This is a genomic window from Acinetobacter sp. Tr-809, assembly GCF_011753255.1.
Taxonomy (GTDB): domain Bacteria; phylum Pseudomonadota; class Gammaproteobacteria; order Pseudomonadales; family Moraxellaceae; genus Acinetobacter.
Map to the genome: position 1 here is coordinate 403,699 of NZ_VWVZ01000003.1, position 57,671 is coordinate 461,369.

56 protein-coding genes and 4 tRNA genes (2 of these 60 only partly in view) are annotated in these 57,671 nt (G+C 42.3%); 43 read left to right on the forward strand and 17 right to left on the reverse strand.

From position 1 onward, the window contains the following. From rplP to F3J02_RS09390, 23 genes are all read left to right on the forward strand, one after another. A protein-coding gene (gene rplP, locus F3J02_RS09280; RefSeq protein WP_004657678.1) for a 50S ribosomal protein L16 crosses the window boundary here: on the forward strand, positions 1-204 show its 3' end. It extends 210 nt beyond the left edge of the window; the window shows 204 of its 414 coding nt (coding positions 211-414); its start codon lies beyond the left edge, outside the window; its stop codon occupies positions 202-204. Further along, on the forward strand, positions 204-401 hold the full coding sequence (gene rpmC / locus F3J02_RS09285) for a 50S ribosomal protein L29 (RefSeq protein ID WP_000849927.1): 198 nt from the start codon (positions 204-206) through the stop codon (positions 399-401). The genes rplP and rpmC overlap by 1 nt, the downstream gene beginning before the upstream one ends. Continuing rightward, entirely contained in the window at positions 398-655 is a 258-nt protein-coding gene (rpsQ, locus tag F3J02_RS09290) for a 30S ribosomal protein S17 (protein WP_004657679.1), read from the forward strand. The genes rpmC and rpsQ overlap by 4 nt, the downstream gene beginning before the upstream one ends. A gap of 92 nt (positions 656-747) precedes the next feature. Then, the gene (gene rplN, locus F3J02_RS09295; RefSeq protein ID WP_004657680.1) at positions 748-1,116 is read left to right on the forward strand and encodes a 50S ribosomal protein L14; all 369 of its coding nucleotides are present in this window, start codon (positions 748-750) and stop codon (positions 1,114-1,116) included. A 9-nt stretch (positions 1,117-1,125) separates the two neighbouring features. Further along, positions 1,126-1,443: a 50S ribosomal protein L24 gene (rplX, locus tag F3J02_RS09300; protein ID WP_004804115.1), complete on the forward strand. Its 318-nt coding sequence runs from the start codon at positions 1,126-1,128 to the stop codon at positions 1,441-1,443. A 16-nt stretch (positions 1,444-1,459) separates the two neighbouring features. Next, the gene (rplE, locus tag F3J02_RS09305; RefSeq protein ID WP_004657683.1) at positions 1,460-1,996 is read left to right on the forward strand and encodes a 50S ribosomal protein L5; all 537 of its coding nucleotides are present in this window, start codon (positions 1,460-1,462) and stop codon (positions 1,994-1,996) included. 9 nt (positions 1,997-2,005) lie between these two features. Then, on the forward strand, positions 2,006-2,311 hold the full coding sequence (gene rpsN / locus F3J02_RS09310) for a 30S ribosomal protein S14 (protein WP_004641050.1): 306 nt from the start codon (positions 2,006-2,008) through the stop codon (positions 2,309-2,311). Positions 2,312-2,322: 11 nt separating this feature from the next. Beyond that, positions 2,323-2,718: a 30S ribosomal protein S8 gene (rpsH, locus tag F3J02_RS09315; protein ID WP_004804117.1), complete on the forward strand. Its 396-nt coding sequence runs from the start codon at positions 2,323-2,325 to the stop codon at positions 2,716-2,718. Positions 2,719-2,731: 13 nt separating this feature from the next. After that, a complete protein-coding gene (gene rplF, locus F3J02_RS09320; RefSeq protein WP_004804118.1) occupies positions 2,732-3,265 on the forward strand; it encodes a 50S ribosomal protein L6 in 534 nt (177 codons plus the stop codon). 14 nt (positions 3,266-3,279) lie between these two features. Then, positions 3,280-3,630 carry a 50S ribosomal protein L18 gene (gene rplR, locus F3J02_RS09325; protein ID WP_004775881.1) on the forward strand — a complete coding sequence of 117 codons (351 nt, stop codon included), beginning with the start codon at positions 3,280-3,282 and terminating at the stop codon, positions 3,628-3,630. A gap of 2 nt (positions 3,631-3,632) precedes the next feature. Then, positions 3,633-4,130, forward strand: a complete 498-nt coding sequence (gene rpsE, locus F3J02_RS09330; protein WP_004657688.1) for a 30S ribosomal protein S5 — start codon at positions 3,633-3,635, stop codon at positions 4,128-4,130. A 6-nt stretch (positions 4,131-4,136) separates the two neighbouring features. Then, a complete protein-coding gene (rpmD, locus tag F3J02_RS09335) occupies positions 4,137-4,313 on the forward strand; it encodes a 50S ribosomal protein L30 (RefSeq protein ID WP_004804119.1) in 177 nt (58 codons plus the stop codon). Positions 4,314-4,316: 3 nt separating this feature from the next. After that, the gene (rplO, locus tag F3J02_RS09340) at positions 4,317-4,757 is read left to right on the forward strand and encodes a 50S ribosomal protein L15 (RefSeq protein WP_004804120.1); all 441 of its coding nucleotides are present in this window, start codon (positions 4,317-4,319) and stop codon (positions 4,755-4,757) included. 45 nt (positions 4,758-4,802) lie between these two features. After that, complete coding sequence (gene secY / locus F3J02_RS09345; RefSeq protein WP_171061115.1) at positions 4,803-6,122, forward strand: preprotein translocase subunit SecY; 1,320 nt, start codon at positions 4,803-4,805, stop codon at positions 6,120-6,122. A gap of 21 nt (positions 6,123-6,143) precedes the next feature. Beyond that, the gene (gene rpmJ, locus F3J02_RS09350; RefSeq protein WP_000867907.1) at positions 6,144-6,260 is read left to right on the forward strand and encodes a 50S ribosomal protein L36; all 117 of its coding nucleotides are present in this window, start codon (positions 6,144-6,146) and stop codon (positions 6,258-6,260) included. 107 nt (positions 6,261-6,367) lie between these two features. After that, complete coding sequence (gene rpsM, locus F3J02_RS09355; protein ID WP_004657696.1) at positions 6,368-6,724, forward strand: 30S ribosomal protein S13; 357 nt, start codon at positions 6,368-6,370, stop codon at positions 6,722-6,724. Between the two features lie 19 nt (positions 6,725-6,743). Beyond that, on the forward strand, positions 6,744-7,130 hold the full coding sequence (rpsK, locus tag F3J02_RS09360) for a 30S ribosomal protein S11 (RefSeq protein WP_004281491.1): 387 nt from the start codon (positions 6,744-6,746) through the stop codon (positions 7,128-7,130). Between the two features lie 12 nt (positions 7,131-7,142). Next, on the forward strand, positions 7,143-7,769 hold the full coding sequence (rpsD, locus tag F3J02_RS09365; protein ID WP_004657698.1) for a 30S ribosomal protein S4: 627 nt from the start codon (positions 7,143-7,145) through the stop codon (positions 7,767-7,769). 18 nt (positions 7,770-7,787) lie between these two features. Then, entirely contained in the window at positions 7,788-8,795 is a 1,008-nt protein-coding gene (locus F3J02_RS09370) for a DNA-directed RNA polymerase subunit alpha (protein WP_004657700.1), read from the forward strand. A gap of 18 nt (positions 8,796-8,813) precedes the next feature. Beyond that, on the forward strand, positions 8,814-9,179 hold the full coding sequence (gene rplQ, locus F3J02_RS09375) for a 50S ribosomal protein L17 (protein WP_004641032.1): 366 nt from the start codon (positions 8,814-8,816) through the stop codon (positions 9,177-9,179). Between the two features lie 270 nt (positions 9,180-9,449). After that, positions 9,450-9,968 (forward strand): tetratricopeptide repeat protein, encoded by a 519-nt coding sequence (locus tag F3J02_RS09380; protein WP_167248700.1) that lies wholly within the window; start codon positions 9,450-9,452, stop codon positions 9,966-9,968. Between the two features lie 333 nt (positions 9,969-10,301). After that, positions 10,302-11,792, forward strand: a complete 1,491-nt coding sequence (locus F3J02_RS09385) for a flavin-containing monooxygenase (RefSeq protein ID WP_004804131.1) — start codon at positions 10,302-10,304, stop codon at positions 11,790-11,792. Between the two features lie 125 nt (positions 11,793-11,917). After that, entirely contained in the window at positions 11,918-12,418 is a 501-nt protein-coding gene (locus tag F3J02_RS09390) for a DUF2059 domain-containing protein (RefSeq protein WP_167248701.1), read from the forward strand. A 49-nt stretch (positions 12,419-12,467) separates the two neighbouring features. Here F3J02_RS09390 and F3J02_RS09395 read toward each other — a convergent pair whose 3' ends face one another. Then, the gene (locus F3J02_RS09395) at positions 12,468-13,640 is read right to left on the reverse strand and encodes an acyl-CoA dehydrogenase family protein (RefSeq protein WP_167248702.1); all 1,173 of its coding nucleotides are present in this window, start codon (positions 13,638-13,640) and stop codon (positions 12,468-12,470) included. 187 nt (positions 13,641-13,827) lie between these two features. Between F3J02_RS09395 and F3J02_RS09400 the strand changes: the two genes are divergently transcribed. The 7 genes from F3J02_RS09400 to F3J02_RS09430 all read left to right on the forward strand — a co-directional run bounded on the left by F3J02_RS09400 (position 13,828) and on the right by F3J02_RS09430 (position 19,775). Further along, complete coding sequence (locus F3J02_RS09400; RefSeq protein WP_167248703.1) at positions 13,828-14,085, forward strand: succinate dehydrogenase assembly factor 2; 258 nt, start codon at positions 13,828-13,830, stop codon at positions 14,083-14,085. Next, positions 14,078-14,467 (forward strand): hypothetical protein, encoded by a 390-nt coding sequence (locus tag F3J02_RS09405; protein WP_167248704.1) that lies wholly within the window; start codon positions 14,078-14,080, stop codon positions 14,465-14,467. Before F3J02_RS09400 ends, F3J02_RS09405 begins: the two co-directional genes overlap by 8 nt. A gap of 207 nt (positions 14,468-14,674) precedes the next feature. Then, a complete protein-coding gene (locus tag F3J02_RS09410; RefSeq protein WP_167248705.1) occupies positions 14,675-14,881 on the forward strand; it encodes a hypothetical protein in 207 nt (68 codons plus the stop codon). A 359-nt stretch (positions 14,882-15,240) separates the two neighbouring features. Next, positions 15,241-16,356: a hypothetical protein gene (locus F3J02_RS09415; RefSeq protein ID WP_167248706.1), complete on the forward strand. Its 1,116-nt coding sequence runs from the start codon at positions 15,241-15,243 to the stop codon at positions 16,354-16,356. Between the two features lie 75 nt (positions 16,357-16,431). Further along, positions 16,432-17,013 (forward strand): rhombosortase, encoded by a 582-nt coding sequence (gene rrtA / locus F3J02_RS09420; protein ID WP_167248707.1) that lies wholly within the window; start codon positions 16,432-16,434, stop codon positions 17,011-17,013. 179 nt (positions 17,014-17,192) lie between these two features. Then, complete coding sequence (locus F3J02_RS09425; RefSeq protein ID WP_167248708.1) at positions 17,193-19,397, forward strand: TRAP transporter large permease subunit; 2,205 nt, start codon at positions 17,193-17,195, stop codon at positions 19,395-19,397. Between the two features lie 69 nt (positions 19,398-19,466). After that, the gene (locus tag F3J02_RS09430; protein ID WP_167248709.1) at positions 19,467-19,775 is read left to right on the forward strand and encodes a hypothetical protein; all 309 of its coding nucleotides are present in this window, start codon (positions 19,467-19,469) and stop codon (positions 19,773-19,775) included. A gap of 2 nt (positions 19,776-19,777) precedes the next feature. Here the strand turns inward: F3J02_RS09430 and F3J02_RS09435 are convergent, their stop codons facing one another. Next, on the reverse strand, positions 19,778-20,659 hold the full coding sequence (locus F3J02_RS09435; RefSeq protein WP_167248710.1) for a DMT family transporter: 882 nt from the start codon (positions 20,657-20,659) through the stop codon (positions 19,778-19,780). An 81-nt stretch (positions 20,660-20,740) separates the two neighbouring features. After that, complete coding sequence (locus tag F3J02_RS09440; RefSeq protein ID WP_167248711.1) at positions 20,741-21,508, reverse strand: AraC family transcriptional regulator; 768 nt, start codon at positions 21,506-21,508, stop codon at positions 20,741-20,743. Positions 21,509-21,626: 118 nt separating this feature from the next. Between F3J02_RS09440 and F3J02_RS09445 the strand changes: the two genes are divergently transcribed. After that, positions 21,627-22,541 (forward strand): DMT family transporter, encoded by a 915-nt coding sequence (locus F3J02_RS09445; protein ID WP_167248712.1) that lies wholly within the window; start codon positions 21,627-21,629, stop codon positions 22,539-22,541. Between the two features lie 49 nt (positions 22,542-22,590). On the opposite strand, the gene F3J02_RS09450 is transcribed toward F3J02_RS09445, so the two are convergent. From F3J02_RS09450 to rnr, 5 genes are all read right to left on the reverse strand, one after another. Further along, a complete protein-coding gene (locus F3J02_RS09450; protein ID WP_167248713.1) occupies positions 22,591-23,043 on the reverse strand; it encodes a hypothetical protein in 453 nt (150 codons plus the stop codon). A 10-nt stretch (positions 23,044-23,053) separates the two neighbouring features. Next, complete coding sequence (locus tag F3J02_RS09455) at positions 23,054-23,260, reverse strand: YheV family putative metal-binding protein (protein WP_004657752.1); 207 nt, start codon at positions 23,258-23,260, stop codon at positions 23,054-23,056. A 38-nt stretch (positions 23,261-23,298) separates the two neighbouring features. Further along, positions 23,299-25,338: a M3 family metallopeptidase gene (locus F3J02_RS09460; RefSeq protein ID WP_167248714.1), complete on the reverse strand. Its 2,040-nt coding sequence runs from the start codon at positions 25,336-25,338 to the stop codon at positions 23,299-23,301. Positions 25,339-25,400: 62 nt separating this feature from the next. Next, positions 25,401-26,006: a hypothetical protein gene (locus tag F3J02_RS09465; RefSeq protein WP_167248715.1), complete on the reverse strand. Its 606-nt coding sequence runs from the start codon at positions 26,004-26,006 to the stop codon at positions 25,401-25,403. 87 nt (positions 26,007-26,093) lie between these two features. Next, a complete protein-coding gene (gene rnr / locus F3J02_RS09470) occupies positions 26,094-28,529 on the reverse strand; it encodes a ribonuclease R (protein WP_167248716.1) in 2,436 nt (811 codons plus the stop codon). Between the two features lie 260 nt (positions 28,530-28,789). Between rnr and F3J02_RS09475 the strand changes: the two genes are divergently transcribed. From F3J02_RS09475 to F3J02_RS09485, 3 genes are all read left to right on the forward strand, one after another. Beyond that, positions 28,790-28,879 (forward strand) — tRNA-Ser (locus F3J02_RS09475). Between the two features lie 11 nt (positions 28,880-28,890). Continuing rightward, positions 28,891-28,967, forward strand: a tRNA-Arg gene (locus tag F3J02_RS09480). A gap of 46 nt (positions 28,968-29,013) precedes the next feature. Further along, positions 29,014-29,090: transfer RNA gene (locus F3J02_RS09485), tRNA-Arg, on the forward strand. A gap of 119 nt (positions 29,091-29,209) precedes the next feature. Here F3J02_RS09485 and F3J02_RS09490 read toward each other — a convergent pair. Together F3J02_RS09490 and F3J02_RS09495 are read right to left on the reverse strand one after the other, a co-directional pair. Further along, complete coding sequence (locus tag F3J02_RS09490; RefSeq protein WP_167248717.1) at positions 29,210-33,250, reverse strand: beta strand repeat-containing protein; 4,041 nt, start codon at positions 33,248-33,250, stop codon at positions 29,210-29,212. A gap of 610 nt (positions 33,251-33,860) precedes the next feature. Further along, on the reverse strand, positions 33,861-40,784 hold the full coding sequence (locus F3J02_RS09495; protein ID WP_416224644.1) for a beta strand repeat-containing protein: 6,924 nt from the start codon (positions 40,782-40,784) through the stop codon (positions 33,861-33,863). Positions 40,785-41,278: 494 nt separating this feature from the next. Here F3J02_RS09495 and F3J02_RS09500 point away from each other — a divergent pair. Beyond that, a tRNA-Arg gene (locus tag F3J02_RS09500) sits at positions 41,279-41,355 on the forward strand. A 41-nt stretch (positions 41,356-41,396) separates the two neighbouring features. On the opposite strand, the gene F3J02_RS09505 is transcribed toward F3J02_RS09500, so the two are convergent. After that, complete coding sequence (locus tag F3J02_RS09505; RefSeq protein WP_167248718.1) at positions 41,397-42,695, reverse strand: SRPBCC family protein; 1,299 nt, start codon at positions 42,693-42,695, stop codon at positions 41,397-41,399. 380 nt (positions 42,696-43,075) lie between these two features. Between F3J02_RS09505 and F3J02_RS09510 the strand changes: the two genes are divergently transcribed. Further along, a complete protein-coding gene (locus F3J02_RS09510; protein WP_167248719.1) occupies positions 43,076-43,573 on the forward strand; it encodes a YcxB family protein in 498 nt (165 codons plus the stop codon). 33 nt (positions 43,574-43,606) lie between these two features. Beyond that, positions 43,607-44,248: a fumarylacetoacetate hydrolase family protein gene (locus F3J02_RS09515; protein WP_167248720.1), complete on the forward strand. Its 642-nt coding sequence runs from the start codon at positions 43,607-43,609 to the stop codon at positions 44,246-44,248. A 98-nt stretch (positions 44,249-44,346) separates the two neighbouring features. Here F3J02_RS09515 and F3J02_RS09520 read toward each other — a convergent pair whose 3' ends face one another. Then, on the reverse strand, positions 44,347-45,147 hold the full coding sequence (locus F3J02_RS09520; protein WP_167248721.1) for an AraC family transcriptional regulator: 801 nt from the start codon (positions 45,145-45,147) through the stop codon (positions 44,347-44,349). A 107-nt stretch (positions 45,148-45,254) separates the two neighbouring features. Between F3J02_RS09520 and F3J02_RS09525 the strand changes: the two genes are divergently transcribed. Next, positions 45,255-46,160 carry a DMT family transporter gene (locus tag F3J02_RS09525; RefSeq protein ID WP_167248722.1) on the forward strand — a complete coding sequence of 302 codons (906 nt, stop codon included), beginning with the start codon at positions 45,255-45,257 and terminating at the stop codon, positions 46,158-46,160. 26 nt (positions 46,161-46,186) lie between these two features. On the opposite strand, the gene F3J02_RS09530 is transcribed toward F3J02_RS09525, so the two are convergent. Then, positions 46,187-47,437: a YihY family inner membrane protein gene (locus tag F3J02_RS09530; RefSeq protein WP_167248723.1), complete on the reverse strand. Its 1,251-nt coding sequence runs from the start codon at positions 47,435-47,437 to the stop codon at positions 46,187-46,189. 113 nt (positions 47,438-47,550) lie between these two features. Here F3J02_RS09530 and wrbA point away from each other — a divergent pair, with 113 nt between their 5' ends. After that, positions 47,551-48,150 (forward strand): NAD(P)H:quinone oxidoreductase, encoded by a 600-nt coding sequence (gene wrbA, locus F3J02_RS09535; protein ID WP_171526068.1) that lies wholly within the window; start codon positions 47,551-47,553, stop codon positions 48,148-48,150. On the opposite strand, the gene F3J02_RS09540 is transcribed toward wrbA, so the two are convergent. Together F3J02_RS09540 and lgt are read right to left on the reverse strand one after the other, a co-directional pair. Continuing rightward, positions 48,147-48,521, reverse strand: coding sequence for a hypothetical protein (locus F3J02_RS09540; protein WP_167248725.1), 375 nt, complete (start codon positions 48,519-48,521; stop codon positions 48,147-48,149). The genes wrbA and F3J02_RS09540 overlap by 4 nt on opposite strands. A gap of 105 nt (positions 48,522-48,626) precedes the next feature. Next, a complete protein-coding gene (lgt, locus tag F3J02_RS09545) occupies positions 48,627-49,439 on the reverse strand; it encodes a prolipoprotein diacylglyceryl transferase (protein ID WP_004657788.1) in 813 nt (270 codons plus the stop codon). A 109-nt stretch (positions 49,440-49,548) separates the two neighbouring features. Between lgt and F3J02_RS09550 the strand changes: the two genes are divergently transcribed. The 4 genes from F3J02_RS09550 (at position 49,549) to F3J02_RS09565 (ending at position 54,354) form a co-directional block, all read left to right on the forward strand. Further along, on the forward strand, positions 49,549-50,331 hold the full coding sequence (locus F3J02_RS09550) for an NRDE family protein (RefSeq protein ID WP_167248726.1): 783 nt from the start codon (positions 49,549-49,551) through the stop codon (positions 50,329-50,331). Positions 50,332-50,472: 141 nt separating this feature from the next. Then, positions 50,473-52,065 (forward strand): alkaline phosphatase, encoded by a 1,593-nt coding sequence (locus F3J02_RS09555; RefSeq protein ID WP_167248727.1) that lies wholly within the window; start codon positions 50,473-50,475, stop codon positions 52,063-52,065. Between the two features lie 20 nt (positions 52,066-52,085). Beyond that, positions 52,086-53,624 (forward strand): alkaline phosphatase, encoded by a 1,539-nt coding sequence (locus F3J02_RS09560; protein WP_167248844.1) that lies wholly within the window; start codon positions 52,086-52,088, stop codon positions 53,622-53,624. Positions 53,625-53,703: 79 nt separating this feature from the next. Next, entirely contained in the window at positions 53,704-54,354 is a 651-nt protein-coding gene (locus F3J02_RS09565; protein ID WP_167248728.1) for a hypothetical protein, read from the forward strand. 219 nt (positions 54,355-54,573) lie between these two features. On the opposite strand, the gene F3J02_RS09570 is transcribed toward F3J02_RS09565, so the two are convergent. After that, entirely contained in the window at positions 54,574-56,760 is a 2,187-nt protein-coding gene (locus tag F3J02_RS09570; RefSeq protein ID WP_167248729.1) for a PhoX family protein, read from the reverse strand. 181 nt (positions 56,761-56,941) lie between these two features. Beyond that, positions 56,942-57,671, reverse strand: partial view of a twin-arginine translocase subunit TatC gene (gene tatC / locus F3J02_RS09575; RefSeq protein WP_167248730.1) — the 3' portion only. Its footprint extends 35 nt past the window's final position; 730 of the gene's 765 nt are visible here — the last part of the coding sequence; its start codon lies beyond the right edge, outside the window; its stop codon occupies positions 56,942-56,944.

Below are 57,671 nucleotides of genomic sequence, written 5' to 3' on the forward strand. Positions count from 1 at the left end.
GACAAACCAATTACCGAAAAACCATTAGAAGTACGTATGGGTAAAGGTAAGGGTAGCGTGGAATACTGGGTTTGTCAGATCCAGCCAGGTAAGATCCTGTACGAAATTGAAGGTGTTAGCGATGAGTTAGCGCGTGAAGCTTTTGCTTTAGCTGCTGCTAAACTCCCGTTTAAAACCACTATCGTGACTCGGACGGTGATGTAATGAAAACTAAAGATCTACGTGAAAAGTCGGTAGAAGAGTTGAAAGCTTTGCTTGATGAGCAACAGCTTAACCAATTCCGTCTTCGTATGGCGAAAGCAACTGGTCAATTAGGCAAATCGCATGAAGTGCAAATTGCTCGTAAGACAATTGCTCGTATTAAGACACTCCTTACCGAAAAACAGGGGAACGGACAATGAGTGAAAAAACAGTCCGCACGTTAACCGGCAAAGTCGTAAGCGACAAAATGGACAAGTCTATTGTTGTGCTTATTGAACGCCGCGTTCAACACCCGTTGTATGGCAAATCAATCCGCCGTTCAACTAAATTACACGCTCATGATGAGAACAATGTTGCTAAATTAGGCGACTTGGTAACCATCAAAGAAAGCCGCCCAATTTCTAAAACTAAAGCTTGGACTTTAGTGGAAGTAGTTGAAGCTGCTGCTGAGTAATTAGACGTTCTTGTTGCATCATCGGACAATTTCGAGTACTCTTTGAGCCTTTCGAAATTGTGACCGGTGATGCTCGGTTTTGGAGTAGGGCAATGATTCAAACCGAAAGTATGCTCGACGTAGCAGACAATAGTGGTGCACGCCGCGTACAATGTATTAAAGTACTTGGTGGTTCACACCGTCGTTATGCTTCAGTTGGCGATATTATTAAAGTTACTGTAAAAGAAGCAATTCCACGCGCACGTGTTAAAAAAGGTGACGTGATGAATGCTGTAGTTGTTCGTACAAAATTCGGCATCCGTCGTCCAGACGGTTCAGTTATTCGTTTCGACGATAACGCAGCTGTTATTTTGAACAACAACAAAGCTCCGATTGCGACTCGTATCTTCGGACCAGTGACTCGTGAACTTCGTACTGAACAGTTCATGAAAATCATTTCATTGGCTCCTGAAGTTCTATAAGAGGCAATCATGGCTAAGATTAAAAAAGGCGATCAAGTAATTGTGATCGCAGGTAAAGAAAAAGGCAAACAAGGTATCGTTTTGTCTGTTTCTGAAGATCGAGTTAAGGTCGAAGGCCTTAACTTAGTGAAGAAGCATCAAAAGCCAAACCGTGTAACTGGCGCTGAAGGCGGTATTGTTACTCAAGAGGCTACGCTTCATATTTCAAACGTGGCAATTTTTAATGCTACAACCCAAAAGGCTGACCGTATTGGTTACCAAGTGATTGATGGCGCGAAAACTCGTGTTTATAAATCAAATGGTGAATCAGTGGCGGTAGCGAAGTAATAGGTTGAAAAAGGCAATGGCCAGACTTAAAGCACGTTACAACGACGAACTTAAAGCGAAGTTACAAGAAGAACTTAGCGTTAAGAATGTGATGGATATTCCTCGCATCACAAAAATCACTCTTAACATGGGTGTAGGCGCAGCTGCAACTGATAAGAAATTATTAGATGGCGCTGTTGCTGATATGCAACTCATTGCTGGTCAAAAACCAGTTGTGACACTTGCTCGTAAATCAATCGCTGGTTTCAAAATCCGTGATGGTTGGCCGATCGGTTGTAAAGTTACTTTACGCGGCGACCAAATGTACGAATTCTTGGATCGTTTGATCTCGATCGCTATCCCGCGTATCCGTGACTTCCGTGGTTTCTCTGCGAAATCATTTGATGGTCGTGGTAACTACTCTATGGGTTTAAAAGAGCAAATCGTTTTCCCTGAAATCGATTTTGACAAGATTGATCGTATCCGTGGTTTAGACATCACTATTACGACAACTGCTCGTAGCGATGACGAAGGCCGTGCGCTTATGCGTGCATTCGGCTTCCCGTTCAAATAAGAGGTCGATATGGCTAAGAAAGGTATGATTAATCGCGAATTGAAACGCGAAAAGACAGTTGCTAAATACGCTGCAAAACGTGCTGAATTAAAAGCAACGATTGCTAATGTAAATGCAAGTGACGAAGAACGTTTCGAAGCGACATTAAAGTTACAGGCATTGCCACGTAACGCATCTCCAGTACGTCTTCGTAACCGTTGTGGTTTAACTGGTCGTCCTCATGGTTACTTCCGTAAGTTCGGTTTAAGCCGTAACAAATTACGTGACACAGTAATGCAGGGTGATGTACCAGGCGTTGTTAAGGCAAGCTGGTAAGGAGCGACTAAATGAGTATGCAAGATACCGTTGCCGACATGTTAACACGTGTTCGTAACGCACAAATGGCTAAGAAACAAACTGTTTCTATGCCTTCTTCTAAGTTGAAAGTTGCTATTGCAAACGTACTTCAACAAGAAGGTTATATTTCAAATGTAGAAGTTGCTTCTGAAGAAACAAAATCTACTTTGACAATTACTTTAAAATATTTCGAAGGCAAACCAGTTATCGAAACCGTTAAGCGTGTAAGCCGTCCAGGTCTACGCCAATATCGCGGTAAAGATAAAATTCCTAGCGTTAAGCAAGGTTTAGGTATTGCAATTGTTTCTACAAGCAAAGGCATCATGACTGATCGCGCTGCACGTGCTGCGGGCGTTGGTGGTGAAGTTATTGCTTTTGTTTCTTAATAGGTGATTCCTCATGTCTCGTGTGGCTAAAGCCCCAGTAACTGTACCTAATGGTGTAACAGTTACTCAGAACGGCCGGCAGGTCGAAGTGAAAGGCAGCAAAGGTACATTGTCTTTCAACCTGCATGCGCTGGTCGAGCTAAAACAGGAAGAAGGTAAACTTCAACTTGCTCCAGCTAAAGAGTCGAAAGACGCTTGGATGCAGGCTGGTACTGCTCGCGCTGTATTGAACAACCTTGTAAAAGGTGTTAGCGAAGGCTTCGAACGTAAGTTACAGCTTGTTGGTGTTGGTTATAAAGCTGCGGTTAAGGGTACATCTGTAAACCTTAACCTTGGTTACTCACACCCGATTGACTACGCTTTACCTGAAGGTGTAACAGCGGAAACTCCAACTGCTACTGAAATCATTTTGAAATCAGCAAACAAGCAGTTGTTAGGTCAAGTGGCAGCGGAAATCCGTGCATACCGTTCTCCTGAACCATATAAAGGTAAAGGTGTTCGTTATTCGGATGAAGTTATTCTTCGTAAAGAAGCTAAGAAGAAATAAGGCGCGAGGTTCTTATGAACGAAAAGAAACAAACCCGTTTGCGTCGTGCGAAAAGCACACGCTTGCACATTCGTGCATTGGGTGCGACTCGTTTGTGTGTAAACCGCACGCCGCGTCACATCTATGCGCAAGTTATTTCAGCAGATGGTGGAAAAGTTTTAGCGCAAGCTTCAACTTTAGATGCATCTTTGCGTAGCGGTACTACAGGTAATGTGGATGCAGCTACGAAAGTTGGTGCTTTGATCGCAGAACGTGCTAAAGCAGCTGGTGTTACCAAAGTTGCATTTGACCGTTCTGGTTTTAAATATCATGGTCGTATCAAAGCCTTGGCTGATGCTGCTCGTGAAGGCGGCTTGGAGTTCTAATCATGGCGAAAGTTGAACAAAACGAAGGTCTCGTTGAAAAGCTGGTTGCCGTTGATCGTGTAGCCAAGGTTGTTAAAGGTGGTCGTATCTTCTCTTTCACAGCATTAACTGTTGTGGGCGATGGTAATGGTCGTGTAGGTTTTGGTCGTGGTAAAGCACGTGAAGTTCCAGCTGCTATTTCTAAAGCACTTGAAGCTGCTCGTCGTAACATGATCACTGTAGACCTTGCGGGTACTACTTTACAACACCCTGTGAATGCTCGTCATGGCGCAAGCCGTGTATACATGCAACCTGCTTCAGAAGGTACTGGCGTAATTGCTGGTGGCGCTATGCGTGCTGTTCTTGAAGCTGCAGGTGTACATAACGTACTTGCTAAATGTTATGGTTCTACAAATGCTGCTAACGTAGTAAACGCAACTTTCAAAGGTTTGCGTGATATGACTTCTCCTGAGAAAGTCGCTGCGAAACGTGGTCTTTCAGTAGAACAAATTCAAGGGTAATCAATCATGAAAACGATTAAAGTTACCCAGACTAAATCTTCTTCGCATCGTTTAAAAAATCATAAACTTTGCCTTAAAGGTTTAGGTCTGCGTCGTATTGGTCATACTGTAGAAGTGCAAGATACGCCTTCTAACCGTGGTATGGTCAACAAAGTTTACTATATGGTTAGTGTAGAGGAATAAGCCATGACTCTGCGTTTAAATGAACTTGCACCTGCAGAAGGTGCTAAGCGTGATAACCGTCGTTTAGGCCGTGGTATCGGTTCTGGCGTTGGTAAGACTGGTGGCCGTGGTGTCAAAGGTCAAAACTCACGTAAAAGTGGTGGTACTCGTCCGGGCTTTGAAGGCGGTCAAACTGCGTTATATCGTCGTTTGCCTAAATTCGGTTTCACTAGCCAAATCGCTTTGAAAACTGCTGAAGTACGTTTGTCTGAGTTGAATAAAGTTGAAGGTGATGTTGTTAGCCTTGAAACTTTAAAAGCTGCGAATGTTGTTCGTCGTGACCAAATTCGTGCTCGCATCGTTCTTTCTGGTGAAATCACTCGCGCATTCACTGTTAAAGGTGTTGTGTTGACTAAAGGCGCTAAAGCTGCTGTTGAAGCTGCTGGCGGTAAAGTCGAGGAGTAATCTCGAGTGTCTATGACTCCTAGTTCTACTGGTCATGTAAACATGATGAAAGGCCAACCATTTCATGTGAAATACCGTGAAATTATTCGTCGATTAATGTTTTTGATTGGCGCGTTATTGGTCTTTCGACTAGGAGCGCATATTCCGTTGCCGGGGATTGATAATGTAGCACTAGCACAGTTTTTTAAAGCTAATGAAGGTACCTTCTTAGGTTTATTTAACATGTTCTCTGGTGGTGCGTTAGAACGCATGTCGATTCTAGCGTTAGGGATTATGCCGTACATTTCTGCATCGATTATCGTGCAGTTAATGTCTACGGTAGTTCCTTCGCTAGAAGCTTTGAAAAAAGAAGGCGAGCAAGGCAAGCGTAAGATCAATCAATATACACGCTACGGCACCTTATTTCTTGCACTCGTGCAAGGTGTAGGGATGTGTGCTGGCCTGATTAGTCAAGGTATTACCTTAACTTCAGGCTTAGCATTCTATGTTCCAGCAGTAACTTCGTTAGTTGCGGGAACAATGTTCTTGATGTGGTTGGGCGAGCAAATTACCGAACGTGGTGTTGGTAATGGTATCTCGATGATCATTTTTGCGGGTATTGTGGCAGGTTTGCCAAATCTCGTAATTCAGTCGTTTACGTCTGTACAAAATGGTCAAGGTAGTTTAATTGGTTTAGCTGTATTCGGTTTACTCTCATTAGCCGTTTTAGCTGCGATTGTGTTTATTGAAAAAGCACAGCGTCGTATTCCAGTGAACTATGCACAGAAGCAGCAAGGTCGTCGCGTATTTACTGCACAGCAAACACACTTACCGTTAAAAATTAACATGGCAGGTGTTATTCCAGCAATTTTTGCAAGCTCATTGTTATTATTTCCAGCGAGTTTGGGACAATGGTTAGGAAGTGCTGATCCAAATGCAGGGATTGTGAAACGTAGCTTACAAGATCTGGCATTGGTGTTATCGCCTGGACAGCCGTTGTATTTAATGCTCTTTGGCGCGTTAATTATCTTCTTCTGTTATTTCTATACTGCGCTAGTATTTAGCCCGAAAGAAGTATCAGAGAATTTAAAGCGTAGCGGGGCATATGTGCCTGGTATCCGCCCAGGTGAGCAAACGGCTCGTTATTTAGATCATATTCTTAACCGTTTGACCTTCATTGGTGCAATCTACATTACCGTAGTGTGTTTAATGCCTATGGTGCTACAAAGTTCGTTCGGTATTCCATTCCATTTGGGTGGGACATCTTTACTGATTGTAGTGGTAGTGGTAATGGACTTTATGGCGCAACTCCAAGCGCACCTTACTTCGCATCAGTATGATAATCAAACGTTAATGAGAAAAACGACTGCTCATCCTAAGGGATAAGCGCACTTAGAAGGTTTCATCATGAAAGTACAAGCTTCTGTAAAGAAAATTTGTGGTAGCTGTAAAGTTATCCGTCGTAATGGGGTTATTCGCGTAATTTGTAGCGCAGAACCTCGTCATAAGCAGCGTCAAGGTTAATTTAATTAAGACCTGTTGATTTCAGTAGGCTAATTAGGTTATTATCCGCCCCTCAAGATTTTTGTGGGGCGGTTGATTATCTTGACTGCCTTTTTGGAGAAAATTGAATGGCTCGTATTGCCGGTGTAAACATTCCGGATAACAAGCATGCTGTTATCTCTCTCACGTATATTTTTGGTGTAGGTCGCCACACTGCTAAGAACATCTTGGCTGCTGTAGGTATCACTGAAACTACAAAGATTCGTGAATTAGATGATGCTCAGCTTGATGCGATTCGTGCAGAAGTTGCTAAGGTTCCGACCGAAGGTGATTTACGTCGCGAAATTTCCATGAACATTAAACGTTTAATGGATTTAGGCTGCTACCGCGGTCTTCGTCATCGTCGCAGCTTGCCTGTTCGCGGACAACGCACCAAAACTAACGCACGTACCCGTAAAGGTCCGCGCAAACCGATTAAGAAATAAGATTTCTGGAAGCTAAAAGATGGCTAAAGATACTCGCGCACGCAAGAAGGTCACTCGTACCGTCTCTGAAGGTGTCGCACACATTCACGCTTCTTTTAATAACACCATTGTTACGATTACCGATCGTCAAGGTAATGCATTGGCTTGGGCTACCTCAGGTGGACAAGGCTTCCGTGGATCACGTAAATCAACACCGTTTGCTGCTCAGGTAGCTGCTGAAGTTGCTGGTAAAGCTGCTTTAGATTACGGTTTGAAAAACTTGGACGTCCTTGTAAAAGGTCCTGGTCCTGGTCGTGAATCTGCGGTTCGTGCATTAGGTGCAGTGGGTTATAAAATTAACAGCATTACCGATGTGACTCCAATTCCGCACAACGGTTGCCGTCCACCTAAAAAACGTCGCGTGTAAGGAGAAACATTCATGGCTCGTTATATTGGTCCAAAATGCAAACTCTCTCGCCGCGAAGGGACAGACCTGCAATTAAAATCTGGCGTTAAACCATTTGACGTTAAGACTAAAAAACATGCTAAAGCTCCTGGCCAACATGGCGGAGCTCGTGGTAGTAAACAATCAGAGTACTCACTACAATTACGTGAAAAACAAAAAGTACGTCGTATGTACGGTGTGTTAGAGCGTCAATTTAGTAACTACTACAAAGAAGCTGCTCGTGTGAAAGGCGCAACAGGTGAAAACTTGTTGAAATTGCTTGAAAGCCGTCTTGATAACGTTGTTTATCGCATGGGTTTTGGTTCTACACGTGCAGAAGCTCGTCAGTTAGTATCTCACCGTAGCATCACTTTGAACGGTCGTCGTGTTAACATTGCATCTATCCAAGTTAAAGCTGGTGATGTAATTGCAGTACACGAAGGCGCTAAACAACAATTACGTATTAAAAACGCAATTGAATTAGCTGCTCAACGTGGTATCCCTGCTTGGATGGAAATTGACCATTCTAAGTTAGAAGGTACGTTTAAAGCTGCACCAGATCGTTCTGATTTACCTGCTGAAATCAACGAAAGCTTGATTGTAGAATTGTATTCTAAATAATCCTTGAGGTAGCAATAAATGACGCGTACTGCAAACGAGTTTCTAACTCCGCAAGCGATCAAGGTCGAAGCGGTGAGCGGGACCTCGGCAAAAGTGATTCTGGAACCTTTAGAGCGTGGCTTTGGTCATACTCTAGGTAATGCTTTACGTCGCATTCTATTGTCTTCTTTACCTGGCGCTGCTGTGGTTGAAGTAGAAATAGAAGGTGTCGAGCACGAGTACAGTACTTTAGAAGGCTTGCAGCAGGACATCGTCGAGCTCTTGCTGAACCTAAAAGGATTGTCTATTAAGCTGTTCGATCAAAATGAAGCATATTTAACATTAGAGAAACAAGGGGCGGGTGACGTAACTGCAGCTGACCTTCGTTTACCTCATAATGTTGAAGTGGTTAACCCTGATCATTTAATCGGTACTTTGAGTTCAACTGGTTCATTAAAAATGCGCCTTAAAGTTGCTCAAGGTCGTGGCTATGAAACATCTGACTCACGTTTCCCTGAAGGTGAAACACGTCCTGTAGGTCGTTTACAGTTAGATGCTTCTTATAGTCCAATCAAGCGTGTTTCATACACAGTAGAAAATGCTCGTGTTGAACAACGTACCGATCTTGATAAGTTAGTGATCGATCTTGAGACTAACGGAACTGTTGATCCAGAAGAAGCAATCCGCAAAGCGGCAACAATCTTGCAACAACAAATTGCAATTTTTGTTGATCTTCAGAAAGATCAAACTCCTGTTGCTCAAGAGCCTCGCGAAGAAGTTGACCCGATCTTGCTTCGTCCAGTAGATGATCTCGAGCTAACTGTTCGTTCTGCTAACTGTTTGAAGGCAGAAAATATTTACTACATTGGTGATCTTGTTCAACGTACTGAAGTTGAGTTGTTAAAAACTCCTAACTTAGGTAAAAAATCGTTAACAGAGATCAAAGATGTTTTGGCATCGAAAGGTTTACAACTCGGCATGCGTTTAGAGAACTGGCCACCAGCTAGTCTCCGTATGGATGACCGTTTTGCCTATCGTAGCCGTTAATTAAGTAGGACTATCACCATGCGTCATCGTAATAGTGGTGTGAAATTAGGCCGTACCAGCAGCCACCGTAAGGCGTTGTTCCAAAATTTAACGAATGCTTTAGTTGAGCATGAGTTAATTAAAACAACTTTACCTAAAGCGAAAGAACTTCGCCGCGTTGCTGAGCCTTTAATCACTTTAGCTAAAAACGATACAGTAGCAAACCGTCGTTTAGCGTTTGCTCGTACTCGTTCTGCAGCAACTGTTGGTAAATTATTTACCGTTCTTGGCCCTCGTTACAAAGAACGTAACGGCGGTTATCTTCGTGTTCTTAAAGCGGGCTTCCGTGCAGGTGATGCTGCACCGATGGCTTACGTTGAACTCGTTGACCGTGAAGTAAAATAATACTTCTACGTGTAGAACAGTCAGTTGTTCCAAAAAAGACCGGTGTAATAGCCGGTCTTTTTTATTGTTTAATATTTAAAGAAGACCGCTTTTCAGCTTCAAAAAGTCATTAATTTCTGTCTAAATCGTTATGACTTGGTTGGATAGACTCATGATTTTCATATTTATAAAGTATTATTAAAGCTCAAAGAACGAAAAACAAATTTAATTTAAAGGCGGAAAATGAAAATTTTCGGGTTCATATCTATTATTTTAGGACTAATCATTTCTATGCATACATCAGCTAATCCAACCTTCTCAAATGAGCTATTAATTAAAGCAAAGAATGGTGATTCATCAGCGCAATTAGAATTAGCAGACGTTTATATACATGGCTATGGGATTGAAGAAGATGAGGTTCAAGCTGAATCTTGGGCGATGAAGTCTGCTGAAAATGGTAATGTAAATGCTATGTATTGGCTAGGCGACGGGTATGCAACATATGCAGGTTTGGTTGAAGATACAGATCCTATAGATGCTGAAGATCATTATAAAAAAGCGTTTGTTTGGTTTTTAAAGGGATCAGAACTCGATCATATTGATTCTATGGTTGGCTTAGCTAGGTTATATCGTAATGGTGAGGGTGTTACAAAAAATATTGAGCAAGCATTAGATTTACTTAAAAAATCTGCTGCTAGAGGAAGTAAAGAGGCCATGAGAGAGATGGAGTTTATGTATCAATATGGAATAGGCGTAGAACAAAATTTAGATACTGCAAAATTTTGGGAAGATAAAGCAAATGCTAATTAATCTATTTTAAGCTGTTGATTTCATTTTTGATATTTTTGTATGAGCCATTCAAGTATAAAACATTCTAGAATGGTTTTCATTTTTATGAATGTTTTAAATATTATTTTTCTAATGAACCCGAGCAGATAAGTGCCTAAACACGGCTATCTTTTCTCTTAACTAAGAGCCTCTGATAAAAGAAATCCAAGCAAAAATTTCTAGATTTTTTGCCCCTCAATTTTTTAAAAATGTCCCGAAGTGATATGAAAAAACCGATGAATGACCAAACTTGACATTGCGTATTGTCAAATTTGTGCTTTAATAAAGTCATGGTTTATACAGGGTATAAAAAAAATGGAAAAGCAAGTTGATGTATTAATTATTGGTGCAGGTATCTCTGGGATTGGGTTAGCTGTGCATCTCTCGAAGAACTGTCCACAACGTAAATTCGAAATCTTAGAGCGTCGTGATAGTTTTGGCGGAACATGGGATTTATTCCGTTACCCTGGTATTCGTTCTGACTCGGATATGTCAACATTTGGTTTTAATTTTAAGCCATGGGCAAAAGACAAAGTATTGGCGAGTGGTGCTGAGATCAAGGGTTATTTAAGCGATGTGATCAGTGAGAATCAGTTAAAAGATAAAATCCATTTTGGCCATCGTGTACTTTCTGCAAATTATGATTCTGCAAAGAAAAAATGGGCTGTGGAAATTGAAGACTCTAACAAGAAAAAGCAAACGTGGTCAGCAAACTTTGTGATGGGTTGTACGGGCTACTATAATTATGATCAAGGTTATGCACCGAAGTTCCCGAAACAAGAAGATTTCAAAGGCCAATTGATCCACCCACAACACTGGCCAGAAAATCTGGATTACACTGGCAAGAAAGTGGTGATCATTGGTAGTGGTGCAACAGCAATTACCCTTGTTCCTTCAATGGTGAAAGGCGGTGCAGGGCACGTGACCATGTTGCAGCGTTCTCCTTCTTATATTGCGACAATTCCTTCAATTGACTTTATTTATGAAAAAACCCGTAAATTTATGTCAGAAGAAACGGCTTATAAATTTACCCGTGCACGTAATATTGGTATGCAGCGCGGTATCTATGCATTAGCGCAAAAATATCCGAAAACTGTTCGTCGTTTATTGTTGAAAGGCATTGAATTACAGTTGAAGGGTAAAGTGGATATGAAACACTTTACACCGAGCTATAATCCTTGGGATCAGCGTTTATGTGTGGTGCCAGATGGCGACTTATTTAAAGCGCTACGTGAAGGCCAAGCCAATGTTGAAACAGATCAAATTGAAAAATTCACTGCCAATGGTATTCAATTGAAGTCTGGTAAACACCTTGAAGCAGATATTGTGATTTCAGCGACAGGTTTGGAAATTCAAATCTTGGGTGGCGTGAAAGGTACAATCGATGGCAAGCCAATGGATACCTCACAACACATGCTTTATCAAGGTGTGATGGTGAGTGATGTGCCAAATATGGCGATGATCATTGGTTATATCAATGCGTCTTGGACTTTAAAAGTTGATATTGCTGCGGATTATATTTGTCGTTTGCTTAATCATATGGATAAAAATGGCTATGATGAAGTGATTGCCCATGCGGATCCAGCATTGCGTGAACAAGACACTATTATGGGTAAAATGTCTTCGGGTTATATTGCACGTGCAGCAGATGTGATGCCAAAACAAGGTAAAAAAGCACCTTGGAAAATCACCAATAACTATCTTGCGGATCGCAAAGAATTGAAAGATGCATCATTCAATGATGTCGTCCTACAATTCCATAAACGTGGTGAGCAAGTCGATCGTAAACCAAAACTGGTGTCGTAATCGTTTATTGAGTTCATTAAAACCCTATGCATAAGCATGGGGTTTTTTATTTGCAATCAGACTTTAAATCTGGTCAATATCGCGTATATTGAGCACATTAGAAAATTTAGATTAGGGATAATACGATGAAAAGAATCATCATCTTAGGGACATTATTATTCAGTACATCGGTCTTTGCCGATGATGTAAAACAAAAAGAAGTCATTGCGCAAAAGTTGGCATCCGTTGACGGGACGGAACAAGGGCTGCAAAACACCGATAAAATGATTTTAGAGCAAATTCGTATGCGTTTGCCAAAAGACTTACCCGAAAGTTTTTATACCGATTTGAGTAAAAATTTGAACAGTGAACAGCGTAAGCAATTTATCGTGCAACGTTATGTGGAAAGTTTTAGCCAGAAAGAGTTACAAGCAGCCTTGAACTTCTATCAATCTGTAGAAGGGAAGGCTTGGGCAAAGAAAGCCAGTGATGTTGGCAGTGAGGTCGCGCATTTCACTACACAAAATGCGCGTACAGCGCTTAATACCACGATGCAACAATATATTGAGAATCCTAAAGTGAAGCAGTTGATGGCAAGGATGAATCCACTGCCTGTTCAAGCTGATGAAAAACCTGAATCGAAATAAATAAAAAAGGGATCGCGCATTGGGCACGATCCCTTTGTTGTATTGATATTTAGAGTGTACGAGAAATGAGTTCTTTCATGATTTCATTGGTACCTGCATAAATGCGATTGGCACGGTTATCGATATAAGCACGGGCAATTGGATATTCCAGCATATAGCCATAACCACCATGCAGTTGTAAGCAGTCATCTACAACTTTTGAGAACATATCAGAAATTTTGTATTTTGCAGCTGCCGCAGCATCCACACCTAAGCTTTCTTCAAGCTGTAGTTCCATACAGCGATCAAGATAAGTACGACAGAAATCAATTTCCGTACGCAATTCTGCCAGTTTAAAACGAGTATTTTGGAAGGTGCTAATGGCTTTGCCGAATGCTTTACGATCTTTAGTGTATTGTACTGTATGTGCAAAGGCAGCTTCAGCACCTGCTTGACAGATAATTGCGACCAGCATGCGTTCCCAAGCGAGCTCTTTCATCAACATGATAAAGCCCATGCCTTCCATACCTAATAGGTTTTCTTTCGGTACACGTACATTATCAAAGAACAATTCACAAGTATCTTGGCCTTTCATCCCAATTTTATTCAAAGGCTTACCTTTACTGAAACCAGCACGATCTGCTTCTACAATCAGCAAAGATAAGTTGGCTGAGCCTTTTTCATTGTTGCCTGTTTTACACACCACAATCGCCATATCACAAAGATAGCCATTGGTAATAAAGATTTTAGAACCATTGATGACATATTCATCGCCATCCAATACAGCAGTCGTGCGAACTGCTTGTAGGTCGGAACCTGTACCAGGTTCAGTCATCGCAATCGCAGTCACGGCTTCACCTGTTGCCATTTTCGGTAACCAGTGTTGCTTTTGCTGCTCATTCCCAAAGTTATTGATATAGTTGGCCACGATATCTGAATGCAAAGAGAAGCCCGTGCTTGAATCCATGGCATAGGCTTGTTCTTCGATCAGAATCATACTGTAAAGGCGATCTACACCTGAACCACCGTATTGCTCTGGCATGGTCGTACAAAGCAAACCAAGTGCACCTGCTTTATTCCATAAGTCACGATCAACATGTTGTTGTTTTTCATATTTTTCAATATTAGGTACAACTTCTTTCTCATAGAATTTACGCACGGTTTCGCGGAATGCTTCGTGGTCAGAAGTAAACAGTTTTCGTGGCAGCATGTTTGGAATTGGACGAATAGCACCTGATTGCATTTGTTATTTTTCCCTAGAGTGTTGGATTTAAATCATCTTCATCACCATACAAGAAATTGAAAATAGTGGACAATGTGATCAATGCTCAATTTGATTGATGTATTTGGTCACTTGAGAAAAATCTCTAAGAACTTCATTGGGGAGATCGGGTACACTATGGGAAAATTGTTGCATTGCGGAGCCAATAATGTCTGATGAAATGACACTGGAAGAGCGTAAGGTTGTGTATCGTGCACGTCGTGGTTTAAAAGAAATCGATGTGTATTTTGATCCTTATGTTAAAAACCACTATCTGACAGCTGATATCGCTGAAAAGGCATTATTTGCGGAGTTGGTCGATCAAGAAGATCCGGATTTATTGGATTGGTTTATGGAGGTTGGAGAACCGCCTCGTGCAGAATTAAAAAATTTTATTTTAAAATTAAAACACTATGTCCATGGCTGATGGTGTTTTCGAGCTGCAACGCAGTCGTTTTGCGATGGTATTGCAGCTCTTGATTTTCATTGCCATCCTTAGTTTAACTTATTCCTTGCTTGCCTTATGGATTTGGCTATTGTGCTTCTGCATGATGGGAGCTGCTTGGATTTTGTTTCTCAAACAGCCACAAATCAAACGTTTTGAATACTTGGATCATCAAGAATGTTCGTTCGAGTTTTATGACCCCGAATTAAAGATTCAGCGCAGAATAATCGTTAAAATATTGGATCACAAATTTTACATCGCACTCTATTTTTCTCATTCAAACCAGAGAACTTGTATCATTTGGTGGGATCAATTATCACATTCTCAGTGGCAAAAGCTAAAATTACGCGCAAAATTGGCATAATTGTTTGACAATTCTACAACCGTATAAAATTAATAAAAATATAAATTTCAATAATTTAGTTAAAATTAGAATTTGTTTTGTTTAAATTGTTAGATTAAATACTCTAAAAAATAGTGAAAATTATGATTGTCAGACAATCTGGCGATCAAGTCCGATTTATTTTCGTTAAAGTACAAACACCAACGTAAAGTATGGTGGAGGTCCAAAATGGAAATTCCAACATGGTCGTTTCTGGTGATTGCAATTATTTTTGCGATTGTAGTAGGAAGAGCAGGAACTTTACTCAGGGAATTTCTTGAATCACGTCAACCTCAAGTTGCAGTGACCAAGAGAAAGAGATTGAAAGTGTCATCAATATATCACTCTCCCGTGAATATCGATGATGAACGCCAATCTAGTATCTACCAAAAGTAGATACGTAAGTGTAGGAGGTCTCTATGGAGATTTCAATGTGGATGTTTCTAGTAATTGCAATCGTTATGGCGATTGTTGTAGGAAGAGCTGGAACGTTACTCAAGGATTATTTTCAACAAAACTAAAATATAAAGAGTTTCACGATTTTACCAGTTAATAAGTAGCATGTGCTGAACCGTCGCAATGCTACTTTTTTTTGCCTGAAATTCCTGTTAAACCGCCCAAGTGTCAATTCATTCCGCTGTGATCTGTGTCAAAATGTCTCGGTTAAAATTAGAGCAATTACTCTTTAATTCAGGTTATGCATCTGATAATGTACAGCTAAAAGGAAAAAACAAATTATTAGAGGGACAGGAAGTATGTCTAAACTCCAAAAAATTGGACAAGGTGTGGCGGTTGCTGTATTGACAACATCAATGCTATCGGGATGTTCATATGTGATTAAGACGGGTGCGAATGTCGCACTTGGTTTTGGTGAGAACCATATTGTTCCACCGATTTTAGCAATGGATGATGCTGAAATGGTGTGTAACTCTGGGAATGCTTTAACCCCTGCAGTGATGTCAACCAAAGATATGGGGGCTGACCCAACCCGAATGGCGGTATTACTCTATACCGCAGCTGGTGTTTGTGCTGAAAATCAAGCTTTAGAAGCAGAGTTGCGTTATCTACGTGCGTCTAAAGCAGGTCAGATTTCAGAAGCACAAGATGCACGTATCGAACAGAAACGTTGGGCGGGAATTGCTGCTGAGCGTCAATACGCAGGCTATCAGCTTTTTGCAAACCGCTGGGAAAGCAAATACAAATATAAGTTAGGCGATTCATGCCCAACCATGCGTAATGATCTAGATCAAACTGTTTATTTACTCGGTATGGTCAGCGGACTGCAGGCTATGACCAACGATATTAATTCTGGCGGTGCGATCAATGTACCTAAGGATATTGCAGGGATCGTTGAACGTGGTATGGCGTGTTTAGATAATGAAAAATTCTGGGGTGCTCCAATGGCAACCCGTGCTGTGATCTGGACCTTATTACCAGGTGCCGGTGATGGCAAACCTGAACCTTATGCAACCATGAAGCAGTCTATGGCAATTGGTGAGAAGAAGGGTGTTCGTTTAGCACATGCTTTATATGCTGTTGCAGCACAAGCGAGTGGTGATGATGCGAAACTGCGCGATGCTTTTCGTTCTTATGCTGCAGCCACAGGTGATGACAAACCTGCGAATCCTCAGTTTAGATTGATTGATAAAATGGCTGGTTTGATGGTTCGTGGTATTGCAGATCGTTATTGGACTGAAAATACAGGTGTAAGGGCCAATGATGAAGGTCTAACCTCATTCTGGGATGACAAGCAAGAAAGCTCAGCTGAGTTGGATTCGTTATTTGATGGTGGTGAAGCGGCACCTTCACAGGATCAAGCTGCGCCAGCATCAGACCAAGCAGCACCAGCACAAGAAACTCCAGCGGAGTAACCTGAATTAAACGACCTTTTACAGATGAACTATCTAAAATTGTAAAAGGTCTATTTTTTAGGGGGCAGTAAGCCAATGAAAGATCAAGTATGGATAAGCAAGATTATTTTGATTGCGATATGTATTTCTATATCGGCTTGTCTACAGGTTTTTGCTGATCATTTTATTTATTGGCGGCCAAGCTTACTTACAGAATTTTGGCGTATTTGGACAGCACATTGGGTTCATGTAGGCTGGGTTCATTTTCTACTGAATATGATGGCATTCGCATGTTTGCCTTTCATTTTCCCTCATGTCCGAAATTGGCATTTATGGGCATTGTTGTTGATCTTACCTCCTTTCATTAGTTTCGTTTTTTATTTTTATTTACCTTATATTGATGCTTATGCTGGACTTTCTGGTGTTTTGCATGGTTTATATACTGCTGTAGGCTTGGTATATCTGCAATATAAAAATGAACGTAAATTTGCGGTACTGGTTTTAGCGTTAATTGCGGCAAAACTGATATGGGAAAATACCTTCGGAAAAACTGGTACGGCTCAGTTAATTGGTAGTCCAGTATTGACTGAAGCGCATTTAATTGGTGCAATCGGTGGCGTCTTATGTGGTTTAAGTTATTTATTTATAATAAGGAAAAATAGAGAACACACAAATTGATAAAAACAACCAACAAAAAAGTGATTGTAGTCATTCTTTTTTTTTAAAGTTTGATGCAAATTTAAGCGGTTTAAAAGGGATTGGTTATGTAGAGGGTAAATTCATTTATCTATCAACCATGGACAGCGCATGATTCAACATCTTTGGATGGATGTTGATAACAATAAACTGGAATAGACATGCAAAATGATCAAGAGAATAAGTCTGGATTAGCTCGGTTAGGCTATATCTGGAATGATTGGATATCGACATTCATCATTCTTGCTTTGTTGCTAATGACTTTGCTTATTGGTACAGGCGAAATGATTCACGGTCAGATGCTTCGTATGGGGGAGCGTCTTTACGGTGATCAAACAACAGGGATGCAGTATTCGTTTTTACGTGCGGAACCTGAGAAACCATCTTGTGATCGACATCCAAACATTGATGCACAAGTTCAAGAGCAGATGAAAGCCAATGCTGCTGATGAATTTGCAAGTATGTTTGGTGCGGCTTCTGAATCTGATGTTCGTGCATCTTTATTGGCTGCGCAGCAGCAGTGTGAAGAAAAATACCAATTCTATGACAAAGCAATGAAGCACTTGGAAAATCATCCAAGTATTCGTACTTATCGTAAAGTTGAAACTACTTTCTTTGGAATCTTTAAATTAGGTTCTGAAAACCAAACTGTTATTTTATTGATAATGGTATTGTTTGCTTCTATTACCGCATCTTTACGTTATCACCACATTGGTTTACGTGCACCAAAAACTAAAATCGACTTCCGTGTCTATTCGGCGTTGATGGTTGCTGGTAATGCTTTACTCAGTTATTCAGTGATTAGCCAATACCATTCAGTATTGAATTCAGGTGTTGAAGTTGCTGGAAAAACAGCGGTCTTGTATTGGTTATGGATTGCACTATTTGTATCTCTGACGATTATCAGTATCTTCCAATTTATCTTTATTCCCAAAACAGCACAACCGAAGGGTAACTTTGGTTTGGCGTTACTGAGCGTTCCGCTGTATGCGTTTATGTCTTTGGTGACAGGGATTGTATTTACCTTCTTCATGGATTATCCAATGGGGCAAGGGATCTACTTAGGTATTTTGGTTGAGTTCTCAGGTATTTTCTTAAATCTGGCATTATTTATTTGGGCAGGTATGTTGCTGACCCAAACACGTGTGATGGATTTATTCTTAAATATCTTACGTCCATGGAACTTGGCACCTGAAACTTTAACTTGGTTAATCTTGATTGCAGCAGCGATTCCAACAGCATATACAGGTGCTTCAGGTATTTTCGTTATTGCAGCGGGTGCGATCATCTATAAGGAAGTATGGAACTCGGGTGCTCGCCGTCAATATGCTTTAGCTGTATCGGCAATGTCTGGTTCTTTGGGTGTCGTGATTCGCCCATGTTTATTGGTTATCTTGATCTCAATGCTAGACAGTCGTCACGTAACATCGACTGAATTATTTGATCATGGTATCTATGTATTCTGGTTAACAGCCTTCATTTTCTTAGGTGTTTCTCTGATTCTTGCCGAAGAAAAATTCCGTGTGAACTCGCCTAAAATTGCTGTACCAGGAATGTTACGTGCCTGCGTACCAGTGATTCCTTATGTGATCATCGGTTTTGCTGTGGTGATGTTCTATAAGCTTGCTTTAGATACTTCAATCAATGAATTTACTGCGCCAATGATTTTACCGTTGGTATTGATTGCAATGATCTTGTTTGACAAGTTATTTGCTTCAAAACTAGCACCTGCACCAGTTGTTGATGCGAAACATGAAGCTTTGGTTCGTGAGCATGAAAAGAAATCAGAATTTTTGAAATCACATGATCCACACGGTAGTAAGAGCTTTGGTTTTGGTGGGGCATTACGTTTTGCAACATCGGAAACGGTCGGACATATCGGTGCATTGATTCTATTGATGGCATTGTCTGCAAGTGTTGGTGGCTTAATCGAACGTGCAGAAGTGGTTGAGTTATTACCAACACACTTGGGTAATATCTATATTTCACTTGCCTTTATTGCGCTGTTACTTGCCATTATTGGTATGACAACCGATCCATTTGGTGCGGTGATTTTGGTTGCTGCAACCGTTGCACCTGTCGCCTACGAAAATGGTATTCATCCGATTCACTTCTGGATGATTGTATTGGTTGCATTCGAGTTTGGTTATGTAACACCGCCTGTTGCCTTGAACCACTTGCTGACGCGACTCTCCGTCGGGGATGAAGAGGTCACGGCCGCCGATAAGGAAGCAAAAGAGAAATACACCAGTTTCTACTTCCGTTATGAGCGTTGGTTATTGCCGATCATCGTCTTGTTCTCATCATTGGTGTTGGTGACTTATGCGCCGTATATCTTCCAGATGTTTGGTTGGTATAAACATTAATGATTGAAACCAAAAGAAAAGCAGCTTAGGCTGCTTTTTTTATTGTTATTTTATTGAATAGGTTAATCTATGAAAGAATTGAGTCAGGAAGAGTATCAGGCAACCTTTTTCCCTCCCATGCTAGATATCACAGAGAGTGCTGAAGAAATTGTAGATTTATGGGACTATGCTGATCTTGTGATTGAGCAGCTTTATCATTCTTGTACTGCATGGGAATGGTATGTGAAACATATTTATGAAACTCAAGATGGGAAATTCCAACATATTAATATTCCAGTGCCCTTAGACAATACGTATCTTGTTGTAATTATCGATAAGCCGAAACGGGAAATTCTAGGCCACTATGTACTGGATTTGCACCCTTATCCAACGCATTAAGCTTAGGGTATTGAAGGTTTTGACCTTTGTATTAAAGGACTACACAACAAAATTGCAGAGAGAATAATGCCAAAACCAATCACGCTATATAGATCAGGCACTTCATTCCACAATAAAAAACCCCAGATCCCAGCAAAGATAATCGCCACATAATTGACTGGTGCAATTTGCCCAGCAGGGGCAAGACGATAAGCATGTGACATAAAAATCTGGCTGACATTGGCCAGTACGCCTGCACCAATCAAAAACAATAATTCTTGTAAATGGTAAGGTCGCCATACCCAAAACATTGGAATGACGGACAGTAGTGATCCTATAAAACAGAAATAGAATACAATCCGTTCAGGGGGTTCGGTTTGAGTCAAGGCACGGACTGTGACAAAGGCCATTGATGCCAATAGGCTTGAACTGATCCCAACGATCGAAACCCAATTCAGCAAACCTTGATCTGGTTTTGCTACACAAAATACTCCAATAAAGCCGAGTCCCGCTGCACATAGCATCGCCGTGGTGATTTTCTCTTTCAAGAAAAGCCATGCGATCAAGGGAATAAAAATTGGAGAAGAATAAGTAAATACCATCGCATTGGAGAGTTTTAGGTGTGCGATGGCATAGAAAAATCCATACATGGCGGCAAGCCCAACGATACTACGCCATGTGTGCATCCACAGTTTTTCTGTTTTTACAAAGCTTGTTCCTTGCTTAAAAATAAACGGCAAAAACAGGACCAGTCCAACGACATTGCGGAAAAATACAATGGTGTAGTTATCGACCGTATGAGAGGCATAACGAATACAGATTCCCATCACAGAGAAAAGCAGAGCAGAAAGAGTAAGGCAACCGATCGCCAACATCAGGTTGCGATTGGTTTGTTTAGCATCCATAGTGATTCGGGCATTGCAAGATTGTACTTATTTTATGCTTCTACTGTGCTGAAAGGAATGAGATTTTCACTTGGATTTAACTTAGCTGAACTGCTTCAGATAGTCGCTTGGTGTCATGCTGGTTTCACGTTTAAACATGGCACTAAAGGCACTTGGACTATCATAACCTAAGTCGAGTGCAACATTTAGAACAGGCTTGTTTAAACTCAAGTCAACCATCGCTTGCATCAATTTGGCTTGGCGAACCCAATGAGAAAAATGTAAGCCAGTTTCTTTTTGAAAATGCCGTGCCAGTGTTTTGCTGCTGATATGCAGTTGCTCAGCACTATCTTCCAGATTCCAGTCTAAACTGAGATTGTCTTTGATCTGTTGACACAGCTGTTGCAGTCGTGGATTTTGAGGTTCAGGTAAATTAAAGGCGAGCGAGGGCAACAAGTGAACTTCATCTAAAATCAATTGCAATAATCTTTCATTGCGGCTCTTAGGTTGGATCACTGTTTTAATCTGCATTGCACTACTCATCAGTTCCCGTAGTAAAGCAGGAATGGCGACAACACGGCATTCTGAACTGAGGCTGGTTTGTACTGTGGCATCAATAAAAATTCCCCGTGCTTTGACATCACCACTGCTGAGTAAGGCATGCGGTTTATGCGCAGGAATCCAAACGCCACGTCCAGGTGGCGTAATCCAAATTCCCTCATGGGTTTGTACCCGAATCACACCGGATAGGGTATGAATCAACTGGATCCGATCATGGCTATGCCAATCTTCAATGTGACCATGAGGGTAGTTTTCTGAAAAAGCATAGATGGGATAATCTAAGAATCCATGTTCAAAATTCTTGCCCATGTTTAAAATGCCCGCAAAAGAAATTGTCTATTTCTCGATAGTAGTCGTCTAATTGTCGAGAAACAATAAGATGATTATTTTTTAGCATGATCTATACCGAAATATCTAGGTTTAGATGATGTTCCAGCGTGCTTATTTTTATCCCTTATTCGCGATTTTATTTTGGGCAGGAAATGTTGTGGTGTCTAAAATGGCCAGCCATGCCATTTCTCCTGTAGCAATCACATTTTATCGTTTGGTATTGGCACTCGCCGTGATGAGTACGTTTGTGCTGATTCCTGTCTGGAAGAATCGACAGACCATCAAGCAATATTGGAAGCAGTTGGCATTGGGCGGTTTTCTTTCTGTGTCTTTATTTCAGTTCTTGTCTTATCAGGCGGCAGCGACCACCACAGCAACCAATATGGCGATTGTGACTGCATTGATTCCTTTGCTGACCATGATTTTAACTAGCTTGATGCTGAAAGATCGTATTAGTTACGGCATGTTGTTTGGAGGTGCTTTGTCTTTCTATGGCATCTTGTATTTGCTGAGTCATGGTTCAATTTCTGATATTTGGAAGCAAGGTGTTCATTTGGGGGATGGCTTAATGTTGATCGCAGCAGCAGGCTATGCCTTGTATGGCGTTTTACTGAAACGCTGGAAAATGCCGATCCCTGCGTGGCAATCTAACTTCGTACAATCTAGTTTTGCGATTGTTTATGTGTTGCCATTCTTTGTATTTTTGCCTGCATCGGAAATACAACTAAATAAACAAACCATTCCACTGATTGTCTATGCCAGTATTTTTTCCTCAGTGTTGTTATCTTATTTGTGGATTGAAGGGGTAAGACATTTAGGGCCAAATCGAAATAGTATTTTTATGAACCTATTGCCCTTATTTACAGCATTGATTGCAGTGGCATTATTGGGTGAGCATTTACAAATGTTTCACTATATTGGTGGCGGCTTAACTTTAATTGGTATCTTGATTGCACAAACGATTCAGAAACCGATCCAGCTGAAACAAGACACGAAGCAAATTTTAGATTAAAGAGACGAGCAACAAAAAAGCTTTAACTGAGGTTAAAGCTTTTTCTTTTTTAAGACTTACTCTGTGCTGCGATCTGAGCTTCTAGTAGCTTAATTTGATCTTCTTTCAGCTTGAGTAAAGTATCAACATCACTACTTTGCTGCTTTAACTCATGTTGTTGGTCTTGCAGTTGTTGGTGAATATCATCCAGTTTGGCAATTTCTTCTTTTGCCAAACTATCATTTGTAGGCAGTGGCGCTTTCACAATGGATTCTTCAACCAATTGGATCGGCGCAGCAACATCATTTGTCGCTGTTATGACTTCATCATTAGTCACCACCGTTTCTGGTTGGGCTGATGCAATTGTTTTTGCGGCAACAGGTTCCGAAGGAGTGGCGGTTGGTTGCTGATCTTTTTGTGCTAAAAACCATTGGACAGCAAGGAACAGCACCACTACAACACTAATTCCACCAATTATCATCCATAATAATTTGGAATTTTCAGTCTGGTATGTGGACATCATTTTTAACCTTCTAGTCAAAATGACGAGGTTTGAACTGTATCACCCCAATCTCATCTGGCTCAGCGGGTTGCGCCTGTTCCACATGGGTCGGACGTTTTTCGCTATAAGCACATTCGATACATTCAATCCACTCGTCATCCACAGTGATGATCTTAACCACACGATCTAACGCGCCACATTTTGGGCATTTTGCACCCGCGATGAACTGTCTCTTCATGTCAGTTAATTACACCCTGCGAACAATAATGACGTAGTTTAAGCGGTTTTATGAGTGTTCGTCCAACCTTGATGACGTAATAATGCATCTATTTTTGGTTCTCTTTTTCGGAAATTGCGAAACGCATCAAGCGCTGTATCTTTTCCGCCAACTGCTAGAATAAACTTTCTAAACTCTTTTCCAGTCTCGGTATTAAAAATACCTTCACTTTCGAAACGATCAAATGCATCACTTGCTAAAACTTCTGCCCATTTATACGAGTAGTAGCCCGCAGCATAACCACCTGCAAAAATATGACTAAAACTGTGTTGGAAACGGTTGTAGGCAACCGCTGGAATAACAGCAAATTTATCGCGAATATCATCTAAAGTTGCTTGGATTTGCTGACTGTTTAATGCTGGTGCTTGACGATGGATCGTGAGATCAAATAAAGCAAACTCAATCTGACGCAAGGTTTGCATACCTGATTGGAAGAAACGTGCATTTAACAATGCAGATAACAATTCCTGTGGCAAAGTCTGTTTGGTTTCGGTGTGCTCGCTGAGTACATCTAGACTTTCATTGTCCCATGCCCAGAATTCCATAAACTGACTTGGTAATTCAACTGCATCCCAAGCTACGCCGTGTGTCCCTGCAACCGAGATGTTATCCACTTCGGTCAACATATGATGTAAGCCATGACCAAACTCATGGAATAAAGTAATTACTTCATCATGAGTCAATAGGGCAGGTTGATCGCCAATTGGTGGGGTAAAGTTACATACCATGTAACAAATTGGTTTTTGTAGGCCATTGGCTGTTTGAACACGAGAACGGAAACCGCTCATCCATGCACCACCGCGTTTGCCATTGCGTGCGTATAAGTCGAAGTAGAAACCACCGACCACTTGACCTTGATCTTCAATTTCAAAATAACGAACATCATTCTGCCAAACAGGGGCTTGGCGTTCGACAATCTGGATACCGTAAAGACGTTGTACGATTTGGAATAGGCCTTGAACCACTTTCGGTGCAGGGAAATATGGTTTAAGTGCTTCTTGCGAGAGGTTGAACTGTTGTTGTTTCAACTTTTCAGAATAATAGGTTGCATCCCAAGGTTTGAGTTCATCAATGCCATCTTGTTGTGCAATGGTTTTGAGTTCTGCAATTTCGGCAAGTGCTGGCGTACGGGCATGTTCTGCCAAATCAACTAAGAATTGATTAACTGTTTCAACGTCAGGCGCCATTTTGCTCGCAAGGGAATATTCAGCGAAATTATTGAAGCCAAGCAGTTGTGCCATTTCCTGACGTAAGCTCAGGATTTCTTCCATCACAGGTGTATTGTCAAATTCAGTCTTGTCGGACTGTTCAGATGCGCGGGTGACATAGGCCTTATACAACTCTTCTCTTAACTCACGATCATCGGCATAAGTCATAATTGCAAAATAAGCAGGGAAGTCGAGCGTCGCAACGGCTTGCTCAAGCTCACGTTGTTGACCGTATTGTTTTAACAGTTCAACGCTGCTTTGTGGCAGGCCTTTGAGTTGTGCTTCCGTTAAAGGTTTAAAGTAGGCTTGGGTTGCATCGAGTACATGGTTAGAGAAGTCAGAAGAAAGCTGCGATAAACGTGCTGAAATTTCTGCATAACGTTTTTTAGCTTCACCTTCGAGTGCAACACCTGACAGTTTGAAATCACGTAAAGCCAGTTTAATTGCACTTTGCTGCGCTTCGCTCAGCGTTTGAAATACAGCACTATCATGGATCTGTTGATAAGTTTGATACAGTGCCGTGTGTTGTCCAAGCTGCGTATAGTATTCACTTAAACTTGGTAACAGTGCTTGATAGACTTCACGGGTTTCAGGGTTGTTCATCACCGCATTGAGATGCGACAAAATCCCCCATGCTTCACTCATATTATTTTCAAGTTGATCAACTTCGGTCAATGTTGCCAGTTGAGCTTCAGTGCCTTGAGGAACTTGATGGAGTTGATTCAGGAAGTTTTGACCATTTTGAATGGTCTGTTCAATTTGTTGTTTTAAGTCGGCAAGTTGAATTTGATCAAATTGAGGAACGGGAAGTGTCGCTTGCTGGAATGTCATTGTATTTTTGCCATATTCATCTTTAAACATAGTTATAGATGTAGGGCTTCGGAGGGGAGAAATCAAGGTTGATTTGTTGATTCAGGAATAATTCCTTGCAAACTATCTACAATTGTACCTAAGTAACTTTGTTTTGTAGACAGTTTGACCATTACGCTTTGGTTGGGAGGGAATTGTTTATATTGTTGAGTAGTCAGACAATAGTTGAAGAAAAAGTAGTTCAGAGATTTACTCTTTAATTCATACGAACACTTTGCCTTATTGCTTTTAGATATAACCGCTGTTGCAATAACCTGCTTTTCTGTTTGATGGCCAAAGTAATATGTATATAAATAAGGGGCTATACCACTGAACGTATAATAAAGCAGCGCAGCGAATAGAGGGGTAAGACAGATAAAGTTGAAAATATGCTGTATGGGGCCTGAGATTTGCTGTGTGAGGCTTTTAGGCATTTTCCATTGAGAGTGGTAAGCAAGATAATAGCTGAGCAATACAACACTATACGCTATGATGATGGAAAAATAGAACCCAAACTGAGCGACTCTATCCGTTGGCGTAAAGTGAGAACTTGCTGAAAAGAGATCAAAAAATCCCACAATTAGAATAAGGATGTAGAGACAACCAATGATTATTTTTTGAGGCTTTTTAGATGAATATTGATCAATCATTTTATTGTTAATATATCTTGATAACTTATGATTGTATTCACTTAAGCAAAAAGAGCAAGTCCATGACTGAACTTGCTCTTGAGTGAATTAGTCTTGTTTTGCTTTCGCATTCGACTTTTTCTTTTTCACTTTTTTCTTGGCCTTGTCTTTGCTTTCAGGCTTTACAGACGCTTTTTTTGTAGGCTTCTTGGTATAAGAACTTGCTTTGTTCTTATCCTTTTTCTTGCGTACAGGCTTCTCACCATCTTCACTGACTTTGGATTGAGTAGAGGGCTGGTTGCCAAATACTTCTTCAGTTGTTGAAGCACGTTTCGAGCTAGAAGGATTCGCAGTACGCGGTGCTTTCTGACGAATTACACGGCCCAAATGGGTGAGTTGTTGAACTAACTGGAAGTCAATTTTACGTTCTTCCAAGTTCACACCCGCAACTTGAATCTTGACTTCATCACCGAGACTAAAGGATTGTCCGCGATTTTGCCCTACTAAGCTTTGGCTCGCCTGATCATAAAGGAAAAAGTCATCCCCTAACTGGCTAACATGAATCATGCCATCAACATAGAGGTCTTTAAGGGTCACGAATAGTCCAAACTCAGTGACTGCACTGATAACCCCGACAAACTCATCACCGATATGCTGTTGCATATAGTGGCATTTCAACCACATGGTAACGCTACGTGATGCTTCATCAGCACGACGTTCAGTTTGCGAGAAATGTTCACCCGCATCATCTAATGCTGCACCTGACAGTGGATACACTTTTTTGTCTAAATACGCTTTGATCGCACGGTGTAGTAATAAGTCTGGATAACGACGAATCGGTGATGTGAAGTGGGTATATGCTTCATATGCCAAACCATAGTGGCCTGCATTGTTCGCACCATAATAGGCTTGCATCATCGAACGTAACAACACCGCATGAATACTTGGTGCATCTAAACGATCTTTGGTTGCTTCAATTACCGCCTGATAATCGGCCTGAGTTGGTTGTTCTGGGAATGGCAAACCGAGCAATTTGACGAAATCACGAACTTTTTGAATACGTGAGAACTCTGGAGCTTCATGCACACGATAGAGCATTGGAATATCATGTTCCAAAGCATATTCCGCAGCGGCAACGTTCGCCAACAACATACATTCTTCAATCAGTTTATGTGCATCGTTACGACTACGCGGCAAGATTTCTTTGATCCCACCTAATTCGTCAAAGGTCATATAGGTTTCAATGGTTTCAAATTCCATTGCATGACGCTTAGCACGCAATTCTTTTAGCGTTTGATAAAGTTGGAATAAGGTATTCAGTGATTTATGAATGCTCTTATCTTCAGGGATGGCATTGGTTGCCCCTTCAAAATATTGCCCTACTTGGGTATAGGTTAAACGTGCTTTCGAGTGCATTACCGCAGGGTAGAACTCATAACCTGTGACTTTACCTGCGCGAGACAGTTTTAAATCACAGACCATACACAGACGGTCAACATGTGGATTTAAAGAACATAAGCCATTTGATAACGCTTCTGGAAGCATAGGCAATACAAAGTGCGGGAAATAAACCGATGTACCACGTTCCTCTGCTTCTTCATTTAATGGAGAGTCTAAACGCACATAGTGGCTAACATCGGCAATTGCCACTACGACACGGTAACCACCTCCTGCACGTTTCTCAGCAAATACGGCATCGTCAAAGTCACGTGCATCTTCGCCATCAATGGTGACGAGCGGCAGATCACGTAAATCGACACGTCCTTTAAGATCTTTTGCCGAAGGTTCTTTAAAGCTTTCTGCTTCTTTCACTACAGCTTCTGGAAACTCGTAAGGCAGACCAAATTCTAGAATCGTTTGTGGGATAATAATTTCAGTATCTGCTTTATCCGCCATAGATTGAACGATGTGACCTGTTGCCAGTTCTTCACGGGTTGGGTAATCATCAATCGCAACACGCAGCATATCGCCCACTTTGGCATTGGCATGTTCAATCAGTTCTTTTTCGAGGGTAATCGGTTGGTGCTGATTTGGATTGCTCGGCTGAATAAAGTATTCACCTTCATGCTCAGCCACTTTACCAATAATCTGCTTAACACGACGTTGCACGACTTCAGTAATAAAGCCCCAAGGCTTGCCTTTACGGTCAACCGAGGTCTGACGTACCCTAACGCGGTCGCCATTAAAAACTAGGCGTAGTTCACGTTCAGGTAAAAGGATATCGTCCTGACCTGCAATATTGGCAGTACCTAAACCTTTACTATTGATATAAACCGTTGCTTCATGGCTCGGTAAATCGGTTGCAGGTTGGTATTTAAAGCCATCTTTCATAAGTTGACCATCACGAACCATGGCACTTAAACGGTGATTCAAGGCATCAATACTTTTTTGATCGGGGATATTAAAGTGATCAACCAATTCTGCATGGGACTGTGCAGTTTGTAATTGTTCTAATGTAGTTAGAATAAGAGTTCGGCTAGGAATAGGATTATCGTAACGTTGCGCTTCTGCTTTTGCTTCGGGATCGGCCCAATTTTTAGTCATATCGTTTCAATTCACATCTGGCAGATCGGTTTAGCATAAGTCATTCAAACTCTAACTGCACGTCAAAGATTGCAAGATTCTGTTTATTGCTCCGATCTGAATAAAGGAGATAACACTATATTAACAAGCGTTGAACCAAAAAATGCTGAAAAAATGTGGGAATTGATTAAAAAACATTTGATTGAACTTAAAAAGCAGAAAAAAACAGGAACATCCCTTGTGTAATGTGGTTTTAGTTTGTATTATTGCGCTCGTGTTACGGTGAGATGGGTGAGTGGCTGAAACCACATCCCTGCTAAGGATGCGTACGGGTAACTGTACCGAGGGTTCGAATCCCTCTCTCACCGCCACTTTACTTAAAGCGCTCATAGCTCAGCTGGATAGAGCACTTGGCTACGAACTAAGGGGTCGGGAGTTCGAATCTCTCTGAGCGCACCAAGTAAAGATTTAAAGTAACACATGCCTAAATAGGCACATAAGTAATGCGCTCATAGCTCAGCTGGATAGAGCACTTGGCTACGAACTAAGGGGTCGGGAGTTCGAATCTCTCTGAGCGCACCAACTTAATAGAAGAAACCGCTTAATTGCGGTTTTTTTGCGCCTGAAATTTATGATTGAATATGAATTAAATAATAAATGTAAAAAAGCCGCTGAAATCAGCGGCTTTTTAGTTGGTCTATTTAGAAATGATTGACTGAACTGAATAGATGGTCAGTTAAATTGTTTAAAGCAGATGGAAGAGAAATAAGATCGGTTAACGAACCACCATTTGGATTTGGTTCACCTACAGCGATGCCTGAAGTGACTGTGCCAGTCAACGCGTCTAAAATTCCATCCACGCTTCCGTGAGCACTGTAATCTCCATTGCCAACGCTTACACTGATTAGATTATTGATACTTTCTAATGAGCCATCGCTGAATAGGGTACTAACATGATCTTGTAAGGTATCTACTGCAATGTTGCCACTGCTAATGACGGTTTGAATCGGTTGAGCAATTCCTGCGATAACGTCTCCGCTATTTGCGCCATTATTAATGGTTCCAAGAATATCTGTAATCACACTTAGACTACCTTCACCACCGATACCACCAGTGATTCCACCGATAATCCCAGTGATTGGGCCTAAAGGACCACCTTCGCCACCACCGATACCGCCCGTAATCCCCCCAAGGATGTCAGAGATTGAGCCTAAAGGACCACCTTCACCGCCACCAATACTACCCGTGATGCCACCAATAATGCCAGTGATCGCGCCTAAAGGACCGCCTTCACCACCACCGATACTACCAGTAATCCCACCGATAATGTCTGTGATAGGACCAAGAGGACCGCCTTCACCACCACCAATACCACCAGTAATCCCACCGATAATGCCAGTGATCGCACCTAAAGGACCGCCTTCACCACCACCGATACCGCCAGTAATCCCACCGATAATGTCTGTGATAGGACCGAGAGGACCACCTTCACCACCGCCAATTCCGCCAGTAATGCCACCGATAATGCCTGTGATCGCGCCTAAAGGACCGCCTTCACCACCACCGATACCGCCAGTAATCCCACCGATGATTCCTGTGATTGCACCTAAAGGACCACCTTCACCACCGCCAATTCCACCAGTCACGCCACCGATTAAACCACCGACATCAGTGATGTCACCAGCAATATGCTGAACCAGATCAGAAGCAGTTGAACCATTGTTAATCAGTGTACCAACTACACCAGTCAGAGCACTCGCAGCACCACCGATATCCGCACCCGCTAAATCAGAAATTGCTTCCAGTGTGCCATTTACCGTATCGCGCGAGGTCTCAAAGGTGAGGGTACCCAGATTAGTTAGATCAGTAACTGGATGAACACCCGGAAGAACACCACTAATTGCACCACCTACGGTAGTAATCCCTGTGTTGATAATATCTGTTTTTAGACTTTCAACACCTTGAAGGATATCGATACCCGTTTGGATCACACCTGTGACAGGGTTATTGCCTAAGTCACCACCAGTAATCCCACCGATAATGCCTGTGATCGCACCTAAAGGACCGCCTTCACCACCACCGATACCGCCAGTAATCCCACCGATAATGTCTGTGATAGGACCGAGAGGACCACCTTCACCACCACCGATACCGCCAGTAATCCCACCGATAATGTCTGTGATAGGACCGAGAGGACCACCTTCACCACCGCCAATTCCACCAGTCACGCCACCGATTAGACCACCGACATCAGTGATGTCACCAGCAATATGCTGAATCAGACCAGAAGCAGTTGAACCATTATTAATCAGTGTACCAACTACACCAGTGAGAGCACTCGTAGCACCACCGATATCCGCACCCGCTAAATCAGAAATTGCTTCCAGTGTGCCATTTACCGTATCACGTGAAGTTTCAAAGGTGAGGGTACCCAGATTGGTTAAATCAGTAACTGGATGAACGCCCGGAAGAACACCGCTAATTGCACCACCTACGGTAGTAATACCTGTGTTGATAATATCTGTTTTTAGACTTTCAACACCTTGAAGGACATCGATACCTGTTTGGATTACGCCCGTGACAGGGTTATTACCTAAGTCACCACCCGTGATGCCACCGATGATTCCTGTGATTGCACCTAAAGGACCGCCTTCACTACCACCCGTGATGCCACCGATAATGTCTGTGATAGGACCAAGAGGACCGCCTTCACCACCGCCAATGCCGCCAGTGATACCACCGATAATGCCAGTGATCGCACCTAAAGGACCGCCTTCACCACCACCGATACCGTCAGTAATCCCACCGATAATGCCAGTGATTGCACCTAAAGGACCACCTTCACCACCACCAATACCGCCAGTGACACCGCCGATAATGCCTGTGATTGCACCTAATGGACCGCCTTCACCACCACCGATATTGCCCGTAATCCCACCAAGGATGTCAGAGATTGAGCCTAAAGGACCGCCTTCACCACCACCAATACCACCCGTGATGCCACCGATGATTCCTGTAATTGCACCTAAAGGACCGCCTTCACCGCCGCCAATTCCACCAGTCACGCCACCGATTAGACCACCAACATCAGTGAGGTCACCAGCAATATGCTGAACCAGACCAGAAGCAGTTGAACCATTGTTAATCAGTGTACCAACTACACCAGTCAGAGCACTCGCAGCACCACCGATATCCGCACCCGCTAAATCAGAAATTGCTTCCAGTGTGCCATTTACCGTATCGCGCGAGGTCTCAAAGGTGAGGGTACCTAGATTAGTTAGATCAGTAACTGGATGAACACCCGGAAGAACACCGCCAATTGCACCACCTACGGTAGTAATCCCTGTGTTGATAATATCTGTTTTTAGACTTTCAACACCTTGAAGGACATCGATACCTGTTTGGATTACGCCCGTGACAGGGTTATTACCTAAGTCACCACCTGTAATACCACCGATGATTCCTGTGATTGCACCTAAAGGACCGCCTTCACCACCGCCAATACCGCCAGTGATGCCACCGATGATTCCTGTAATTGCGCCTAAAGGACCGCCTTCACCACCACCAATACTGCCAGTGATGCCACCGATAATGCCAGTGATTGCACCTAAAGGACCACCTTCACCACCACCAATACCGCCAGTGACACCGCCGATAATGCCTGTGATTGCACCTAAAGGACCGCCTTCACCACCGCCAATACCGCCAGTAATGCCACCAATAATACCTGTGACAGTACCTAATGGACCTGTGTTACCAATGTTGGTTACATCACCAATGATATGCTGCACTGTATTTGACGCAACTGAACCGTTATTCACAAGTGTACCAACAACACCAGTCAGAGCGCTCGCAGCACCACCGATATCCGCACCGGCTAAATCAGAAACTGCTTCCAGTGTGCCATTTACCGTATCCCGTGAAGTCTCAAAGGTGAGGGTACCTAAATGAGCTAGATCTCCAATAGGGTGTTCAGATTGGTGAACTGCACTGATAATGGTGCCTGCGACAGTATCAATTCCTGTATTAATGATTTCAGTCTTTAAGCTTTCCACACCTTGAAGGACATCAATACCTGTTTGAATGACGCCTGTTACGGGATTATTGCCTAAATCACCACCTGTAATACCACCGATGATGCCTGTGACTGCACCAAGTGGGCCACCTTCAGCTCCACCAATGATACCGCCAATGATTCCAGTGACTGCACCAAGTGGGCCGCCCTCAGTCCCACCCGTAAGACCACCGATGATGCCTGTGACTGCACCAAGTGGGCCACCCTCAGCTCCACCAGTGATACCGCCAATGATTCCAGTCACTGCACCAAGTGGGCCACCATTTGTTCCACCCGTAAGACCACCAATAATGCCTGTGACTGAACCAAGTGGACCACCCTCGTTTCCGCCCGTAATTCCTCCAAGAATTCCTGTTACTGCACCAAGTGGATTGCCACTTGCGCCGCCTGTAACACCGCCTAGAATATTTGTGACTGTTGAAAGTGGGCTACTACTGCCTGTCACATTCCCCAGAATGCCAGTAATTGAACTTATAGGATTGTTGGCTGCTCCACCTGTAAGATTACTTACCGTATGAGTTACGGTATTTGTTGAAACGATATTTGTAATTGTAGATAAGGATAAAGGAGCAAGGATTGAACCGCCAACGTGTGATGTAGATGTACTACTATCAACTAAGCTTGAAGTAATACTTTTAATGGGTGAAAAAAGACTTTTGAAAAGCATAACGATACCTATATTTATAAAGTTGTGTTGTTTTGAGTAATTATTAAATTGCTATGATATTTTTGTGATTAAGGTCACATTAATCATATTTAGTGTTATATGTGGCAATTATTTTGTCAATCTGTAACGGATTGGAATATGATTGTTAAATGTGGATTTAAAATATTGAATTTTAATATATTTATTGGTTGTTAATTTTAACTAAATTTACACTTGTATTTTATTTGAAAGCTTGGAATGACTTTAATTTTAGTAGAATAAGTGTTTATTATCATGCAATTAAGGTATTGTTTTAGCTTAATCTATGCACTATAAATACCGTGTTGAAAAGAAAGTTTTAAAATTTGTTACTGGTTTGCAAAAAAATATTTCTAGTGTTTTTTGCATTTATTTAATTAATAAAGATCAATGTCTTAAATTTTTTCTTAATTAATTTTTTTAAAATTTTAATAGATCTAAAGTCGTATTGTTTATGTTGTTCTTGACTTGTTATTTAAAAAAACTTACCAATCAAATATGTTCTCCGTGCAGTATTTTGATTTTAGTTTGATGAACGAATTAAGCTGCAAGAAAAGCCACTGATGAAAGTGGCTTTTCTTATCGTTATATTTTAAAAGTGATGAAATGAGCCAAATAGATGATCGGTTAGGCTTGTTAATGGTGATGAAACCGAAATGAGATCGGTAATGCTACCACCATCTGGATGAGGTTCTCCAGCTGCGATTCCAGAAGTACTAGAAGAAACTGTGCCCGTGATGATATTCAAAATGCTATCGATACTATTACCGCCATTGTCATTATTCACATGAACAAGGTTGGTTAGTCCTTCAAATACATTCCCACTACTGAAGATATTACTCATATTCTCTTGTAATAAATCGAGTGTTAGGTTGCCACTTCCAACAACAATTTGGATAGGTTGAGCAACGCCAGAAATCACGTCACTGCCACCAATACCACCAGTAATACCGCTGAGAATGTCTGTTATTGAGCCAAGAGGACCACCGTCACCGCCGCCACCAGTAAGACCACCGATAATGCCTGTTACTGCGCCAAGAGGCCCGCCGTCACCACCGCCGATACCGCCAGTAAGACCATCAATAATACCTGTGACTGCGCCCAGAGGACCGCCGTCACCACCAGTAAGACCACCGATGATTCCAGTGACTGCACCGAGAGGACCACCGTCACCACCGCCGATACCGCCAGTAAGACCACCGATGATTCCAGTGACTGCGCCCAGAGGACCACCGTCACCACCACCGATGCCATCAGTAAGACCACCAATAATGCCTGTTACTGCACCTAGAGGACCACCGTCACCACTGCCGATACTGCCAGTGATACCACCGATGATGCCTGTAACAGCACCAAGAGGACCGCCGTCACCACCGCCAATGCCGCCAGTAATGCCACCGATGATTCCAGTGACTGCACCCAGAGGACCGCCTTCACCGCCACCGATACCGCCAGTAATGCCACCGATGATTCCAGTGACTGCTCCAAGAGGGCCACCGTCACCACCACCGATACCGCCAGTAATGCCACCGATGATTCCAGTGACTGCACCCAGAGGACCACCGTCACCACCACCGATACCGCCTGTGATACCGCCAATAATGTCAGTGACCGCGCCAAGAGGACCGCCGTCACCACCGCCGATGCCACCAGTAAGACCACCGATGATTCCAGTGACTGCGCCAAGAGGACCGCCGTCACCACCGCCGATGCCGCCTGTGATACCGCCAATAATGTCAGTGACCGCGCCAAGAGGGCCGCCGTCACCACCGCCGATACCACCAGTAAGACCACCAATAATACCTGTGACTGCGCCAAGAGGACCACCGTCACCACCACCGATGCCATCAGTAAGACCACCAATAATGCCTGTTACAGCACCAAGAGGTCCGCCATCACCGCCGCCGATACCGCCAGTAAGACCACCGATAATGCCTGTTACAGCACCGAGAGGTCCGCCGTCACCACCGCCGATACCGCCAGTAAGACCACCGATAATGCCTGTTACAGCACCGAGAGGTCCGCCATCACCGCCACCGATACCACCAGTAAGACCACCGATGATTCCAGTGACTGCGCCCAGAGGACCACCGTCACCACCGCCGATGCCGCCAGTAATACCACCGATAATGCCTGTTACTGCACCAAGAGGGCCGCCGTCACCACCACCGATACCACCAGTAAGACCACCGATGATTCCAGTGACTGCGCCAAGAGGACCGCCGTCACCACCAATCACTCCACCAATTGTTCCAGTAATGATGTCGAGAGGATTGCCACCTTCACCACCGATTACACCGCCAACTAGACCAGTCACCAGATCAAGGGGACTGCCACCCTCACCACTGAGGACACCACCAACAATACCCGTGACAACATCAATAGGGTTGTAGTCGCCACTAATAATGCCTTCTACGCTAGCGGTTACACCGCCGACTGCACCTGTGACAGTACCTAAGACACCCGTGCTGTCAGCATCACCAGTCACAACCGTGACGAGATTGGTTACAGGAGTAACTAGATCACCGTGAGAGATGCTATTTAGATCGAGTACAGAGATTGCATTGCCTGAGAAATTGATTGGAATGGTAATTGGAGTCACGACGTTGGTACCATCTCCAACGCCATTGCCGATACCATAGTTATGGTCGCCATTGCCTGCACCAATACCATTACCGATACCACCAGATCCATTGCCAATCGAACCATTATTTTCGGTGTCATTGTCCTGGAAGTTATTATGTGTAGTCGTTGTAGCATTATTGGTTGAAGTTGACGTTGCAGTACCAAATAAGGAAATGGCATTGCCAGAGAAGTTAACGGGGATTGCAATTGGTGCGACAAAGTTTGCGTCATCCGCAATACCATTGCCGATACCATAGTTATGTTCACCATTGCCTGATGCGATACCATTACCGATACCACCGCCAGAACCGACACCTGTACCGCTGCCGTTACTATTGTTGGTTGTATCATTGTCTTGGAAATTGTTATTGGTTGTCGTAGATGAATTATTGGTTGAATTTGCTGTCGCATTTCCAAAGATGGAGAAGGCATTACCTGATGCATTCACAGGCGTTGTGATCGGGATAATGATACTTGCGTCATCTGCAATACCATTGCCGATGCCGTAGTTGTGTTCACCATTACCTGAAGCGATACCATTACCAATACCGCCACCTAAGCCATCTGCACCGTTACCGCCGCTATTGCTGTTATTGGTTGTATCGTTGTCTTGAACATTGTTGTTGGTCGTGGTTGAAGAGTTATTTTGTGAATTTGAAGTTGCATCACCAAAGATTGAGAAGGCATTCCCTGATGCATTTAATGGTGTGGTAATTGGGATTACGATACTCGAATCATCTGCAATACCATTGCCAATACCGTAGTTATGCTCACCATTACCTGCGGCAATACCGTTCAGAATACCTCCAAGATCACTACCAGAACCGCTTGCTACGCCACCGTTATTGCTATTGTTGATCGTATCGTTGTCTTGGAAATTGTTATTGGCTGTTGTAGAGGAGTTGTTAATTGAGTTTGATGTTGCATTACCAAAAATAGAGCCTGCATTACCAGAGAAATTAACAGGGCTTGTGATTGGAGCGACGACATTGGCATCACTGCCGATGCCATTACCAATACCAAAATTATGGTCTCCATTGCCAGAGCCAATACCATTGCCTATACCACCGCCAACGCCATTACCAGTAGTACCACCTACAACTGTGCCGTTATTACTATTGTTGGTTGTGTCATTATCTTGCAAGTTATTGGTTGTTGTGGTTGAGCCGTTATTGACAGATGTATTGGTTGTATCACCAAAGAAGGTCCACGAGTTACCTAAACCGTTGACTGGCGCGGTAACAGGCATGGTTACACTTGCGTCATCGCCATTACCATTGCCAATACCGTAGTTATGTTCACCATTCCCTGCACCAATGCCATTGCCTATACCACCGCCAACACCATTACCTGTGGCTGTTCCAGTACCACCATTATTACTGTTGTTGGTGGTGTCGTTATCTAGCACAGTATTGGTTGTTGTGGTTGCTGCATTATTGTGGGACGCATTATTTGCATCACCAACAAAAGAAAACTCATTCCCTAAACCATTGATCGGGGTGGTGACAGGTGTAACAACATCAACGTCATCACCATTGCCATTGCCAATACCATAGTTTTGTTCGCCATTACCTGCACCAACGCCACTAAGCAGTCCGCCTACACCGTTACCAGTACCACTACCAGCACCTGTACCATTGTTGCTATGGTTGATGTTGTCATTGTCTGAGACGATGTTGGTTGTATTGGTTGTTGCTGTATTGGTTGAGGTATTACCGAGATCATTCGGATCACAGTCATTATCCAGTCCAGAGATGTTGTTACCCATGAAATTGATTGGCGTTGTGACTGGAGATGTCCAATCGGCATCGTCGCCATTGCCATTGCCAATACCGTAATTATGCTCACCATTACCAGCACTTACACCATTGAGTAAGCCATCAGCACCATTGCCTGTTGTTCCTGTGACACCAGTGCCATTGTTACTATTGTTGGTTGTATCATTGTCTTGTACATAGTTGAGTGTGTTGGTAGAACCATTATTGACAGAACTAACATCGCCACCGCCGATAACACCCGCTGAATTACCTAAGACATGAATAGGTGTTGTCCATGGGGCAGTAATATCTACATCATCACCGTTACCATTGCCAATACCATAGTTTTGTTCGCCATTGCCTGCTGCCGGACCATTACCTAAACCACCAAGGCCATTGCCTGCATTTGTGCCAACGCCATTATTACTATTGTTGGTTGTATCGTTGTCATAAACAATATTCGATGTATTGGTTGGCGCTGTATTGACGGAGTCTACATCACCACCAACGCCTGCAACTGAGTTACCTAGAACTTGGACTGGTGTCGTAATGGGGGTCGTGACGCTGGCATCATCACCATTGCCGTTACCGATACCATAGTTGTGTTCATCATTGCCTGCGGAAACACCATTTAATAGGCCGCCTGTACTGCCATTGCCTGTTGCACCAACACCACTGTTGCTGTTGTTGATGGTGTCGTTATCTTCGATCACAGTAGAGGCATTGGTTGGAGCAGTATTCACCGAATTAACATCACCACCGCCAATTGCTGAAACTGAGTTACCTAGACCTTGGAAAGGTGAGGTCACGGGGATGGTGACACTTGCATCATCGCCATTACCATTGCCGATACCATAGTTTTGTTCACCATTGCCTTCGGCTGGACCGTTGGCTATACCGCCAAAACCATTGCCAGCCACACCAGTGGCATGATTGCTATTGTTGGTTGTGTCATTGTCTTGAATATGTGTGGTCGATGTCGTTGCTGCAGTGTTGACAGAATTAACATCACCGCCACCAATACCAGTCACTGAGTTACCTACAGCTTGTACAGGTGTGGTCCATGGTGTGGTGATATCTGCATCGTCACCATTGCCATTGCCAATACCGAAGTTATTTTCATCATTACCTCCGGATACACCGTTGAGTAAACCACCCTCATTACCATTAGTCGCTGATCCAACCCCATTGTTGCTGTTGTTGGTTGTATCATTGTCTTGAATCGCTGTGCTTGAGTTGGTTGAAACATTGTTTACGGAATCGACATCGTTTGTGCCTATGCCTGAAACTGAATTGCCAATTGTTTGGAATGGTGCAGTGACGGGTGCAGTAAAGCTGGCATCGTCACCGTTGCCATTGCCGATCCCATAGTTCTGTTCACCATTACCAGCTGCTGGACCATTGGCTAAACCGCCAGAACCATTGCCAAGGACGCCAGTTGCATTATTACTATTGTTGGTTGTGTCATTGTCTTGAATATTGGTGGTTGAAGTTGTGGTTGATGTATTGACCGAATCTACATCACCACCACCAATTCCTGCAATTGAGTTGCCAACTGCTTGTACAGGTGTGGTCCATGGTGTGGTGATATCAACATCTTCACCATTACCATTACCAATACCGTAGTTATGTTCACCATTGCCAGCAGATACGCCATTTAATAAGCCACCATTGCTGCCATTTCCAGCTGCACCCACACCGTTATTACTGTTGTTAGTGGTGTCATTATCTTGAATCGTTGTCGCTGAACTTGTTGATGTATTGTTGGCAGAATCTACATCACCACCGCCAATCCCTGCGACTGAATTACCAATGGTTTGGACTGGCACAGTGATTGGTGTTGTGACGCTGGCATCATCACCGTTACCATTGCCGATCCCATAGTTTTGTTGCCCGTTGCCTGCCGCTGGGCCGTTACCCAATCCACCAAGACCATTGCCGGTACCCGTTAGGCCTGTACCATTATTGCTATTATTTATGGTGTCATTGTCGTGGACTGTACTGGAGGTACTGGTTGTTGATGTATTGACCGAATTGATATCGCCACCACCAATGCCTGCAACAGAATTACCCACTGCTTGAACAGGTGTGGTCCAAGGTACGGTCACACTTGCATCATCACCGTTACCATTGCCAATACCATAGTTATGTTCACCATTCCCTGCACCAATGCCGTTAAGTAAACCAGCACCCACTCCATTGCCCGTACCAGCTACACCAACGCCATTATTGCTGTTGTTGGTTGTATCATTGTCATCAATGACACTGCTATTTGTGGTTGAAGTGCTATTAATTCCATTGATATTACCACCACCTATCGCTGCGGCTGAGTTGCCGATTGCTTGGAATGGTGTCGTAACAGGTGTGGTGATACCAGCATCGTCGCCATTACCATTGCCAATTCCATAATTTTGTTCGCCGTTACCAGCACCAATGCCATTTAATAGACCACCAGCGCTGCCGTTCCCAGCAGAACCTATGCCCGTATTACTATTGTTAGTCGTATCATTATCTTGAATTTGAGTTGAAGATGTTGTGGGTGATGTATTCACCGCGTTGATATCAGCACCGCCAACAGCAGCGATTGAATTACTGATTGCTTGGACTGGCGTGGTCCATGGCACTGTTACGCTGGCATCGTCAGCATTGCCATTTCCAACGCCATAATTATGTTCACCATTGCCTGCCGCGATACCATTTAATAAGCCACCAGCATTACCATTGCCAGCTTGAGTACCGGTATTACTATTATTAACAATATCGTTATCGTGGATTTGAGTTGTTGATGTTGTTGGCGTTGTATTGGCCGTTGTAAGAGGTGTTGTCGTGCCTAGCCATGAAAATGAATTACTGAAAGGCTGGAACGCTGCTGTGAAAGAGGGGGTAAAGCTAAAATCGTTTGCGTTACCTAATCCTGGACCGTAGTTGTGACTACCATTCCCTGCCGCTATGTCGTTGAGCAAACCGCCATGACTCGTATTCGTACCACTATTTGTATGAGTAAGAGTGCTGCTGTCTTCGATGACTGTATTTTTTACAGTGGGTACAGTATTAACCGAAGAGGAGGATCCTTGGCTATTGCTAGAAAGAGACAGAATCCCTTTAATGGGTGATAAAATATTTTTAAATAACATGTCGATATACCTATAATTATTGGAGTTTTATTTTATTAAGCTTTAATAATTATGTGACTCCTGTCTCATAATGTGTTTATTAGTATTTAATAGTTATCTAATTAAAGTCAATATTGTGCTTTGTATCATATTTTTAAGGGGGTATAAAAATAATAGAAAACAAAGAGATGTATTTTTTCAGCGAATTTATGACTAGTTCTTATTCGGAATGCTAATTCTTTATAGAAGTTATAAAGTCGATAGAAATATAAAATCATTAGAACCGATATATTTAAAGTTTAATCATTTACTTAGGTGTGATTGAATGTTTGAAATAATTGAATATCTGTGTCGGACATTGACTGGAGAGATGTCTATGCTCATTCAAACATTAATATGCTCGTTTTTTATTCCAATAGTCGCTGGATGCCGAATCTATAGCCAGTTGAATGCAATCTTGTGAAAAAAGGCTTATCATTTGGTGGAAAGTGCGTATAATGCGCTCCATCAAATATGCGCTCATAGCTCAGCTGGATAGAGCACTTGGCTACGAACTAAGGGGTCGGGAGTTCGAATCTCTCTGAGCGCACCAATTTGAATAAATAAACCGCTTAATTGCGGTTTTTTTGTGCCTCAAATTTTTGCTTTGATTTTTTGTACAAATACGGTATTACCGCCCACCGCAGGTAGTACGTCGTGATAAGGCAGACTGCGCATTGCTCTTAATAGAAAGGGAGCTTTTTCATCGATTTTCATTGCGCTGGTCATGGTCAATAAAGTCCCGTGGTTGAGTGAGTTCAGTTTCATTTTTCCTTTAATAAAACGTAGGTCACCGCCATTGGCATAAAAATTATTTTCATCTGCCTGCGGATAATTAAAACGTAATTTAAATGCGAACGGTATATTGATGACACCAAGGCCAACATTGACTTTAATATCTGCGTCCTGCTCTTGATTTTGAACAGGAGAGGCGATCACTTTTTTAATCTGTCGAGGAAATAACTCTTGGTAGGCCAATGGACTCAGCCATTTTTGTAAAGGTTGAGGAGATTGCTTATAGAACTGATACGTGGTGGTGAAGCGCATTGTTTCCCGACCATGGGTATACAGCATACTTGTTGGTGCATGAATAATACTGACAGGTTGCTGAGCCGTTTGAATTAGTTGTGTGATTTTATTGAGCTGTTCTGCATTGAATTGTGTCGCTGGAATTTGTCCTGGATTGAGTAGTATGGTTTCTTGTTTACTAAAACGGGTTCTTAATGCTTCTAATGTAAATGTATTGACGCTACTCGGAATACCGGGTTTTACGTCAGGGATGGCATTAAGAATTTGCTTAAAAATAAATCCTTTGGGCTGATTTAAGTCACCCCACTGAGTTAAGGTGATTAAAGTTCGGTTCTCGTCCAGAGCAAACCATTCAAATTTTCCGACTGCATAAGGAATAGGAGCGTCAATGACTAAATTGGCAATACTATTCGGCTTAATCTGGTGTTGTAGGGTGACATCTTCATTAAAGTTGAGCACAGGAATTGGGGTCGGAATCGAGACACGATATTTCATTTGAATCGTGTTGCCAGATTGTTCCACTATTTTCGCCGATTTAAGCGTTGGGAATAAACCGACATAGTGGCTGAAGTCGGTCAGTGTTTTTGCCACTTGCTGTGTATTAACGGGAACAATGATCGATGCTGAAGTAAAACCAACACTAGGCTGAGGATTACTTTTCAGTGTGGGTAATGCTGTTTTTGTTGCAGGATGGCCATAAATAAAAATATTGTTTTGGGTGTAACTGGCTAAAAGTTGTGGACTATTTTGAAAGGGGTGTAGGGCACTTGGAATATTGTCTGTCCAAGGTAAGATTTGTGCCATACAGGATTGGGACATTCCAAGTAAGAGACCACAATATAGCAGCACATTAGTATTAGCCATCACGTTTACATTCCTTGTTTTTGCGTATGTCTATAGATTGGATCATCTATTTTGAAGAATTCACCTTAATAAATTTTTAGGTTAAAAAGTAGTCGTATTGCGTATATCTCTTATCCATAATTCATTGAAATGGCCTAAAAGACTGATGTTCAGGATAAAATATACTGATGAGAAAGATTTAAAATGGCATGAAATGGTGAAAATAATTGTAGATCTAGTCTGGTCAGTATTTCTCTAACAAGCGACTTGATCTAAAACCTGAATTAAAAAGAATAGAAAAAATCACATTTAAATTTTGCATTAAATCACGATAAATGTGATTTCCCATTGGATCATTTATGTTCTAATAAGCCAGTTTTTTCAAATGTTAGAAATCTAAAATGTCTGAACAACGTCCAAGTGTGTCGGTGCGCTATTATCTAAACTTAGAAGAATCACAAGATGGTTTTGCTTTGGTCACTTTTGGAAAAAAGACCTTTAGTCGTTTTTTAACCCCTGTGATTAGTATTGCGATTATTTTGTGGGGCATCTATTTAGGTTTTTCTGGTGTTGGGCGTTATTACGTTGCTCTTGGTGCTTTTTTTCTGATTATGCAGGGTGTCATGCGATATTGGTTATTACCTATGCTGTTCAAACGCCAATTTGTTCGCTATCAATTTGGTAAAAGTGAGCAAGGGATCGATTTGTACCAAGATCATTTTGAGCTTTATGCAGCAGGTAAAAAACAAACAGCGCAATATGCAGAGGTTCAATCGTTTGCGATTGGCAAGTTGACCTATATGTTGGAGCTGAAAAGTCATACTGTAGTGATTGTGCCTAAACGTGCATTTAGCAATTCAGCAGATCAAACAAAATTTGAGAATAGTTTTAAAAAGTAAGTTTATCGACGGTTGAAAGAACAAGGAGTTTTCATGAGTACACGTCCTTCAAAAATTGTGTGTGTGGGTCGAAATTATGCTGAACATGCGAAAGAGTTGGGGAATGCCATTCCTGATCGCGCGTTGCTCTTTATCAAGCCGCCAAGCAGTATCGGTTCTTTAGAACAAGGCGTAAGCTGGAATCAAGCATTAGGTGAGTGTCACTATGAGTGCGAAATTTGCTTGCAAATAGCACATCCTTTATCGCAAGAAACCGATCCAGCCAAAGCCTTAGAAGCAATCGGTGCGGTGACTTTGGGCTTAGATTTGACCCTACGTGATTTGCAGGGTGATTTAAAATCTAAAGGCGAGCCGTGGGAACGTGCCAAAGCTTTTGATGGTGCATGTATTCTCGCAGACTGGATTGAAGCAGATGAAATTGGTGACTTACAAGAGTTAGAGCTAATTTTGAATATTAATGGTGTAGACCGTCAGCACGGTTTTACCAAAGATATGATTTTCGATATTGGGACTTTACTGGTTGAGATTAACAAATCTTTTAGTCTTGAAGTCGGTGATGTCATTATGACAGGTACGCCTGCTGGTGTTGGAGCATTACGTGCCAATGACCAATTGACCATGAAATTGATTACTCAGTCTGGCGAATACGACTGGAATACGTTTGTAAAAGCATAAATTGAAATACGATGGCGCTGGTTTTGTAATCAGCGCCTTTTTTTTATAGCTCAACACATGTGTTTTTGTTCAACCTTAAATACAAACTCAGTCAAAGCTTAACTGCCTTGATACAGTTTTCGGAATTGGTCAGGGGTACAGTGCATCCAACGTTTAAACATATAAATAAAAGCCGATGAACTGGCATAACCTAAGTCCAAAGCAATATTCTCAATGGTTTTACCCTGATTCAACATCGACATCGCTTTCATCACTTTTAAACGTTGCCGCCATTCATGCAACGACATGCCTAATTCTTTCTGGCTATAACGGGCAAGGGTACGCTCAGTCATATTAATCATTTGTGCAAGCTGTTCCAAGGTACTGTTATCCGCAGGAAATTCATGCAAATGGGTTAATATTTTAGCCAGTGCAGGATGCTGTGTTGTAGGCAAATAACTGCCGACAAGTTCAGCATGGGTCAGTGAGTCGAGTAAGACTTGAAGCAAGCGTAAATACTCTGGATCTTGTTCAGAAAAGGGATGCTTGCGGATATGTTCGAGCAGTGCAGAAACTAAGGGTGCAGATAATAAGATACCCGCCTGTTGAGGCATGTTTTGACAGAGTGATTCATGCACGTACAAGGTGCAATGCGTGACCTCGTTACGATTGATACCGCTATGTTGTAAATGCGGTGGTAGCCAAATCCCATAAGGTGGCGGGGTTAAATAATGAATTTGCTCAATATTGACCTCTAAAACACCGTCAAAAGCATAGATAAACTCTCCCCAAGCGTGCGCGTGCTGTGGGTAGAAAGTCTCTGCAGGTGCATCCCGAATCTGAAGCCATAAAGGTGCAGGAATATCGTTGTAGGTTGGGATTGGCTGAAAATCTTGAATCCGTTGTGCTGATTTTTTCATAACATGAGAATTGCCTGAAAACACGCATCTATTGTCGTATTTTCACTATATCATGAAAATACGACAGTCTTATATTGGTGCTCAAACCATAAAATCAGGAGCGCGCAATGGATGAGCGTAAAGCATTAGATGCAACGGCATCGGGTCTGATGATCGTACTGTGTATGATCTGGGGACTGCAACAAGTCATTTTAAAAATGGCAGCTCCTGATATTTCACCCTTAATGCAAATCGCGCTGCGTTCGGGCCTTGCAGCACTGCTGCTTTTACCTTTACTTTACCTCGATAAAAGCAGTCAGCTTTTTAATCGCCAGAATTTAAAAGCGGGTGCGCTGGTTGCCTTTTTATTTTCTTTAGAATTCTTTTTATTGGCACAAGCCTTACAGCTAACCTCAGCTTCACATGCGGTGGTACTCCTATATACCGCGCCGATTTTTGTGGCCTTGGGCTTGCATTGGAAACTTCCTTCAGAGCGTCTCAGTCTGTTGCAATGGACAGGCATTGGGATTGCCTTTCTAGGGATTGTGGTGACGTTCTTACGTACTAATTCAGGCGGGTCAATTGCGGATCGGCAGATGTTATGGGGTGACTTACTGGCTTTGGCAGGCAGTATTGCTTGGGCGGCAACCACGATTACCGTACGTTTATCCTCACTGGCGCAAGCTGCAGTAACACAAACCTTGTTTTATCAATTGGCAGGTAGTTTTGTGCTGTTGTTTGGCGCGGCTCTGGTTCTGGGGCAGGCCACGATTCATTTCACCCCGTTGGTGATGGGCAGTTTAGCTTTTCATACCTTGGTGGTTTCTTTCGCTAGTTTCTTGGCGTGGTTCTGGTTGCTACGAAATTATTTAGCTTCCCGCCTCGGCGTTTTTTCCTTCCTGACCCCCTTATTTGGGATGGCTTTTGGTGTGTGGTTATTGGGCGAAAAAATTGAAATGAATTTTGTGATTGGTTCTGCACTAGTCTTGCTTGGCATTGTGGTGGTGAGTTTACAGGGCTGGTTAAGGAAATAAAAAAGACCTCGCAAGAGGTCTTTTAGTTACTTCTGTTCAAACAGAGTGGAAAGTGGAATAGATAGCTTGGCTGCTAAATAATCATTACTTTCAACCAATGAAGGACCGAGCCGTTCCATCCATTCATCATCCTGATGGATATGCTCAACATCGGGACGTAACGGTAGTGGATAAGGCAGGGCGGTGAAGAAGCTCCAGAAATCCACCTGAGCCAGATTACGGACCAAGACATATTCGTCTTTATCTGTTCGCATAATCAGGTTTTGGGCTTCGAGTTCTAAGATAAAAGACGGTAAGCGACCAAGTTCACCCCGACCAATAATATTTAACAGCTCTTTTTCGCTGACACTTTGGCCGATTTGCTGTTTTTTATAAAATAACTCCAAAATATCCAGCATCATTAAAATTGGATGACGTTTTTGTTCTTTACCTGAATGGAAGGCGGTGAGCGCATAACTGATCTCGACACCTAATAGAATTATGTTCCAAGACAAATAAATCCATAGCAGGAAAATCGGTACCGCTGCAAAGGCACCATACACGATTTCATAGCTGGTGAAGTTACTCATCACCCAACCAAAAAAGCGTTTTAGAACCTCAAAGACGGTCGCACTAAAGCACGCTGCGATGAAGGCAGAAAAAACAGGAACAGTTCGATTAGGAATGGTCCAATATAAAATGAAGAAACCGACAATCGTTAAAACAAAAGAAATGAGCCATAACAGAAATGAGCCATCGAGTTGATAGCCTGCAAAATTATTACTCAGGATATTCATTGAAGCCACTGTCGATGACAGTACAAAGGCACTGCCTAAAACAATCGGTCCTAATGAAATAATGGTCCAGTAACGCATAAAACCGACTAAGCCAGTTCGAGTTTCCTTGACTCGCCAAATTCGGTTAAATACATTTTCAATCGAGGTGAGCATCAGTACGGTGGTGACAAACAGGAACAGCACACCAATAATGGTTAGGTTACTAGATTTTTCGGTAAAGGCATTTAAAGCTTTGTCAAAAGCAATAGTGCTTTTCGGTAGAAAGTTGCTATAGATCAGTTGTTGTAACTGCTGTCTGGCAGGCTCGAGTGCTTTAATCGAAGAGATAATCACTAAAAAAACAGTCAACATCGGCACTACTGCAAACAGCGTGGTGTAGGTGAGTCCACCTGCTTGTTCCCGACAGCGATCCGCTTCAAAACGTCGTAACACAAACACAATAAATTGAAACCATGTTTCCTCTAAAAAAGGCAGTTTTTTTAGATAACGATTTAAGATCATGGGTTCTATCCTAGTTATTTTTAATAAAAATCCGGTGTAATCACAGGATTTACTACAGCTCAAAATATAAAAAATGTCGTATAGTGTTCTTTTTAACAAAATTCTTGAAAGTGATGCAACCTTACGTTCTTGTTCTTTATTACAGTAAATACGGTTCAACCAAGCAAATGGCGCATCTAATTGCCGATGGAATTGAAGCCGCTGGCGTGACTGCTCGTATCCGAACAGTGCCGAATTTAGCTCCTGTTGTGACTCAAGCGGAAGCCAGTATTCCTGAAGATGGCGATATTTATTGTAGTTTAGATGATCTAACGCATTGTGCTGGTTTGGCCTTAGGTTCGCCAACACGGTTTGGCAATATGGCCAGTGAGATGAAGTACTTTTGGGACCAAACCACCAGCTTATGGCTGAACGGTGCGTTGCATAATAAACCAGCTTGTGTGTTTACGTCTTCTGGCTCGATGCATGGTGGGCAGGAAAGTACGTTGCTAACGATGTTACCGCCGTTGTTTCATCATGGCATGATGATTATGGGAATACCAAACTCGATTCCTGCCTTGTCCAATACCAAAACTGGAGGGACACCGTATGGTGCCAGTCATGTTAGCGGGCCACGTCATGATCAGAGCTTAAGTCAAGATGAGAAAATCTTGTGTGAAGCGCAAGGCAAGCGCTTAGGTGAAATGGTGAAAGCGTTGGTTGGAAAATTTTAACTCAGCGAAAGTCGATATTTCCGCCCAGTTGCGACCAATTTCCAGAAAGTAAGATTGTCAGTTGGGAAGGGAATTGGAGCTAAGGCAGGATTCTGTAGCTGTATTTTTTCTGCACTTTGCTGGTCTGAGATTAAACTTGCATAGAGATAATCCAGTAGATCAACTTCGCTAAACACCTGTTTATAAGCATCTTGTAATTCGGTATTTTGATTGGCGAAACACACCCGATGCGACTCATTTTCGCTGATATAACTGAGTCCAAGTGATTTTTCGATTTGGCTGACAAGCTGCTGATTGAACTGTAGGGGAGAGAGGCTAAGAACCAGCTCATGCACTTTAAAGTGGGCGAGATGCTGACGTTGTAGCTGCATCGACTCTCTCCTAAATGGAATAGAATCAATATACGCTGTTTCTGAAAGATTGATAAATGGCTTAAATCGTCGGCCTAAAAAAGGGAGCATTCGCTCCCATTTTTATTATTTCTTTAACTGCCAGTCATAAATATTTTTACGGTAAGCGTACCAGATCATCCATAGACCAATAATAATCATTGGGAAGCTGAGAATCTGACCTTTGGTCATCCAGCCAAATAAAATGTAGCCTTGGTCTGCATCGGGTTCGCGGAAGAACTCCATAAAGAAGCGTGCAATACCATAGCCGACAAGGAATAGAGCTGAAACTGCCATACGCGGACGAGGTTTAGAGCTAAACCACCACAATACGATAAAGAGGATCAAACCTTCACATAGGGCTTGATAGATTTGCGAAGGATGGCGCACTAAACCAAGTGGATCTGTTGGGAAAATCATCCCGAATGGATAGCTCGGATCTTGTACAGGGCGGCCATATAGCTCACCACCAATAAAGTTACCAAAGCGACCGAACATCAAGCCTGTTGGTACACAGGGCGCAATAAAGTCCAAGGTCTGGAACCATGTTTTTTGGTATTTTTTACACCAAAACAGCATCGCAATCATCACACCGAGGAAGCCGCCGTGAAAGCTCATGCCACCTGTCCAGACTTGGAATAACCACAGTGGATTTTCTAAAAATTTACCAAATTCGTAGAACAACACATAGCCAACACGTCCACCGAGCACAACACCCAATGCTCCGTAGAAAACCAAGTCTGACACCATGTCGCCTGTCCAGCCATCACGTTGTTTAGCGCGATAAGAAGCTAAACCCCAGGCACATAGAAACGCCAAGAGATACATGAGCCCGTACCAGTGCACTTTGACAGGTCCTAAGCTCAGCGCAACTGGATCAATATTTGGATAGGTCAGCATTGCTGTTCCTCAATTTTATATTTTGAGCAGATTGTAGCGGAATGATGTGAAAAATGTTGTACATTCAATGTGAAAGATCAATGTTCAAAACATGTGAGAAAAATAATCTATGTGTATTGTCGCTTTTGCATGGCAAGTGCTAGATGAGATGCCTTTGTGCCTCATTTCAAATCGTGATGAGTTTTATCATCGTCCAAGCTCACCCTTACATCTGTGGGAGCAGAGCACCATTGTGGCAGGGCAGGACTTGCAGTCTGGTGGGACATGGATGGGCGTGACTGACTCGGGGCGTTGGGCAATTGTTACCAATTTTCGTAATGGTCGTGATCAAAAAAGTTATACGACTTCTCGCGGGCATTTGATCCAATCCTTTTTAGAAAGTGATTTAGCGCCCATCCGTTTTGCGCAACAGCTAGAACGTCAACAACAGGACTATGCTGGTTTTAATCTGTTTGTTGGAGATACAGAACAAGCAGTTTATATGAGTAACCGAGGTGAAGCCCCACAGGTCCTCTCCAATGGTGTTTATGTGGTTTCCAATGGGTTAATGTCAGAGGACTGGGAGAAAACCAAACATTTGCGTAAACGCTTTACCCAAGAATTTTTACCGATGATGCAACAAACACAAATTGCTGAATCAGTAATCGATGCCGCTGCTTGGGATATTTTGGAAGATGAGCGCAAAGTGATTGCTGATCTGTTACCCGATACGGGAATTAATCCAGACATGGAAGCACTACTGTCCTCAACCTTTATTCAAAGCCCAATTTATGGGACAAGATGTTCTAATTTTTTAAGATTGACGACCACAGGATGGCAATGGTTGGAGAAATCTCAACAGGGAGAGCAGCAGGGACAGGTGATTGATCTGCACATCGATTTGAATCTTTAGGTTGATATGTTATAACATAATTTATATATAAAACAACAAGATGAAATAATACTGTCATCAAGGTGACATAAAAGGGTCACCCAGCATTGTTATGGTCTATGCAACGAAATTACGTCCAAACAATAAATCTGGGGATATTTTATGTTCTTATCAAAGATGAGCTTTTCCAAAAAGCTATTGGCGGTCAGTTTGATGGTGATCTTATCGGGTGGTATGACAGCCTGTAACGATAATGATAATGATGAAAAAGTAGAAGTACCAAAAACACCAACTGCAAAAAATGTAATTTTCTTTTTAGGCGATGGTATGGGGATTACCACCTTAACCGCATCGCGTATTTATTCTGTTGGTGAAGATGGTGATTTGACCATTGATACGCTGCCTGAAACCGCATTTGTTCGTACCTTTTCAGAAGATGGTCAGGTGACAGACAGTGCGCCTTCTATGGCCGCCTATATGACGGGCGTGAAAATGAACAATGAAGTCATTTCTATGCAGACAGGTACCATTGCATCCCCGCCTAAAGCGGATGGGACCAGTACTTGTGACGATGTTGCAGCGAATAAAGGCAAGAAACCAGCAGAAACATTACTTGAGCTTGCTAAAGCACAAGGCATGGGTACAGGGCTTGTTACCACAACCCGTATTACCCATGCTACACCAGCAACCACTTATGCGCATGTATGTCATCGTGATGCTGAAAATGACATAGCCGCGCAGCTTGTTCCTGCAGGTAAAGGTACAGGATGGGGCGCATATAACACTAAATTAAACGATGGTGTGGATGTAGTCTTGGGCGGTGGCTTACGCCAGTTTAAACCAACAACTGTGTCAGGCGGTAAGCGTGCCGATGGTCGTGATTTGGTCAAAGAAATGCAAGATCAAGGCTATAGCTTTGTAGCGAATGGTAGTGACTTGACCAAAATTGATCCAACCAAGACTAAAAAATTATTGGGCTTATTCAATGCCAGCCATATGAACTATGACCTAGATCGGACCAATAAGAAAATCGATGAGCCAAGCCTTGCCGATATGACCACCAAGGCGATTGATGTCCTTCAAGCGAAAAACAAAAGCTTCTTCTTGATGGTTGAGGGTGGACGTATTGACCATGCACTGCATGACACCAATGCGAAACGTGCCTTACAAGACACGGTTGCTTTTGACAACGCGATTAAAGCAGCGATTGATAAAGTCAAAAAAACAGATCCTGAGTTAAAGAATACACTGATCGTGGTGACTGCTGACCATGACCACACTATGGTCTTGAATGGTTATGCAAAACGTACGGGTAAATATGTGAAAGGTGGTGAGACCAGTGTCTTGGGTCTAGTGAAAAACTATAACAAAGCTGGCTATGCGACTGATGAAAACGGAACACCATATCCAATTATTGGTTTTGGCACAGGTAAAAAGCGTTTAGACAATGATCGTATCGAAGCACGTGGTGATTTAAAGGATAACGATAGCTGTAATCCAGTCAAAGTCGCTGCAGGTAAATATACTGATAGCCGTGGAACCGATATTGATAAAGAAGGTTGGTGTACTGGTACAGCGGCAGATGATTTCCAACAAGAAGCAGTGGTACAAACCGGTTTTGCGGATAGCGAAACACATGGCGGTACTGATGTGTTCCTTGGAGCAATCGGGGTCGGCTCAGATAACTTCCATGGCAGTCTCGAAAATATCGAAGTATTTAACTTAGTTCGTAAAGCCATTGGCCTAGATAAATAACAACAGACTGGAGAACGATGATGTTAAAACAATTTAAATTAGGTCAGTTTGGTATGAAAGCATCTGCTTTAACTGTTGCATTAGTCGCGGCAAGTACGGGTGTACAGGCTGAGGGTGAAGCCAAAAATATCATTTTCTTTTTGGGCGATGGTATGGGACCAACCACAGTGACCGCAAGCCGTATTTATGGTTATGGTGAATCTGGTAAATTAACCATGGACACCTTGCGTCGCACTGTACGCATCAAGACCTACTCAGAAGATGGACAAACCACGGATAGTGCGCCTTCTATGGCAGCCTATATGACGGGGAAGAAAACCCGTAATGAAGTGATTGGGATGACACCGGGAACGATTGCGGTTGAACCAAGTGCAGGTACTGCATTAGGTGAAAAAATTGCCGTATCCAATGCCATCAATAATTGCCCAACACCTGGTTCGAGTGTTGCAGCAGGCAGCCCTGCTGTAACGATTCTGGAACTCGCTAAAGCTAATGGTAAAAAGGTTGGAGCGATTACCACCACAGAATTGACTCATGCAACGCCAGCTGCGACATTCTCTCATGTGTGTAATCGTAATGCACAATTTGAGATCGCACGACAGCTTGTTCCGGGTGGTGAGGGTTATAACACCAAGTTAGTCGATGGTGTGGATGTATTAATGGGTGGCGGACGTAATCATTTCACGCCTTTTGATGCAGCCAATAATACTAGCGGGCGTATTGATAAACGTAATTTGCTCAATGAATTAAAGGCCAAAAATTATACTGTGGGTGAAACTAAAGCGGATATGGTCGCGGCCCCATTGAATAAAAAGTATATTGGTCTTTATTCAGCAACATCACATCTTGCCTATGATCTAGATCGTGTGAAAACTGCACCAAACCAGCCAAGTCTAGCTGAAATGACAGCAAAATCGATTGATTTACTACAGGCACAAGATACAGCGGGCAAAGGCTTTTTCTTGATGGTTGAGGGTGGTCGTATTGACCATGCTTTACATGGAACCAATGCCAAACGTGCACTACACGACACCATTGCATTTGATAATGCGATCAAGACGGCCTTGGATAAGATCAAGAAAACGGATCCTGAGTTAAAGAATACCTTGATCGTGGTGACTGCGGACCATGACCATACTATGACCTTTAACGGTTATACTGCGCGTACAGGAAAAACAACTGAGACCAACCCAGGTATATTAGGTTTAAGTTATAGCTATCAAGAAGCCAAAGCGACAGATACGCGTACGCGTGTGTTGGCCGATGGCAAGAAGCATGCACCGAATCTTGATGCAAAGGGTAAAACATCGACAACCTTAGTTTTTGGTAATGGTGGTGGACCACGTCCAACATCGCGTATCGATATTACTGACAATGAAGCCGCTGCAGATGATTACTTGCAACAAGTCGGCGTAAAATTCAGTAAAGTTGGCTCTGAAACGCATGGCGGTGGAGATGTCTTACTATTTGCTGAGGGTGCAGGTTCACAGGTGTTTAAAGGCACCCGAGACAATACTTGGGTGTTTAGTAAATTGAAAGAAGCATTTGGGTTTAAATAAACGCTTTATTCAATATTTTCATCATATTGCAAAAAACCTCAGTCACTATGACTGAGGTTTTTTTTATGCAGGAAATAACATGCGTCTAGTGATGAGTTCGGTATTGCTCAGTTTGGGAATGACATCTTTGCATGCTGCACCGTTATTGAGTGCCAGTATTATCCGTGAGTCTCAAAATATCGGTAATGATGGTGTGACCCGTACCAGCGTGTTTCAGGAACGTATGTATCGTGATCCTCAGAATATCTGGATTGAGCGTGTGTTACCTAAACATCATCAGCATGGTCATGAAAAAGGTGGGCATAAACATCTAGATTTAGCCGAAGCGGCTCAGCATTATTTTATTGATCAGAAAAAACAGCCAAAACTCAATTTGGTGCTGATGGAAGATAAAACTGTTGTACATTTACAAGATCCGGATGTGGATATGTTGGGTTTAAGCAATTGTTGGCCATGTGTCTATTCGTTACTTGATCCTAAAACCTTAAAAGGGATGAAGATTATTAAAAAGGATACCAATAACACTTGGTATGAAACTCAAAATAAGAAGAATAAGATTCGTGTGGAATGGGATAACCGTAACAATATTGCGAAACGCGTTGAAGTGCGTAGTCTCGATGGTTTGCGTTATGACATCATGAAAGCCAATATTCAACAGATCAATATTGCAGAACCTTGGAAGAAATATAGCAAATTCAGCAGTAAAGATTATTCAGACTTTGGTGATTAATTGAATAAAGTTGGATTGTTTGAATCGGGCTCCTTTTTTAAAGGGGCTTTTTTATCATAAAAATAGATTGGCTGGGCGAATACTCCCATTTGAATCCCTGAATAGAATGAGTCTGCTTTTTTATTATTTTATATACGTATGAGCACTAGCTGAATGATTGATTTAGATAGAAAAATGCCGACATGATGTCGGCATTTACTTTTAAGGTGAACGCTGAAATTACGCTTTTTTCACAACAGATGGAGCAATTGGGTCAGCAGTGATATAGCCAACTGCGGCAGCGAATTTGTTGCTGTAGTTTTTATTAATGGCATCATCAAGCTGAGCAAGTAGGGCTGTGCTTAGGCCACTACGAGTACCATCTGCGTTGTCTTTGTAGAAGCGATACCACTCATCACCAGGATGCTGGAAGTTGCTCATGATATAGGTCCAGCCATTCACTTCATCAACAGCATGTAAACCTGTTGATTCTGCACCTGCTGGTGTCGATAAAATACGGATTAACTGTTTAGTATCAACGTTATATGCCCATAAGAAATTATTTAAATGGTTACCTGAATCTTCACCAATGAACAAGGTACGTAACTTCTCAGAGAACTTCAAGTTATCTGGGCTTGCAATTTGTTCTGGATCAGCGGTATTACCTAAGCTATCAAAGCTAATATCTTTACCTTTAAGCAATAGGTTTGATTCGCTTGGCACCCATTCACTATTAATTGCAGTGTTAGCACTGTCTTTTTGTCCACCCGTTAATTTGTGTTCTAAGATACCGCCAGCAGTTAATTTCGGGAACTTTACATTGTGCTCAGCCAAGTAACCGCTACCACCTTCAACCATTGAGTCTACAATATTCGCTAATGCTGAATATGCACGCTTGTCAGCGATATTGACGGTCGTACCTTCATTTTTGGTTAATGCCATTGATGCGCCAACATAAGCTGCATAACGGTGAGTTTCGAGGAAAGCTGCTGCTAATTTGGTTTTATCGCTATTGTCTTTTAACTTCAAGTAAACGCCTGTTTTACTCAAATAAGTAAATTTAAAACCTTGTGCTTCTAAAGTTAACTTTTGTTCTGCTTGCTGAGGTTTTATACGCGCTTTTGCAGCATCAGCCAATAGTTTTTGTTCCGCTGTTGGGCTAGTTGCATCGATTGCTTGTTTCTCTTCAGGAGTTGCATCACTTGGATATTTTGCAATTTGTAATACTGACTCAAAAATATCTGTCCCTTTGATACCACTCTTAATGAGATTTTCAATCTCAGTACTGGTTGCATGACCAAGTCTAATCCAAGAAATTTTACCAATTGTTAAGTCGGTTAATGGGGTCGTATATTTTGCAACATACAAGGTACCTGCAGATAAGTCTTTTTCTTTATCTGCAACGAACATGAATAAACCGCCATTGGTATAGTCATCACCCATTAATACTGTGCGATTATCTGGGAATACCTGTACTAGTTCATGTGAAATACGACCTAAACAATAATGCTTTTTCACAGTACCTGTACCATCAGCTTTGACAATAATTTCAGGCAAATGGCCATAGTTATATGGATTTGCTGTCGCTTCATTACCATAGATGTTTTTACTAAAAGCTTTCAATGTTGATAATGACTGACCAAGTTTTTGGTCAAAAGCATCTGGTTCATACTCTTCACTTGAAAGGTGAGTTCCCCATGGCGAAAGACTTGCGCCACATGTGATCCAAAGACCATGTGCGCTAGATGTATCAACATTATGGTATTTAATCAGCGATAAATGACCAGTTTTTGGGTCTTGATCTAAAGTTAATACTGCGATTGGAGAAGATAGTTTGCCGTAAGTATCTCCACCATTTTGGTCTTTTGAAAGATACTCAAATTGAACCACATGAAAAACAGGATTACCTGTTACACCTAACGCTTTTTTATCTGTATCAGTAAAGTCTTTACCTGTTGCTTCTTTAAAACTAATTAACGAACTACCATCTGGGCAGTCAGAGAAGTATTGACGTTCTTTGCCTTTGACTGACTTATCAATAATCGGCTGATTATTGATATCAAAGTAACCACCAGCAATGATTTGACCACCTTTGCCATCTGGCACTTTCGTGCCTGTTAAGAAAAATGGTTTATAAGCGAGTTGATAGTCTGTTTTGCTGCCGTTATCCCAGTTAATAGAAAGTCTTGATGAACAGGCAGTTGTTGCCATTGCCGCTACAGTTGCTGGTGCTGGCATACCTGTAAAGGTTGCATTTTTAAAGTTAATCGGTTTTGGTGTTGGTGTAACGATGCTGTCGTTATCATTGTCATCATTACAGCCCGCTAAAACTGCTGCTGTGCTCATTGCCCCGAGTGGTAAAAACGGAACACCCGCGAACCATTTTAAAATATCACGACGACTTGGCTGATTGGTATTGGCTGTCATAGTAAATCCGTATCTGTAATATATGGTAAATAAATCCTGATCGATTCTATGAAGCGGAGATGACAGTTTTCTGACAGTTTGAAGGCAGTTTAAAGACAATTTTGATTTTATAACTAATTAATAAATATAGGGTTGTAATAAAAAACCCCGATCAATTTCGGGGATTTATCAACTATTTAAGTTAAGTAGATGCTTTTCTTTTTTCTAGTATTTTTCCAAACAATAAACCCAATTCAAATAGCATCCACATCGGAACTGCCAACATGATCATGGATAAGGCATCGGGTGGCGTCACAAACATCGCTACAAAAAAACACCCCACCACGATAAAGCGACGCTTGTTGATCAATGTTTGGGTGCTGACCACGCCAATTAAAATCAAAACTAAAGTAATAATTGGAATTTCAAAGGTAAAACCAAACACCAAGAAAAGTTTTAGACAGAAGCTTAAATAACTGTTGATGTCTGTCATTGGTGCAACCGTTTCAGGTGAAACGCTGATAAAGAAATGCAAAATCGCAGGCAAGGTAATGAAATAAGCAAAAGCTACGCCTAAATAAAACAGCACAATACTGCCTAATAAGAGGGGGATGGCCAAATGGCGTTCTTTTTCATACAGTGCTGGTTTGATAAATGACCAGATCTGATAAATGATATATGGCATTGCCAACATAAACGCGACAAATAAATTTAGCTTAAACGGTGCCATGAATGTTGCAGTGACATCGGTTGCAATCATGGTTGAGGTTGTAGGTAGCTGTTGTCTTAATGGTTCAGAGAGCCATTGATAAGTAGTGTTTCTAAAGGGTAATAAGCAGAAGAAAAGAAAAATCGTTACCCCAACAATCTTAAATAAATATTGGCGCAGCACAATCAAATGCTGCATCACAGGCATTTGTTGTAAGGATTCC

Bases quoted from the DNA above. Each gene is read 5' to 3' on its own strand.
- rpmC (WP_000849927.1), top strand. From the start codon at position 204: ATGAAAACTAAAGATCTACGTGAAAAGTCGGTAGAAGAGTTGAAAGCT.
- rpsQ (WP_004657679.1), top strand. From the start codon at position 398: ATGAGTGAAAAAACAGTCCGCACGTTAACCGGCAAAGTCGTAAGCGAC.
- rplN (WP_004657680.1), top strand. From the start codon at position 748: ATGATTCAAACCGAAAGTATGCTCGACGTAGCAGACAATAGTGGTGCA.
- rplX (WP_004804115.1), top strand. From the start codon at position 1,126: ATGGCTAAGATTAAAAAAGGCGATCAAGTAATTGTGATCGCAGGTAAA.
- rplE (WP_004657683.1), top strand. From the start codon at position 1,460: ATGGCCAGACTTAAAGCACGTTACAACGACGAACTTAAAGCGAAGTTA.
- rpsN (WP_004641050.1), top strand. From the start codon at position 2,006: ATGGCTAAGAAAGGTATGATTAATCGCGAATTGAAACGCGAAAAGACA.
- rpsH (WP_004804117.1), top strand. From the start codon at position 2,323: ATGAGTATGCAAGATACCGTTGCCGACATGTTAACACGTGTTCGTAAC.
- rplF (WP_004804118.1), top strand. From the start codon at position 2,732: ATGTCTCGTGTGGCTAAAGCCCCAGTAACTGTACCTAATGGTGTAACA.
- rplR (WP_004775881.1), top strand. From the start codon at position 3,280: ATGAACGAAAAGAAACAAACCCGTTTGCGTCGTGCGAAAAGCACACGC.
- rpsE (WP_004657688.1), top strand. From the start codon at position 3,633: ATGGCGAAAGTTGAACAAAACGAAGGTCTCGTTGAAAAGCTGGTTGCC.
- rpmD (WP_004804119.1), top strand. From the start codon at position 4,137: ATGAAAACGATTAAAGTTACCCAGACTAAATCTTCTTCGCATCGTTTA.
- rplO (WP_004804120.1), top strand. From the start codon at position 4,317: ATGACTCTGCGTTTAAATGAACTTGCACCTGCAGAAGGTGCTAAGCGT.
- secY (WP_171061115.1), top strand. From the start codon at position 4,803: ATGAAAGGCCAACCATTTCATGTGAAATACCGTGAAATTATTCGTCGA.
- rpmJ (WP_000867907.1), top strand. From the start codon at position 6,144: ATGAAAGTACAAGCTTCTGTAAAGAAAATTTGTGGTAGCTGTAAAGTT.
- rpsM (WP_004657696.1), top strand. From the start codon at position 6,368: ATGGCTCGTATTGCCGGTGTAAACATTCCGGATAACAAGCATGCTGTT.
- rpsK (WP_004281491.1), top strand. From the start codon at position 6,744: ATGGCTAAAGATACTCGCGCACGCAAGAAGGTCACTCGTACCGTCTCT.
- rpsD (WP_004657698.1), top strand. From the start codon at position 7,143: ATGGCTCGTTATATTGGTCCAAAATGCAAACTCTCTCGCCGCGAAGGG.
- F3J02_RS09370 (WP_004657700.1), top strand. From the start codon at position 7,788: ATGACGCGTACTGCAAACGAGTTTCTAACTCCGCAAGCGATCAAGGTC.
- rplQ (WP_004641032.1), top strand. From the start codon at position 8,814: ATGCGTCATCGTAATAGTGGTGTGAAATTAGGCCGTACCAGCAGCCAC.
- F3J02_RS09380 (WP_167248700.1), top strand. From the start codon at position 9,450: ATGCATACATCAGCTAATCCAACCTTCTCAAATGAGCTATTAATTAAA.
- F3J02_RS09385 (WP_004804131.1), top strand. From the start codon at position 10,302: ATGGAAAAGCAAGTTGATGTATTAATTATTGGTGCAGGTATCTCTGGG.
- F3J02_RS09390 (WP_167248701.1), top strand. From the start codon at position 11,918: ATGAAAAGAATCATCATCTTAGGGACATTATTATTCAGTACATCGGTC.
- F3J02_RS09395 (WP_167248702.1), bottom strand. From the start codon at position 13,640: ATGCAATCAGGTGCTATTCGTCCAATTCCAAACATGCTGCCACGAAAA.
- F3J02_RS09400 (WP_167248703.1), top strand. From the start codon at position 13,828: ATGTCTGATGAAATGACACTGGAAGAGCGTAAGGTTGTGTATCGTGCA.
- F3J02_RS09405 (WP_167248704.1), top strand. From the start codon at position 14,078: ATGGCTGATGGTGTTTTCGAGCTGCAACGCAGTCGTTTTGCGATGGTA.
- F3J02_RS09410 (WP_167248705.1), top strand. From the start codon at position 14,675: ATGGAAATTCCAACATGGTCGTTTCTGGTGATTGCAATTATTTTTGCG.
- F3J02_RS09415 (WP_167248706.1), top strand. From the start codon at position 15,241: ATGTCTAAACTCCAAAAAATTGGACAAGGTGTGGCGGTTGCTGTATTG.
- rrtA (WP_167248707.1), top strand. From the start codon at position 16,432: ATGAAAGATCAAGTATGGATAAGCAAGATTATTTTGATTGCGATATGT.
- F3J02_RS09425 (WP_167248708.1), top strand. From the start codon at position 17,193: ATGCAAAATGATCAAGAGAATAAGTCTGGATTAGCTCGGTTAGGCTAT.
- F3J02_RS09430 (WP_167248709.1), top strand. From the start codon at position 19,467: ATGAAAGAATTGAGTCAGGAAGAGTATCAGGCAACCTTTTTCCCTCCC.
- F3J02_RS09435 (WP_167248710.1), bottom strand. From the start codon at position 20,659: ATGGATGCTAAACAAACCAATCGCAACCTGATGTTGGCGATCGGTTGC.
- F3J02_RS09440 (WP_167248711.1), bottom strand. From the start codon at position 21,508: ATGGGCAAGAATTTTGAACATGGATTCTTAGATTATCCCATCTATGCT.
- F3J02_RS09445 (WP_167248712.1), top strand. From the start codon at position 21,627: ATGTTCCAGCGTGCTTATTTTTATCCCTTATTCGCGATTTTATTTTGG.
- F3J02_RS09450 (WP_167248713.1), bottom strand. From the start codon at position 23,043: ATGATGTCCACATACCAGACTGAAAATTCCAAATTATTATGGATGATA.
- F3J02_RS09455 (WP_004657752.1), bottom strand. From the start codon at position 23,260: ATGAAGAGACAGTTCATCGCGGGTGCAAAATGCCCAAAATGTGGCGCG.
- F3J02_RS09460 (WP_167248714.1), bottom strand. From the start codon at position 25,338: ATGACATTCCAGCAAGCGACACTTCCCGTTCCTCAATTTGATCAAATT.
- F3J02_RS09465 (WP_167248715.1), bottom strand. From the start codon at position 26,006: ATGATTGATCAATATTCATCTAAAAAGCCTCAAAAAATAATCATTGGT.
- rnr (WP_167248716.1), bottom strand. From the start codon at position 28,529: ATGACTAAAAATTGGGCCGATCCCGAAGCAAAAGCAGAAGCGCAACGT.
- F3J02_RS09490 (WP_167248717.1), bottom strand. From the start codon at position 33,250: ATGCTTTTCAAAAGTCTTTTTTCACCCATTAAAAGTATTACTTCAAGC.
- F3J02_RS09495 (WP_416224644.1), bottom strand. From the start codon at position 40,784: ATGTTATTTAAAAATATTTTATCACCCATTAAAGGGATTCTGTCTCTT.
- F3J02_RS09505 (WP_167248718.1), bottom strand. From the start codon at position 42,695: ATGGCTAATACTAATGTGCTGCTATATTGTGGTCTCTTACTTGGAATG.
- F3J02_RS09510 (WP_167248719.1), top strand. From the start codon at position 43,076: ATGTCTGAACAACGTCCAAGTGTGTCGGTGCGCTATTATCTAAACTTA.
- F3J02_RS09515 (WP_167248720.1), top strand. From the start codon at position 43,607: ATGAGTACACGTCCTTCAAAAATTGTGTGTGTGGGTCGAAATTATGCT.
- F3J02_RS09520 (WP_167248721.1), bottom strand. From the start codon at position 45,147: ATGAAAAAATCAGCACAACGGATTCAAGATTTTCAGCCAATCCCAACC.
- F3J02_RS09525 (WP_167248722.1), top strand. From the start codon at position 45,255: ATGGATGAGCGTAAAGCATTAGATGCAACGGCATCGGGTCTGATGATC.
- F3J02_RS09530 (WP_167248723.1), bottom strand. From the start codon at position 47,437: ATGATCTTAAATCGTTATCTAAAAAAACTGCCTTTTTTAGAGGAAACA.
- wrbA (WP_171526068.1), top strand. From the start codon at position 47,551: ATGCAACCTTACGTTCTTGTTCTTTATTACAGTAAATACGGTTCAACC.
- F3J02_RS09540 (WP_167248725.1), bottom strand. From the start codon at position 48,521: ATGCAGCTACAACGTCAGCATCTCGCCCACTTTAAAGTGCATGAGCTG.
- lgt (WP_004657788.1), bottom strand. From the start codon at position 49,439: ATGCTGACCTATCCAAATATTGATCCAGTTGCGCTGAGCTTAGGACCT.
- F3J02_RS09550 (WP_167248726.1), top strand. From the start codon at position 49,549: ATGTGTATTGTCGCTTTTGCATGGCAAGTGCTAGATGAGATGCCTTTG.
- F3J02_RS09555 (WP_167248727.1), top strand. From the start codon at position 50,473: ATGTTCTTATCAAAGATGAGCTTTTCCAAAAAGCTATTGGCGGTCAGT.
- F3J02_RS09560 (WP_167248844.1), top strand. From the start codon at position 52,086: ATGTTAAAACAATTTAAATTAGGTCAGTTTGGTATGAAAGCATCTGCT.
- F3J02_RS09565 (WP_167248728.1), top strand. From the start codon at position 53,704: ATGCGTCTAGTGATGAGTTCGGTATTGCTCAGTTTGGGAATGACATCT.
- F3J02_RS09570 (WP_167248729.1), bottom strand. From the start codon at position 56,760: ATGACAGCCAATACCAATCAGCCAAGTCGTCGTGATATTTTAAAATGG.